Source organism: Nocardioides hankookensis (assembly GCF_042658885.1).
GTDB lineage: Bacteria > Actinomycetota > Actinomycetes > Propionibacteriales > Nocardioidaceae > Nocardioides > Nocardioides hankookensis.
On the sequence record NZ_JBHSRJ010000004.1, the window covers coordinates 1458975 to 1513082 of the forward strand.

Genomic DNA, 54108 nt, shown 5'->3' on the forward strand with positions numbered 1-54108 from the left:
AGACCGCGGGTCGCGCCCTCGTCCATGGCACGTACCAGCACTGACATGCCGGACCTGGACGGCGTCCGCCTGATCGGCGGCTCGATCGTCGACATGGCGGGCGTGAGCCGCGCGAAGTACGTGCCGACCTCCCGGCTCACCGCCTTCCAGACCGTCGGCATGGGCGCCTCGCCGTCGTGGAGCGTCTTCTGCGTGGACGGGTCGATCGCGTTCACGCCGAGCCTCGGCGTCGTGGGCGACCTGCGGATCAGGATCGACCCGGGCGACCTCCGGGTCGTCGAGGACGGCATCGCCTGGGCGCCCGGCGACCTGTGGCTGCAGGACGGCCACCCGTCCCCGATGTGCGCACGTTCGCGGTTGTCGGACGTCGTCGACCGGGCCCGGGCAGCCGGACTCAGCCCCGCCGTCGGCGCCGAGCTCGAGTGCACCCTGCTGTCCGCCGATGGCGGGCACGCCACGACGGCACCCTGGTCGCCGTACGGCCTGCGCACCTCGCTCGAGCTCGCGGCGTTCCTCGTCGACCTGATGACCGCCGCCGACCGGGCCGGGCTCGTGATCGACCAGGTCCACACCGAGTACGGCCACGACCAGCTCGAGATCTCCCTCGCGCCGGGCGACCCGGTCGCGGCGGCCGACGACGTCGTGCTCGCCCGGACCCTCCTCGGTCGTACGGCGGCGAAGCACGGCATGGCGGTCTCGTTCTCACCGGTGCCGTTCACCGGCGAGGCCGGCAACGGCGCCCACCTGCACCTGTCGCTCGCGACCAACGACGGCCCGCTGCTCGCCGGCGGCTCCGGCCCCCACGGCCTGACACCCGCCGGCGGCAGCGCGATCGCGGGCGTCCTGGACACGCTCCCGGAGCTCCTCGGCGTGTACGCCGGCTCCGCGCTCTCGTCGTTGCGCCTGGTCCCCGGCAACTGGGCCGGCGCCGCGGCCTGCTGGGGCCTGGAGAACAGGGAGGCCGCCGTCCGTCTCGTCCTCGGCGGGCGCGCCAGCGCCCACGGCGCCAACATCGAGCTCAAGGTCGTCGACCCCAGCGCCAACCCCTACCTCGCCGTCGCCGCGTTCCTCGGCAGCGCGCTGCGCGGCATCGACGCCGCGCTCCCGCTGCCGCCGGAGGCGTCCGCCAACCCGGCGGAGATGGACCTCGACCTGACGCCCCTGCCGTCCGACCAGGCCGCCGCCATCGACGCGCTGGAGTCGTCCGCCGCTGCCGCCGAGATCCTGGGCGCCCCGATCGTCGAGGGCATCGTGTCGGTGCGCCGGCACGAGGTCGCGACCTACCCGGACCCCGCCAACCCGGACGTGGCCGAGGCGCTGCGGCTGGCATGGACCTGCTGACCGAGCACGTCGAGGCGGTCCGGCTCGTCGACCACCACGTGCACGGGTGGTTCACGGAGCCGGGCGACCTCACCGCGTTCGCCGGCGCGCTCAACGAGGGCTCGGGCAGCCCGATGGCCGGTCTCGACCTGCCGGTCGGCCTCGCCGTACGCCGCTGGTGTGCGCCGCTGCTGGGCCTCGAGCCGCACGCCTCCGCCGAGGACTACTGGGCTGCCCGCTCGGCGACGCCGTACGACGTGCTGGTGGCGACGTTCCTCGAGGCGGCCGGCGTCGAGCACTGGGTGGTCGACACGGGCCTGACCCCGGACCTGCTCGCCCTCCCCGACCCACGCTCCGAGATCGTCCGGCTGGAGCTGCTGCTGGAGGAGGTGCGCGACGAGTCCGACGTACCCGGTGCCTTCCGTGCGCGCCTCGACGACGCCGCGCGGCGGGCCGTCGGCACCAAGACGATCGCGGCCTACCGGTGCGGACTCGACATCGACTGGAGCCGGCCCACCGACGCTGCCGTGGCCGAGGCCGCCCGCCGGTCGCCGGCGCGCGTCGCCGACCCGGTGCTGGTCGCGTTCGGCGTGCACGAGGCGGCCGCCCGGGGGCTGCCGATCCAGGTGCACACCGGGCTCGGGGACCGCGACCTCGACCTGCACCGTGCCGACCCGCTGCACCTGCTCCCGCTCATCCGCAGCATCGAGTCGCCGGTCCTGCTGCTGCACTGCTACCCGTTCCACCGCCAGGCCGGCTACCTCGCCCAGGCCTTCGACCACGTCTCCTTCGACGTCGGGCTGGCGATCAACCACCTCGGAGCGCGCTCGGTCGAGCTGGTCGCCGAGTCGCTCGAGCTCGCGCCCTTCGGCAAGCAGCTGTACTCCTCGGACGCCTACGGCCTCCCCGAGCTCCACTACCTCGGTGCGCGCCTGTGGCGCCGAGCCATGGTGACGGTCCTCGGTGGCTGGGTCGAGCGGGGTGACTGCTCGGTCGACGACGCGATGCGCATCGTGGACCTGGTCGCCTCGGGCAACGCCCGCCGGGTCTACGCCCTCGACCGGAACCCGGAGGCCGCACCGCGCGTCCTACCGCTGTGACAGGTCGTGGACGGAGCGCGCTGCTGGTGCTGCTGCTGGTCGTGAGCCTGCTGTCGGCCTGCACGGATGAGCCGGCGCCGCCTCCGTCGCCGGCACGGTCCACCGTGCAGGGTTCGACCGCGGTGGCTTCGACCGCTCGACCGCCCGCAGGCACCCGGTGGCAGGGCGTCAACGGGGTCGTGGTCGCCGTGCCGCGGACCTGGTCGACCTCGACGGACCCCTGTCGCCCGGTCGCCGACAGCGTGTGGATGACCGGCTCCACCACCGGGACGGTGCCGTGCCCGGCGGTCCGCGCCCCCGGGTCGGGCCTGCAGGTCGGGGAGACCACGCTCGGGCCGATGCGGCACCGGACGATCGTCCGCGGTCTCCGGGTGCGCCACAGCGGGGTCAGGTGTCGGGCCAGTGCGAGCGGCCCGTGCTCCCTCGAGTTCGCCGTGCCGGGTCGGGACGCGTCGTTCCAGGTCTTCTACGTCGGTCCGCACCCGATGGCCTTCGTCACGAGGCTGATGCGCTCGGTGACCCTGCTGCCCGCGGGGCTCACGACGGTCCCCGCGATCGGCGCCGGCACGGCTGTCCAGCAGGCACTGGGCCTCATCGAGGAAGCCGGGCTGGTCGGCCGCGCGCCGCAGGTCGACTTCCCGCACTACGTCACCGGCACAGCGCCGGCGGCTGGCCGGGTGGTCCGGGCCGGCGCCACCGTCCGGCTCACCGTCGGGGACGGCTGAGCCGGACGGGCGTGGTCAGCGGCCGGAGGCCTGGCGGAGCAGCTGGTCGAACGGCGTCGGCTCGGCGAGCTCGTCCTCCACCGTGCGGCGGCGGGTCGCGGCGCCGTCGACCGCGCTGACCTTGCCCATCAGCAGTGCCAGCTCGCCTGCTGCCCTGCTGACCCGCAGGTCCAGGTCGGTGCCGGCGAAGTCCTCGCTCGCGGCGAAGACGCCGGTCGGCACGACCACGGCGTGCAGGTAGGCGAAGAGCGGCCGCAGTGCGTGCTCGAGCACCAGCGAGTGCCGGGCGGTGCCTGCGGTCGCGGCGACCAGGACCGGCTTGCCGTCGAGAGCACCCGTCTCCAGCACGTCGAAGAAGGACTTGAAGAGCCCCGAGTACGACGCGGAGAAGACCGGCGTCACCACGACCAGCCCGTCCGCCGCGCGTACGGAGTCCTGGGCGGCTGCCAGCTCGGCACCGGGGAACCCGGTCAGCAGCTGGTCGGTGACCTGGTGCGCGAGGTCGCGCAGCTCGACGTACGTGACCTCGACGTCCTCCAACGCCTCGACCGTCGCGGCGGTGAGCCGGTCGGCGAGCAGCCGGGTCGAGGACGGGACGCTGAGCCCCGCGCTGATCACGACGAGCCTGGTCATACCGACACCCCCGTGACGTCGTCGACCGCGTGCACGGTCGAGTCGTGGGCGCCGCCGGCGGCGGCGACCCGCGACGCGTGGGTCGGCGCGTCCGGGACGTGGGCCGGACGGCCCTCGGCCATGCCCGCGCGCAGGTCCGGGAGGATCTCGCCGAGCAGGTCGAGCTGCTCCAGGACCGTCTTGAGCGGCAGGCCGGCGTGGTCCACCAGGAAGAGCTGGCGCTGGTAGTGGCCGACGTAGTCGCGGAAGCCGAGCGTGCGCTCCAGCACCTGCTGGGGCGAGCCGACGGTCAGCGGCGTCGCCTCGGTGAAGTCCTCCAGCGACGGGCCGTGGCCGTAGACCGGCGCGTTGTCGAAGTACGGCCGGAACTCGTTCACGGCGTCCTGGCTGTTCTTCCGCATGAAGAACTGTCCGCCGAGGCCGACGATGGCCTGGTCGGCGCTGCCGTGGCCGTAGTGTTCGAACCGGCGGCGGTAGAGGTCGACCATCTGCTTCGTGTGCCCGGCCGGCCAGAAGATGTGGTTGTGGAAGAAGCCGTCGCCGTAGTAGGCCGCCTGCTCGGCGATCTCGGGGCTGCGGATCGAGCCGTGCCAGACGAACGGAGCCACCCCGTCGAGCGGGCGCGGGGTCGACGTGTAGCCCTGCAGCGGCGTCCGGAAGCGGCCCTCCCAGCTCACGACGTCCTCGTCCCAGAGCCGGCGCAGCAGCGCGTAGTTCTCGACGGCGAGGTTGATGCCGTCACGGATGTCCTTGCCGAACCAGGGGTAGACCGGGCCGGTGTTGCCGCGGCCCATCATCAGGTCGACGCGACCGTCGGTGAGGTGCTGGATCTTCGCGTAGTCCTCCGCGATCAGCACGGGGTCCGTCGTCGTGATCAGCGTGGTCGCCGTCGACAGGATGATGTTGTCGGTCTTGGCGCCGATGTAGGCCAGGGTCGCGGTCGGGTTCGACGCGATGAACGGCGGGTTGTGGTGCTCGCCGGTGGCGAAGACGTCCAGCCCGACCTCCTCGGCCTTCTTCGCGATCTCGACGGTCGCCTTGATCCGCTCGTGCTCGCTCGGCGTCCGGCCCGTGGTGGGGTCCGCCGTGACGTCGCCGACGGTGAAGATGCCGAACTGCATGTCCGCTCACTCCTGAGAACTAGGTGGTTGAATTCCGAACTACTCGGTCAACCACGGGCACCACCCGGGTATTCCTGCCACCATCCTCGCGTGAACAGAGTCCGCTGGTGGGTCCCGGTCCTCATCCTGGCGCTCACCGTCGGGCAGCTCGCGGTCGCCGAGTGGGTGCCGGGGATCGACCGGTTCGCCGACAAGGCGTTCGGCGCCCGGCTGCTGGCCTACCCGGCGATGATGCTGCTGGTCCCGGCGATCTGGTGGCTCGTGGTGAAGCGTCGCCGACCCGACGCGCCCCCGCCGTACGGCGCGTTCTCGCTGGTCATGCTCGGCTTCCTGGTCGACGTCACCGGCAACAGCCTCGACCTCTACGACTCCGTGACCTGGTGGGACGACATGAACCACTTCGTGAACTGGTTCTTCCTGCTCAGCGGCATCGGGCTCCTCATCGCCGGCCCGGTGCGCCCCGGCTGGGCCCGGGTGCTGATGATCGTCGGGCTCGGTGCCGTCCTGGCCATCGGCTGGGAGCTCGGCGAGTGGTACACGTTCATCCGGCACGGCACCGAGATCGACACGGCGTACGAGGACACCCTCGGCGACGAGGTGCTCGGCACCCTGGGCGCCCTCTGCGCCGGTCTGCTGGTCGCACGCGGGCTCCGGGAATCGGACACGGTTCGGTAACGGCGCGGCACCCTCTGCCCGTCCGCTTGCGACGTTCCTGACGGGTTCCTGCAATCGGTTGTCGGGTTCTTGCAGCGCCCGGCGCGCTACATTGCGGACATGAAGCGACGACTGGCCGAGGTGGCCGCCCGTGCCGGAGTCAGCGAGGCGACGGTCAGCCGGGTGCTGAACAGCAAGCCGGGCGTCTCCGAGGCCACCCGCGAGACGGTGCTGACCGCGCTCGACGTCCTCGGCTACGAGCGGCCCACCAAGCTGCGCGGCGAGCGCGCCCGGCTGGTCGGGCTGGTGCTGCCCGAGCTCTCCAACCCGATCTTCCCGGCACTGGCGGAGGTGGTGGGGGCGCTGCTCTCGCAGAACGGGCTGACCCCGGTGCTCTGCACCCAGATCAACGAGGCCGGCGCGGAGGCCGGGTACGTCGACATGCTGCTCGAGCAGCAGCAGGTCGCGGGGATCATCTTCGCCGGCGGCCTCTACAGCCAGGCCGAGGCCGACCATGAGCACTACGACCGGCTGGCGCGGCGCAAGCTCCCGGTCGTGCTGATCAACGCGGGGATCGAGCGGCTGCCTTTCCCGAGCATCGTGTGCGACGACGCCAGCGCGGTCGAGCAGTCCCTGGAGCACCTGCGCTCCCTCGGCCACGAGCGGATCGGCCTGGTCCTGGGCCCGCGTGACCACGAGCCGTCGCTGCGCAAGCTCGCCGCCGCACGGGCGATGGTGTCAGTCCCGGACGAGCTGGTCGGGCACAGCCAGTTCTCGCTCCAGAGCGGCCAGGCGACTGCGACCACCCTGGTCGGCCGCGGCGTCACCGCACTCGTCTGCGCGAGCGACCCCCTCGCGCTCGGCGCCATCCGCGCCGTGCGGCGCGCGGGCCTGCGGGTGCCCGAGGACGTCTCGGTGATCGGGTACGACGACTCGGCGTTCATGTCGTCGGTCGAGCCGCCGCTGACCACCGTGCGCCAGCCGATCGAGGCGATGGGCCGGGCCGCCGTCGCGGCACTGCTGACCCAGCTCCGGGGCGAGGAGGCACCCGCGGACGAGCTGTTCTTCGAGCCCGAGCTCGTGGTCCGCCGGTCGACCCGGCCTGCAAGCAGCGCCGTCGCCGCTGCAAGATCTGAAAACTAATTACGTACTGTCAGGTTCTTGCAGTGCTCTGCAAGCGCTCCTAGCGTTCCCGGCGCCGTCACCCCTGTGACGACCGCCACTAACCGGAACGAGGACCTGACGCGTGAGCACCGACCTGCGCCCCACCACCGCGGCGTCCGATCCTCGGGCCCCCGGCACCGACTGGTGGCGGACCGCGGCGATCTACCAGGTCTACCCGCGCAGCTTCGCCGACGCGAACGGCGACGGCACCGGCGACCTGGCCGGCGTCCGGAGCCGCCTGCCGTACCTCGCCGATCTCGGCGTCGACGCGATCTGGTTCACGCCCTGGTACCCCTCGCCGATGGCCGACGGCGGGTACGACGTCGCCGACTACCGCGCCATCGACCCGTCGTTCGGTGACCTCGAGGAGGCCGAGGGGCTGATCCGGGACGCCCTCGCGCTCGGCATCCGCACGATCATCGACGTGGTCCCCAACCACGTCTCCGACCAGCACACCTGGTTCCAGGCAGCGGTCGCCGCCGGCCCGGGATCGCCGGAACGCGAGCGGTTCTGGTTCCGCGACGGCCTCGGTGCGGACGGAGAGCTGCTCCCCAACAGCTGGGTGTCCGAGTTCGGCGGACCCGCCTGGACGCGGCTCACCGCCCCCGACGGCACCCCGGAGCAGTGGTACCTGCACCTCTTCGCCCCCGGTCAGCCCGACCTGAACTGGGGTCACCCCGACGTCGTGCGCGAGCACGAGGAGATCCTCCGGTTCTGGTTCGACCGCGGCGTCGCCGGCATCCGGATCGACTCGGCCGCGCTGCTCGCCAAGGACTCCTCGCTGCCGGAGGTGCGTGCCGACCTCGACCCCGGCGAGCACCCGTACGTCGACCGCGAGGACCTCCAGGGCATCTACCGCGCCTGGCGCCGGATCGCCGAGTCCTACGGCCCCGACCGGGTGCTGATCGGCGAGATCTGGCTGCCCGACGCGGAGCGGTTCGCGCGCTACCTGCGCCCCGGCGTCCTGCACTCGGCGTTCAACTTCGACTACCTGGCCTCGCCGTGGGAGGCCGCGGCGCTGCGTCGCTCCATCGAGCAGACCCTCGCCGTCCACGACGGGGTGGGTGCCCCGCCCACCTGGGTGCTCTCCAACCACGACGTCACCCGGCCGGTGACCCGCTACGGCCGCGCCGACACGTCGTTCGCGTTCGAGGCGAAGCGGTTCGGCACGCCCACCGACCTCGCGCTCGGCCACCGGCGGGCGCGGGCCGCGGCCCTGCTCGCGATGGCGCTCCCGGGTGCCTTCTACCTCTTCCAGGGCGAGGAGCTCGGGCTCCCCGAGGTCGAGGACATCCCGCTGGACCGCATCGACGACCCGATGCACGCCCGCTCGGGTGGCGTCGACCCCGGCCGGGACGGCTGTCGCGTGCCGTTCCCGTGGTCGGGGTCGGCGGCGCCGTACGGCTTCAGTGACGTCGCCGCGGAGCCCTGGCTCCCGCAGCCGGACACCTGGGCCGGGCTGACCGCCGCGGCCCAGGCCGACGACCCGGACTCCATGCTCGCGCTCTACCGAGCCGCGCTGCGGATCCGCCACGACGACCCCGACCTGGGGACGAGGCGCCTGACCTGGCTGGGCCTCGGCCCCGAGGTGATCGCCTTCCGCCGGGGCGACCGCTTCGCCTCGGTCACCAACTTCTCGGGCGGTCCGGTCGACCTGCCCGCGTCCGTGCAGACCTGGCTCGCCAGCGTGCCGGTGGAAGGAGGACGCCTGCCCACCGACGCCACGGTCTGGCTCGATCTCGGGTGAGCCAGACCCTCCACCACCGCACCACCACCACCGCTCCACCACCACCATCAAGGAGTTCTCCCATGAGGAACCACCGACGGCGCGGCCTGACCGCGCTGGCGACCATCGCCTCCCTCGCGAGCGTCTCCCTCCTCGCCGCCGCCTGTGGCAGCGACGAGGACAGCAAGAGCGACGGCAAGGTCACGATCACGGTCGAGGGCTGGCGGCCCGGCGACGAGCAGGGCACCATCGACGCGGTCAACAAGCAGGCCGAGGCCTTCATGAAGGACCACCCCGACATCGTCGTGAAGCCGATCGAGTGGGAGTGGAACGCCGAGACGTTCTCGACCCAGCTCGCGGGCGACCAGCTGCCGACGACCTTCCGGGTCCCGTTCACCGACACCAAAGGCCTCGCCGAGCGCAAGCAGATCGCCGACGTGACGGACTACGTCAACGCGCTGCCGTACGCCGAGGACTTCAACCCGAGCGTCCTCGCGGCCGCCCAGGGCACGGACGGCAAGATCTACGGCCTCCCGACCGACGTGTACGGCGTCGGCCTGCACTACAACCGCGACCTCTTCGAGCAGGCCGGCCTCGACCCCGACTCGCCCCCGACCACCTGGGACGAGGTCCGCACCGACGCCAAGGCCATCGCCGACAAGACCGGCAAGGCCGGCTACGTGCAGATGAGCACCAACAACACCGGCGGCTGGATGCTGACCACGCTCACCTACGCGCTCGGCGGCCGGATGGAGTCCGACGACGGCACCACGGCGACCGTCGACAACGACGCCACCGCCGAGGGCCTCCAGATGCTGCACGACATGCGCTGGACCGACGACTCGATGGGCAAGAACACGAACTACGAGTGGGCGCCCATCAACGAGGCGTTCGCGGCCGGCAAGATCGGCATGTACATGTCCGGCTCCGACGTCTACAACGCATTGGTGACGACCAACCAGATCGACCCGGACAGCTACGGCCTGGCCGTGCTCCCGCTGTCCGACTCCCCCGACGCCGGCATCCTCGGCGGCGGGTCGGTCGCCGCCGTCTCCGCCAAGGCCAGCCCGGCCGAGCAGGAGGCCGCGGTGCAGTGGAACGACTTCTACCGCGAGGCGAAGAACTACGACCCCGACCGGGCCGTGGCCGACGCCGAGGTCCTCAAGGCGTCCGACCAGCCGATCGGCACGCCGACGCTGCCGATCTTCGACGAGACCACGTGGCAGTCGGTCCAGGACGCGATCAAGCCCTACGTGAACGTGCCGCTGGCCCAGATGACGTCCTTCACCGACGGCGTCTTCGACCAGACCCTGGTCCCCGAGCCGCCGGCCCACACGCAGGAGGTCTACGGGATCCTCGACTCGGTCGTCCAGAAGGTGCTGACCGACGAGAACGCGGACATCGACGCGCTGCTCGCCGACGCCAACGACCAGGCCCAGGGCCTGCTCGGCTGACCGGTCCGGCCGGCCGGCACCCCTCCTCGACGGTGCCGGCCGGCCTGGCCCCAGTCCTCACCAGACCCGGACCAGCCTCTTGGAAAGCGATCATGACCGCGCTGCTCGCCCGACTGCCCCGCCGGCTCCCCGTCGGCCCCATCGTCTTCCTGCTGCCGATGCTGCTCGTCTTCGGCCTCTTCTCCTGGTGGCCGATCGTCCGCTCGTTCGTGATGAGCGTGCAGCAGACCAACCTGGTCACACCGGCGACGTACGTCGGCCTCGACAACTTCCGCGCCGTGCTCGACGACCCGCTGCTGACCACGGCCGTGCAGAACACGGCCTGGTTCGCCGTACTCGCACTGGTGATCGGGTACCCGGTGCCGTTGGTCCTCGCGGTCGTCATGAGTGACGTACGGCGGGCCCGCGGCCTCTACTCGCTCCTCGCCTACCTGCCCGTCGTGGTCCCGCCCGCCGTCGCCGTGCTGCTGTGGCGATTCTTCTACGACGCCGAGCCGACCGGCGTCTTCAACAGCATCCTGGGCTGGTTCGGGCTGGGCCCGGTGCCCTGGCTCGAGGATCCCAGCTGGGCGATGCCGTCGCTGGTCCTCGAGGCCACCTGGGCGGCGGCCGGCGGCACCGTGATCATCTACCTCGCGGCGCTGGTCTCCGTGCCGCCCGAGCTCTACGACGCGGCCGAGGCGGACGGCGCCGGCATCCTCGCCAAGGTCTGGCACGTGACGCTCCCGCACCTGCGCAGCATCATGCTGATCACCCTGATCCTCCAGATCATCGGCACCTCGCAGGTCTTCCTGGAGCCCTACCTCTTCACCGACGGCGGCCCCGACAACGCGACCCTCACGGTGCTGCTGCTCGTCTACAACTACGCCTTCGCCAACACCACCGGCGGCGACTACGGGAAGGCGACCGCGCTCAGCCTGATGCTGGCGGCCGCGCTCGCCGTGATGTCGATCGTCTACTTCCGCGTGACGAGGAGCTGGTCCGAGTGAGCACGCTCGTGCAGCACACCCCCGACGTACAGCCCGAGCCCGAGCCGGAGCTCTCCGGCCCGGCGCCCCGGCGCCGGCGGCGACGACGGTCCGCCGCGGGCGAGACCCGCACGATCACCTCGGCCTTCGAGCGCCGCCGGCCCGGCGTCCGGATCGGCCGCACCCTGCTCAACGGCGGGCTCCTGGTCTTCCTGCTGATCGCCTGCCTCGGCCCGATCCTGTGGCTCGCCAAGTCCGCGATCACCCCGACCCAGGACACGCTGCGCTCCCCGCTCGCGCTGTGGCCCCACGGCACGGACTGGGAGAACCTGCGCACGGCGTGGGTCGAGATCGACCTGAAGCTCTACTTCTGGAACACGGTCGTCATCGCGCTCGGCTCGTGGGCCGTCCAGATGCTCGTCGGGGTCACCGGCGGCTACGCGCTGTCGATCCTGCGGCCGCGCGGCAGCCGGATCCTCTACAGCCTGGTGCTCGCGACGATGTTCGTGCCGGCCGTCGTGCTGCTGGTCCCGCTCTACCTCACGGTGCTGGACCTGCCGTTCACGCACTGGAACCTGGTCAACACCTACTGGGGCGCCTTCCTGCCCGCCGGCGCGAGCGCGTTCAACGTCGCCCTGGTGAAGCGCTTCTTCGACAACCTCCCCCGCGAGGTGATCGACGCGGCCCGGGTCGACGGGTGCGGCGACTTCCGGCTCTTCTTCCACATCGTGCTGCCGATGTCGCGGCCGGTGCTCGGCGTGGTCTCGGTGTTCGCCGTGCTGGCCGCCTGGAAGGACTTCGTCTGGCCGCTGGTCGTCCTGCCCGACCCGGCCAAGCAGCCGCTCTCGGTGCGGCTCCCCCGGCTCGCCGCAGTCACCGAGCTCGACGTCGTGCTGGCCGCCCTGCTGATCTCCTGTGCCCTGCCGATCGTCTTCTTCCTGGTCTTCCAGCGGCTCTTCCTGCGCGGCGGTCTGGAAGGGGCCGTGAAGGGCTGACGTGACGAGGTTTGCCAGCCTCGGTCACAGGGGACACGCACGGTGTCATCGTCTCGTGTTCGGGGGATCCACCATGCGTCGTACCGTCCTGGCGCTCGCCGCCACCGCCTCGTTGCTCGTCGCGGGCCTGAGCGCCGTCGGGCCGTCCCAGGCCGACGTCGGCGTCAGCCAGCAGGCCAAGCTCGTGGGTGAGAAGCCCGTCAGCGGCCGCTACAGCATCGCCTTCAACGACTACGGACCGGACCGCGGCACCTACTGCCCGCCGCGAGCGCCGCAGTGCGTCGTCCACGGTCGCCCGGTCGCCCGGGGCAAGCTCCAGACCAAGCTGTCCGTCTACAAGATCAAGGACGGCATGAAGAAGTACGACTACTACCTGCTCGACGTCGACATGGTCACGGCCGACAGGTACGGCACCTGGAAGATGGGCGGGGTCGGCATCAGCGTCACGAGCATCGGCCCCCGGCTCGTCGACGTGATCGACACGAAGTCGCTCAGCGCCACCAAGGGCGACTGCCACTCGGTGAACATCGGCTTCCAGACGCCCTGGCCGGTGATCAGCGCCTCCGCCGACCTCGGCTCCGTCACCTGGTGCGACGACGAGGCCAGCCTGTCGGCCCCGTCGGCCGGCAACTGGGTGCTCAAGGGCATCGGGAGCACCCGGCACCTCGCCGTCGACCGTGCGGTGAAGGTCAAGGCCGGCAAGAAGCCCCGCTTCAAGGTGACGCTCTCCGTCCCCAAGGACACCTGCACGCGGGCGCTGCAGCACAAGTGCATCGAGTACGACAACGGCGCCAGCAGCGCGACGTACTCCGTCGGCTCGGCCGGCTGACGGGCAGGAGGACCATCGTGCGTCGTACGTCCACCGCGCTCGCCCTCACGGTCGCCCTGCTGGCTGCGACGCTCAGCCCGATCGCGCCGTCCCAGGCCGATGTCGGCGTCAGCCAGCAGGCCAAGCTGGTCGGCGACATGCCCGTTGCGGGTCGCTACAGCATCGCCTACAACGACTACGGCCCCGACCGCGGCTCGCACTGCGGGCCGAAGACCGGCGTCTGCGAGGTCTACGGCCGTCCGGTGGCCCGCGGCAAGCTCCAGACCAAGCTGTCGGTCTACAAGATCAAGGACGGCATCAAGAAGTACGACTACTACCTCCTGGACGTCGACATGGTGACGGCCGACCGTTATGGCACCTGGCGGATGGGTGGCGTCGGCATCAGCGTCACGAGCATCGGACCGAAGGTGGTCGACCACATCGACACCAAGTCCCTGAGCGCCAGCAAGGGCAGCTGCGACGAGGTGAAGATCGGCTTCCAGACGCCCTGGCCGGTCATCAGCGCCTCCACCGACCTCGGGACCGTCACCTGGTGCGACGACGAGGCCAGCCTCAAGTCCCTTTCAGCCGGCAACTGGGTGCTCACGGGCATCGGCAGCACCCGCCACCTCGCCGTCGATCGCGCGGTCAAGGTGCTCGCCGGCAAGAAGCCGCGCTTCCGCATCGACCTCTCCGTGCCGAAGGACACCTGTACGCGAGTGGAGGACAAGAAGTGCCGAGCCTTCGACAACGGTGCGGCCAGCGCGACCTACCGGGTCGGGTCCTCCGGCTGACGGTCGGCTCGGCTGGGGACCCCGAGGTTCAGCCCTGCTTCGGCTTCCAGAAGGGGTTGCGCAGCCGGGCCACGAGGACGCCGACCTTGTCGATGCGGTGCTCGGGGTTGCCGAGGCTGTCGGTCCAGTAGTTGCCGCGGGCGTGGTCCTCGGGCGTCGCGCAGGTGGAGATGGTGATGTAGGCGCGGGTCGCCTTCTGGCCCGGGTGGCCGGGGACCGCGGCGCGCTGGGCGCGCAGCGACTTCGCGGACCGGAACGAGACCCAGCGGGTCTTCTTGACGACGTACACGTAGCGCCAGCGGTGCACGTCGACGATCACCTTGTCGCCGCGGTGCAGCGAGGGGGTGTGGCGGAAGACGCCACCGTGCGAGGTCCGGTGCGCCGCGACCTGGTAGTTGCCGATCCCGCCCGGACCGGTGCCGCCCTGCGGCCCGTTCGACGCCGCGGCGATCCCACGGTTCTGGATCCGGGTGCCCGGGGCGTCGTCGGTCTTCCCGCGGTAGGCGATCACCGGCAGCCGGTGGATGCCGACGGCCCGGATGGTCAGCCGGGCGTCCCGCGGGCTGCCGTCGCTCGGAACGGCGTGCGGGGCCGAGGGCGAGGCGACGGCGGACGCCGGCGAGGCGGGCGCACCAGCCAGCGCGCAGGCGGCGACGGCGACGGCGCCGATCCCGAGCCGGGTCGAGCGGTGCAGGGAGGAGAAGGTGAGATCCATGGGGCCCTCGTACCCACCGGACGCCCTGCCCAGACCTCCGCGCCCACCAGCAGGGTGGCTACGCCCGCAGCACCTTCTCCATCGCCTTGCCGCGGGCCAGCTCGTCGACGAGCTTGTCGAGGTAGCGGATCTGCTGCATCAGCGGATCCTCGATCTCCTCGACCCGGATGCCGCACACGACCCCGGTGATGAGCGAGACGTTCGGGTTGAGACTCGCGTCGGCGAAGAACTCCTCGAACGTCGTGCCGGCGTCCAGGTGACGCCGCAGCGCCTCCTCGTCGAAGCCCGTCAGCCACTCGATGACCTCGTCGAGCTCGGCCTGCGTGCGCCCCTTGCGCTCGACCTTGGCCACGTAGTGCGGGTAGACCGAGGCGACGCTGGTCGTGAAGATCCGGTGCATGGCACCAATCTAGGAGAGCGGCGCCCTCAGGGTCGGGCGTACGGCGTACCGCTCCCCCGCCACGTCCACCTCGAACGACCCCGACGCGAGCCAGTCGGACGTGACCGGGCCGTCGTGGCGGACGTAGCCGAGGCCGACGCAGGACCCGACGGTCTCCCCCCACGCGGCGCTGGTGACCTGCCCGGCGGGTGAGCCGTCGCGCAGCAGCAGCTCGCCACCCCACAGCATCGGCTCGGGCGAGTCGACCACCAGTGACACCAACCTGCGGCGGGCGCCCCCGGCGGCGAGCTCCATACGGTGCTCCTCGAGCGCGGCGCGGCCCAGGAAGTCCTTCGCCCCCGAGAGCGCTGTCGCGAAGACCAGTCCGGCCTCGACCGGACCGTAGTCGGGGGTGAGCTCGCGGCCGAAGGCGCGGTAGCCCTTCTCCAGCCGCAGCGACTCGATCGCGTAGTAGCCGGCGTCGCGGGCGCCGCCCGCCTTGACGGCGTCGTACACGGTGCCGGCGTCGGCGACCGGCACCATCAGCTCCCAACCGAGCTCGCCGACGTAGGTCATCCGGGTCGCACGAACCGCCAGCCCGGCGACCTGCACCTCGCGCGAGGTCGCGAACGGGAAGCCGCCCTCCGACCAGTCGTCGTCCGACATCGTGGAGAGCAGCGCGCGCGAGCGCGGCCCCATCACGCCGAGCACGGCGTACGCCTCGGTCACGTCCTGCGCCGGTACGCCGTGGCGCGCGAGCCAGTCCAGGTCGCGCACGGTCGTGGCCGAGCTGGAGACCAGCAGGAACGAGTCCGTGCCGGTGCGGGTGACGGTCAGGTCGGCCTCGTAGGTGCCGCGGGCGTTGAGGAACGGCGTGTAGACGCAACGTCCGACCGGCACGTCGACGTCGGCGGCGCACACCCACTGCAGCCCGGCCAGCGCGTCCGGGCCGGCGACGACGTACTTCGAGAACGACGTCTGGTCGAAGACCGCCACGTCCTCCCGGGTCGCGCGCTGCTCCGCCGCCGACCAGGCGAGCCACGCGGGCTTGCCCCACGCGTAGTCCAGGACCGGCGGCCCGAAGACGTTGGGTCGCTCCCAGCCCATCCGGGTGCCGAAGAGCGCGCCGGCCGCGGCGACCCGGTCGTGCACCGGCGCGGTGCGCTGCGGTCGCGCCGACTCGAGCTCGCGGTTGGGCCACGGCACGGCGTAGTGCAGCCCGAGCACCTCGGCGACCCGCGAGCGCAGCCACCCGTTGTCGGCGTGCAGCGGCGCGAACCGGCGTACGTCGACGGACACCAGGTCGTCCTGCGGCTCCCCCGCCACGATCCACTCCGCGAGCGCGCGCCCGGCTCCACCCGCCGAGGCGATCCCGACCGAGTTGAAGCCGGCGCCGACGAAGAAGCCGCGCAGCCCCGGGGCCTCGCCGAGCAGGAACTGGTTGTCGGGCGTGAAGGACTCGGGACCGTTGTAGAACTTGCGGATCCCGGTCTCCTCGAGCGCGGGGATCCGCAGCAGCGCCTCGTCCATCAGCACCGAGAAGTGCTCCCAGTCCTCGGGCAGGAGCTGGAACTCGAACGGGTAGGGCAGGTCGTCGGGCGAGCGCCACGGCTTCGCCTCGGGCTCGAAGCCGCCGACGACGAGGCCGCCGGTCTCCTCCTTGAAGTAGGTCCACCCGTCCGGGTCGCGCATGATCGGCAGGTCGGGGTGCACGCCCTCGATCGGCTCGGTGACGACGTAGAAGTGCTCGGCGGAGTGCAGCGGGACCGGCACGCCGACCAGGTCGCCGAGGGCCTTGGCCCACTGGCCGGCGCAGTTGACGACGACCTCGGCCTCGACGTCGCCCTGGTCGGTCCGCACCCCCGCGACGCGGCCGTCCGCGACGTCGAAGCCGGTCACCCGGACCCGCTCGACGATCCGGGCACCCCGCATCCGGGCAGCCTTGGCCAGCGACTGGGTCACGTCGGCCGGGTTGACCTTGCCGTCACCCGGCAGCCAGATCGCGCCCAGCAGGTCGTCGACGCGCATCGCCGGCCAGAGCTCCTGGGCGCGCGCCGGCGAGATCAGCTCGCAGTCCATGTCGTAGGCGACCGCGTTCGCCGCCGTACGCCGCAGCTGGACCATCCGGTCCTCGGTGCGGGCCACGATCACGCCGCCGACGTTGCGGTAGCCCGTCGCCAACCCGGTCTCCGCCTCCAGAGACTCGTAGAGCTCGGCGGAGTACTGCACCAGCCGGGTGCCGCTCTCCGACGCGCGCAGCGGCCCGACCAGGCCGGCCGCGTGCCAGGTCGTGCCGCACGAGAGGGTGCCCTGCTCGAGCAGCAGCACGTCGGTCCAGCCGAGCTTCGTCAGGTGGTAGGCGACAGACGTGCCGATGACGCCGCCGCCCACGATGACCACCTGGGCGCGGGACGGAAGGTCAGTCACGGGTGGTCATCCTGCCTGGTGGTGGTTTCGAGGCTCAGGCCTGGCGGCCTTCGCACCTCAACCACCGCGCCGGTGGTGGTTTCGACGCTCAGGCCTGGCGGCCTTCGCACCTCAACCACCGCGCCGGTGGTTGAGGTGCGAGGAGCGCTAGCGACGAGCCTCGAAACCACCAGCCACCTCCTCCAGGAGCCGCGGGAGGTCGGGGCCGCGGAAGGTGGCGACCGCCTTCTCGAAGCGGTCCGTGCCCCAGCCGTGGAAGTCGTAGTCGATCGGGCTCGCCGCGGCCTGGATGAAGCCCCACAGCGACCAGCCGTACTCGCTGCACAGCATCTGCAGCCGCACCCGGGCCAGGTCGGCGCGGGTCGGACTGCCGACGTACGCCTCCGTGTAGGCCTCCACCTGCTCGGGCGTCAGGTTGCACTCCGTCGCGGTGTTGCCGAGCTCGAAGTACGGGTCGTTGTTGCCGGAGTACTCGTAGTCGATCAGGTGGCAGGCCTCGCCGTCGTCGATGAAGTTGGCCGCCAGCAGGTCGTTGTTGCACGGCACGGTCGGCCCCTGACGGACGGCGAGCGCACGCCGTACGTCGTCCCACGCGTCGGCGTGGTCGTCGTACGTCGGCGGCAGGGCGTAGCCGCGCTCCCGGACGGTCGCGAGGTAGGCCGCCTGCCGCGCGAACATGTCGAAGTCCCCGCGGAAGCGCGGCCCCCCGTGGAGGCGACGGGTGGCCTCGGCGGCCCGGGCCAGCACCCCGGCGTCGTCGAAGTCCGCGTCCTCGAGCGCCCGACCCGTGAGGAACGAGATCACCAGCATCGACAGGTCCGGGCGGTACTCGACCACCTCGGCACCGACACCCGCCGCGGCGGCCGCACCGGTGTTGAACGCCTCGGCGTCCCGGTCGATCCCGAGCAGCGACGCATCACCCTGCGACCAGCGCACGACGACGTCGAGGCCGGCGTCGTCGGTGACGTGGAAGTTCGTGTTGGTCAGGCCGCCGGGCAGGTCCCGGACGTGCCAGGACCGCCCCGCCAGGCAGGCGAGGCGGTCCAGCGGAGGAGCACCAGTCACGCAGTCAGGTCACTCACCGAAGGAGTCGATGACCGCCTGGTCGATCGTGTGCTTCGGCCCGGTGAACCACCGCTTCGCGGAGGCGTGCCACCAGATGGTGAGCAGGATCAGCGCACCGATCGTGAGGATCGGCGCGTAGTTGACGAACTTCCACGAGAAGTCGTCGTTCCACGGCACGGCGAGCGGCGTGAACGGCAGGATGAAGTAGATCGAGATGACCACGATCTCGGCGACCGCGACCAGGTTCATCCACTTGTACTTCGAGCCGTTGTTCCACGTCCCGGGCTCGAACGCATCGCCCATCTTCCAGCGCAGGAAGATCGGGATCGCGAACGCCAGGTAGAGGCCGATGACGGCCACCGACACCACTGCGTAGAACGCCGTGGGCACGATGATCGGGGCGTCCGGGGTGCCGATGTTGACCTCGATCAGGGCGGGCAGCGTGATCAGCACGCCGACGATCGCGACCGCGATGACCGCGTTGATCGGCACCCTGTTGGCGGCGACCTTCGACCACATGCGGGAGCCGGGGATCGCGCCGTCGCGGCTGAAGGCGAAGGTCATCCGGGAGGCACTCGTGAGGCAGGCGGTCGCGCAGAAGAGCTGACCAGCGGTGGAGATGACGAGGATCGTGATGTGCCATCGCTCCGGGAGCGCCTGACCGAAGATCACGTCGGCACCGTTGAGGCCGGAGTTGATGCCCGCGGTGACGCCGTCCGGGTCCTGCACGGCGTACAGGAACGCGAGCAGCAGGACCCAGCCACCGACCGCCGAGTAGAAGATCGAGCGCCAGATGCCCTTGGCTGCGCCGGTGCTGGCCGCGTTGGTCTCCTCCGAGAGGTGGGCGGAAGCGTCGAACCCGGTGATCGTGTACTGCGTCAGCAGGAATCCCAGCGGGAGCACCAGGAACCAGAACGTCGTGCCACTCGTCGAGCCGTCGGCGTACCCGGAGTTGTTGATGCGGTCGGTCCAGACGAAGGACGAGCTCGCGTGCTGCTCGGGGACGAGGATCAGGATCAGGATGACGGCGGCCGCGCCGGCGACGTGCCACCACACGGAGACGTTGTTGATCATCGCCAGCAGGTGCGCGCCGAACGCGTTCAGCAGCACGGCCATGATCATGATGAGCACGAAGAGGACGAAGACCCGCTTGAGGCTGTAGTCCTCGGCCCACCCGTCGCTCATCGTGCTGAGGGTGATGTCGAGGAACGTCGCGGCGCCGTACGCCACGGAGGCGGTGACGGCGATCAGGCCGATCAGGTTCAGCCAGCCGGTGAAGAAGCCGGCGGCGGGACCGCCGAGCTTCGAGGCCCACCAGTAGATGCCGCCCGAGGTCGGGTACGCCGAGACGAGCTCCGACATGGTGAAGCCGATGATCAGGATGAAGATCGAGATGATCGGCCAGCCCCACGAGATGGCGATCGGTCCACCGTTGCTCCAGCCCTGGCCGAACGTCGTGAAGCAGCCGGCGAGGATCGAGATGATGGAGAACGAGATGGCGAAGTTGGAGAAGCCGGACCACGACCGGTTCAGCTCCTGCTTGTAGCCGAGCTTCGCGAGGTGCTTCTCGTCCTCGCTCAGCTCCGGGATCGGCTCGTGTGCTTCGGGCATCGGGCACCTTCCGGGGGTGATCGTGCGAATGTGAACCGGACGCTAGACCCGCGCCGTTCGGGGTGTCCATAGGCTTCCGTAAAATTGGTATGAACTCAGACCATTGAGCTCATTGACACCCGCGTCGCCACGATCCAAGGATTGAGCCCATGACCGCGCCCGCGCCGACCCCGTCGGAGCACCCCCTCCCCCAGGCGGTGCTGCGGCCGGTGCGCGGGCACCACGCCTTCGAGGCCTGCGTGGAGCAGCTCGGTCGGGCGATCCGGCTCGGTGTCTACCCGCTCGGCACGACGCTCCCCGCCGAGCGCGACCTGGCCGCCCGGCTCGAGGTCTCCCGGGCCACGCTGCGCGAGGCGATGGCCGCCCTGCGGGAGGCGGGACTGGTCGAGACCAGGCGCGGCCGCGGCGGCGGCACCGTCGTCACCCTCAAGCCGACATCACCCAGCGCCCGCGCCGCCGCCCGCCTTGACCAGGACCGACGTCGCGACTGGCTCGACGCGCTCGACTACCGACGGATCGTCGAGCCGGGCGCCGCCTGGCTCGCCGCGCGCGCCGACCTCTCCGTCATGCGCCGCGAGGAGCTGGAGCGCGCCCACGCCGACGTCGCCGCGGCCACGCGGCCGGCCGCGCACCGGCAGGCCGACTCGCGCTTCCACCTGACCGTCGCCTCCCTCGCGGACTCGCCCCGGGTGATCGAGGCGGTCACGTCCGTGCAGTCGACGCTGCACGAGATGCTGCTGGCGATCCCGGTGCTCGAGGCCAACATCGGGCACTCGGACCGCCAGCACGCCGCGCTGGTCAAGGCGATCCTCGGCGGCGACGCCGACCGGGCCCGCCGGGTCATGGAAGAACACTGCGACGACACGGCCGCGCTGCTGCGCGGCCTGGTCGGATAGGAGCCCTCCCCTTGGCATCGACACCGCGGAACAGCCGCCATCTCTCGATGGAGCAGCTGCTCACCCGGATCCAGGAGGGCGAGATCGACACCGTCGTCGTCGCCTTCACCGACATGCAGGGCCGGCTCCAGGGCAAGCGGCTGCACGCGCGCTACTTCGCCGACGTCGTCGTCCCGCACGGCACCGAAGGCTGCAACTACCTGCTCGCCGTCGACGTCGACATGAACACGGTCGGCGGCTACGCCATCTCCTCGTGGGAGAAGGGCTACGGCGACATGGAGTTCGTCCTCGACGACCGCACCATCCGGCTGCTCACGCACCTCCCGGCGACGGCGATGGTGCAGTGCGACCTGGTGTGGCCCGACCACTCCCCTGTCGTGCAGTCGCCCCGCGCGATCCTCCAGAAGCAGCTCGACCGCTGCGCCGAGCAGGGCTGGGTGGCCCTCGCCGGCACGGAGCTGGAGTTCATCGCCTTCGACACGACCTACGAGGCGGCGCACGACTCGGCCTACCGTGAGCTGACGCCGGTCAACCAGTACAACGTCGACTACTCGATCCTCGGCACCACCCGGGTCGAGCCGCTGCTGCGGTCGATCCGCAACACCATGTACGACGCGGGTCTCGACGTGGAGGGCGCCAAGGGTGAGTGCAACTTCGGCCAGCACGAGATCGGCTTCCTGTACGCCGACGCACTGACCACCGCCGACAACCACGTCGTCTACAAGACCGTCGCGAAGGAGCTCGCAGCCCAGCAGGGCAAGGCGATCACGTTCATGGCGAAGTACAACGAGCGCGAGGGCAGCTCCTGCCACATCCACCTCTCGCTGCGCGGCGCGGACGGCGACCTGGTGTTCTGGAAGGACGGCGCGCGGACGCCGCTCTACGACCACTTCATCGCCGGCGTGCTCGCGACCATCGCCGACTTCACGCTGCTCTTCGCGCCGAACGTCAACTCCTACAAGCGGTTCGCCGACGGCTCGTTCGCCCCCACCACGATCGCGTGGGGTCTCGACAACCGCACCTGCGCCGTACGCCTCGTCGGTCACGGCGCGGGAGCGCGGATGGAGAACCGGGTGCCCGGTGCGGACGCGAACCCCTACCTCGCGCTGGCTGCGATGCTGGCCGGCGGGCTCTACGGCATCGAGCACGAGCTGACCCTCGAGGACGAGCTCGTCGGCAACGCGTACACCTCGGGGCGGCCCAAGGTCCCGGCGACGCTGGCCGCCGCTCGGGAGGCGTTCGCGACCTCCGAGATCGCCCGCGCCACCCTCGGCGACGACGTCGTCAATCACTACGCCAACATGGCCGACGTCGAGCTGGCGGCCTTCAACGCCGCCGTCACCGACTGGGAGCTGTTCCGCGGATTCGAGAGGCTGTAAGTGAGCGACCTGCACACCGTCATCAACCCGGCGACCGCCAAGCCGGTGATCGACGTCCCGCTCGCGTCGCTGGCCGACGCGGACTACGCGATCGAGCGCGCGCACGCGGCGTTCCCTGCCTGGAAGGCGATGGCGCCCGGCGAGCGGGCCGCGCTGCTGCGTCGGTTCGCCGCGGTCGTCGATGCACACATCGACGAGCTCGCCGAGCTCGAGGTGCGCAACGCCGGCCACACCTGGGGCAACGCGCGGTGGGAGGCCGGCAACGTCCGCGACTGCCTCAACTACTACGCGGGCGCACCGGAGCGTCTCTTCGGCCGGCAGATCCCGGTCGCGGGCGGGGTGGACGTCACCTTCCACGAGCCGCTCGGCGTGGTCGGCATCATCGTGCCCTGGAACTTCCCGATGCCCATCGCCGGCTGGGGCTTCGCCCCCGCACTGGCGGCGGGCAACACCGTCGTGCTCAAGCCGGCGGAGCTCACGCCGCTCACCGCGATCCGGCTCGGCGAGCTGGCGCTCGAGGCGGGGCTGCCCGCCGATGTGCTGACCGTCATCCCGGGCAAGGGCTCGGTCGTCGGGGCGCGCTTCGTGACGCACGAGCTGGTCCGCAAGGTCTGCTTCACCGGCTCCACCGAGGTCGGCAAGGGCATCATGCGCGGCTGCGCCGACCAGGTGAAGCGGGTGACGCTCGAGCTCGGAGGCAAGAGCGCCAACATCGTCTTCGCCGACGCCGACATCGCGGCCGCGGCCGCCAGCGCGCCGTACGCCGTCTTCGACAACGCGGGCCAGGACTGCTGCGCCCGTTCGCGGATCCTGGTCGAGCGGTCGGCGTACGACGAGTTCCTGTCCCGCCTCGAGCCCGCCGTCCTCGGAATGCGCGTGCTCGACCCGTCCGACGAGTCGTCGGAGATGGGTCCGCTGATCTCCGCGCAGCAGAAGGCGACGGTCACCGGCTACCTCGACGAGGTCTCGGTCGCCTTCGCCGGCTCGACGCCCGGCGGCGACGGCTTCTGGGTGCCGCCGTCGGTCGTGACCGTCGACGACCCCGCCGCGCGGATCTGGCGCGAGGAGGTCTTCGGGCCGGTCGTCGCGGTGATGCCGTTCGACGACGAGGCTGACGCGGTCGCGAAGGCCAACGACACCGAGTACGGCCTGTCCGGCTCCATCTTCAGCAGCGACCTCGGTCGCGGGCTGCGGGTCGCGCGCGGCGTCGAGGCGGGCAACCTCAGCGTCAACTCGCACTCGTCGGTCCGCTACTGGACGCCGTTCGGTGGCTACAAGCAGTCCGGCCTCGGCCGGGAGCTCGGTCCGGACGCCCCGATGGCGTTCACCGAGGAGAAGAACGTCTTCATCGCCCACTGATCCACTGCATCGACAGGAGCACGAACACACATGGCAGGACGCATCCAGGGCCGGGTCGCGGTCGTCACCGGCGGTTGCTCGGGCATCGGCCTGGCGACGGTCCAGCGCTTCGTCGAGGAGGGCGCGAAGGTCGTCATCGGCGACATCGACGACCAGCGCGGGCACGAGCTCGTGGGCCAGCTCGGCGGGGCCGACATCGCGACGTACGTGCACGTCGACGTCACCTCCAAGGAGGAGGTCGATGCGCTGTTCAAGACGGCGAAGGACACCTACGGCTCGGTCGACATCGCCTTCAACAACGCCGGGATCAGCCCGCCGGAGGACGACTCGATCCTGGACACCGACCTCGACGCCTGGCGCAAGGTCCAGGAGGTCAACCTGACGAGCGTCTACCTCTGCTGCAAGGCGGCGCTGCCCTACATGCTCGAGCAGGGCAAGGGCTCGATCATCAACACGGCGTCGTTCGTGGCGGTGATGGGCGCGGCGACGTCGCAGATCTCCTACTCCGCCTCCAAGGGCGGGGTGCTGTCGATGACGCGCGAGCTCGGCGTGCAGTTCGCGCGCCAGGGCGTGCGGGTCAACGCGCTGTGCCCCGGGCCGGTCAACACCCCGCTCCTCCAGGAGCTCTTCGCCAAGGACGCGGAGCGCGCCGCCCGTCGGCTCGTGCACGTCCCGATGGGCCGCTTCGGCGAGCCCGAGGAGATGGCGTCCGCGGTGCTCTTCCTGGCCTCCGACGACTCCTCGTTCATGACCGCCAACACGTTCCTGGTCGACGGCGGCATCTCCGGGGCCTACGTCACTCCCCTCTGATGGCCGCACCCGTCATCGGGCTGACCACCTACCGCGAGGACGCGGCCTGGGGGGTCTGGCAGCAGCGCGCCGACCTGCTGCCGACGCAGTACGCCGCCGCCGTCGAGGCGACGGGCGGCGTACCGGTGCTGCTCGCACCTGTCGCGCAGACCGGTGCGGCCGACGCGGTCGTCGCCCGCCTCGACGGTCTGGTGATCAGTGGCGGCGCCGACGTCGACCCGGAGCGGTACGCCGACGCGGCGCACCCCCGCACCGCGGGATGGCGGCCCGACCGGGACGCGTGGGAGGTCGCTCTCCTCGACGCCGCCGAGGCGGTCGGGCTGCCGGTGCTCGGTGTCTGCCGCGGGATGCAGGTGATGGCCGTGCGCGCCGGCGGCTCCCTCGACCAGCACGTGCCGGACCTGGTCGGCCACGAGGGGCACTCCCCCGGCGGCGACGCGTTCGGCGCTGTCGACGTGGTGACCACGCCGGGCACCCGGGTCGCGGGGCTCGTGGGCGAGCGGCTCAGCGTGAACTGCCACCACCACCAGTCCGTGCGGACCCACCCCGGCTACGACGCCGTCGCGCACGCACCCGACGGCACCCTGGAGGCGATGGAGCTCAGTCAGCCTGGGGCGGGCGATCGCTTCTGCGTCGGCGTGCAGTGGCACCCGGAGACGGCCGCCGACGTCGGGCTGCTCGCCGGACTGGTGCGCGCCGCCGCGGCGTACGCTGCGGAGCGATGACCCTCGTCAGTGCCCACCGGTGCCTCACCCGTGACGACATCGAGGCGGCGATCGCGTTGGGCGCCGACTACGTCGAGTTCGACGTCCAACGGTGCGCCGACGGCTCGCTGGTCCTGCTGCACGACCCGGCCGACGTCGCACCGCCCGGGACGCTCGGGTACGCCGAGGCGCTCGACCTGCTCGCCGGTCGCGCCAAGCTGCACCTCGACCTCAAGGTTGAGGGCGGTGAGGTGCCGATCGTCGCCCAGGCGGTGGCGCGGCTGGGTGCGGACTCCCTGCTCGTGACCACCCTCGCGGACGACGGGGTGCGCGCCGTCCGCGACTGGTCCGACGCCGAGGGGCACGGCCTGCTGGTCGGGCTGTCGCTGGGGCGCGGCCTGCGCGACATCCCCGTCCTGCACGCGATCCGGGTGCGGCTCACCGAGCTGTTCCCGGCGGTCCGCTACCGCCTCTCCGGGGCGAATCTCGCGGTCGCGCACCACACGCTCGCGCGCCTGCACGTCCGCAGCTACGCCCGCCACCGCGGGTTCCCGCTCCTGGTGTGGACGGTCGACACCGAGGACTCCCTGCGCTACTGGCTCAAGCCGGGGCGCGCGTGGATGGTGACCACCAACCGACCCGAGGTAGCTCTGCGCCTGCGCAGCCCTGGAAGAATGCAGCCATGACGACCGGTGTCTTCGACGAGCTCGTCCCCGACGTCCTGGGCGAGCCCTACCTGGCCGAGACCATCTCGCTCCCGCCCGACGAGGAGGGACCCGTCGTCGCGACGCTCGTCGTACGACGGGCCGCCGAACCGACCACCAAGGCGGTCCTCTACGTCCACGGGTTCTGCGACTACTTCTTCCAGACGGCGTACGCCGAGTGGTGGAACGAGCGCGGCTACGACTTCTACGCGCTCGACCTGCGCAAGTACGGCCGCTCGCTGCGCCCGCACCAGACCCCCAACTACGTGACCGACCTGCGCGACCACTTCGGCGAGCTGGACGCGGCCTTCCACCGGGTCGCCGAGCGCGACGGCCACGACCACGTCGTGCTCACCGCCCACTCGACCGGCGGGCTGATCATGTCGCTCTGGGCCAACGAGCGGCAGCCCGCGGCTGCCGGCATGGTGCTCAACTCGCCCTGGCTCGACATGCAGGGCGGCCGCCTGATGCAGGGCCTCGGCACCTCGGTCGTCAAGCAGATCGGCGCCCGTCAGCCCAGCCGGCTGATCCCCCGCACGGTCGGCGGCCACTACGGCCGCAGCCTGCACGTGGACCACGCCGGCGAGTGGCCGTTCAACACGGACTGGAAGCCGCTCGACTCGTTCCCGGTCTCCTTCGGCTGGTTGAGCGCCATCCGGCGCGGTCACGCCGAGCTCCAGGCCGGTCTGGAGGTCGGCTGCCCGGTGCTCGTCCTGTCCTCGGGCGGGACCCGGTGGCCGAAGGAGATGGGCGACGACGTCCACAACTTCGACGTCGTCCTCGAGGTGCCCCAGATCCGCAAGTGGTCGACTGCCATCGGCCGCCACGTGACCTACATCGCGATCGAGGGTGCCCGCCACGACGTCGTGCTGTCGCTCCCCGGCCCCCGCGCCGCGGCGTACGCCGAGATCGACCGCTGGATGTCGACGTACGTCGACTGACTCGGCGTCAGCTGAACGGCTGACCGTCGAAGGTCTCGCGGGTCACGAACTCCTCGACCTCGTTGCGGCGCAGCCTGGTCAGCTCCTTGACCGGCTTGCCGATCGGGAGCACCGCGGCGACGGCGTACTCGTCCGGGATGCCGAGCAGGCCGCGCACGGCCGGCTCCTCCGCGGCAGCCATCGTGGTGATGGTGCCGCCGAAGCCCTCGTTGCGGGCGGCGAGCAGGATGTTCCAGACCATCGGGTAGACCGAGGCGCCGCTGATCACGCCGACCCGGTCGAGGTCCTGGTCGGTCGAGGCGACGACACCGAGGTCGACGCAGACGACGAGCACGGCGCCGGCGGTGAGGACCGACTTCGTGAACTGCTCCGGTACGTCGGTCGCGGCGATCTCGTCCTCCGTGGGGACGGGCGGCTCCAGGCTGTTCCACGGGCTCTGGCCGGCCTTGATCTGCGCGACGTAGCGACGGACGGCGGGCTTGTTCAGCTCGGCCAGCCGCTCCCGGGTCTGCTCGTCGCGCACGACGATGATCCGCACGCCCTGCCGGTTGCCGCCGCTCGGCGCGAACCGCGCATGGTCGAGGATCCGGTGCAGTGTCTGGTCGGGCAGCGGGTCGTCGGTGAACTCGCGGACTGCCGGGGTCGTGCGCATCACGTCGTACAGGTCCATGGGTCGAGCCTGTCACGCGCGCGGTCACCGGGCGACCGCTAGCGTGCAGGCCATGAACCCTGTGATCGGCCTCTCCCTCGGACGGATCGCGGTCGGCACCGCGGCGCTCGCCAACCCGCAGGCCGCGGCGCGGATCTTCCAGCTCGACCCGGTCTCGAACCCCCAGGTCCCTTACGTGACCCGGCTCTTCGGCTCCCGCGAGGTCGCCCTCGGCCTGGCGACGTTGCTGACCCGCGGCAAGGCCCAGAAGGGCCTCATCGGACTCGGCATCCTGGTCGACGCCGCGGACGCGGGCACCGGCTACCTCGCCATGCAGGACGGCTCGGTCTCCCGCAAGACCGCGATGACCCTGATCGCGCCCGCCGTCGGCGCGGTCGGCTCCGGTCTGCTCGGCCTGCTCAGGCGCTGACCTCGCGCCGGGCCGCCGCCGGCGACCCGGGTGTCGGGAACCACCGCCACACGACGGCCGACTGCCCCAAGGTCCACGTCGCGTTGCAGACCCAGTAGACGAGGAGCGCCACGGGCACGGCGCCGGCGACGACCAGCAGCCCGACGGCCGAGATCGCCGGCATCAGCTGCTGGACCCGCGCGACCGCGGCCGGGGCGTCCGCGAGGACGGTGTTGGGTGCGACCAGGTAGCGCTGCGTGACGTACGACAGCGCGGCCGCGCCACCGGCCAGGGCCGCGACCACGGCGAGGTGGGTCAGGCCACCGCCGAGGTAGCCGCGTTCGGCGAGCGGGATGCCCAGGACGGTCGCGCCTGGAGCTGGGGCCGGGCGCGGGCGGCGGCGTGGGCCTGGCGGACCCCGTGGACGGTGACGGGCAGCAGTGCCAGCCGGACCACGACGACGACGGCCGCGACGCAGAGCACCCAGGTGGCGCCTCCCGTCGGGTCGGCACCGAGGGCGGTCAGGCCGGTGTGGGCGGCGGCGATGACGGTGGCGAGGGCATGGGACAACGGATCGAGGACAGACATGACGGAGCTCCTGGAACGACGAGAGGTGGACGGGCCGGGGCTCGCGCGAGGCGCGAGCTTCAGCCGAGTCCAGGAGCGCGCGGTCGGAGCGGGTGGTGCGTGGGGTCCGTCACGCGACCCGCCAGCAGCGGCGTCCGCGCGTCAGACTCGACGAGGGCGACGGGCTGCGCGTAGCCGGCGACACAGACCTGGCGCAGCGTGTGCAGCACCAGTGCGGTGAGCGCCGCGAGCAGCGCGGCCGTGCCGACCGTCGGCGAGGCGGACACGGCGTTCCCGAGCAATCCGGCGGAGATCGAGGCGAGCAGCACGAGCAGCCGCGTCGCTCGGTCCGGTGCCCAGGTCACACCGCGATGCTACGCGCGCCGGCGTCAGGTGAGCAGGAAGACGCCGAGCGCCACGGTGCCGACCACCACGATGGCGACCCGCAGCCCGACGGGCGGCAGCCGCCGGCCGACGGTGGCACCGATCTGCCCGCCGATGACGGAACCGATGCCGATGATGAGCACGATCGCCCAGTCGACGTCGGCGACGACGGCGAAGATCAGCCCGGCGATCGCGTTCACGACGGCGGCGAGGACGTTCTTGATGCCGTTGAGGCGTTGGAGCGACTCGTCGACGCCGGTGCCGAGCACCGCCATCAGCAGCACGCCCTGGGCGGCCCCGAAGTAGCCGCCGTAGACACCGGTCGTCAGCACGCCCGGCCAGACCCACCAGGTGCCGTGGTAGGGCATGCCACCGGTCGCCTCGTGGCGGCGCGCGACCCAGGCGGAGATCCGGGGCTGGCAGACCACGAGCACCAGCCCGAGCACGATCAGCACCGGCACGATGGCCGTGAACGCGTCCGCCGGGAGCACGAGCAGCAGCACCGCCCCCGCCGTACCGCCCAGCAGCGAGGCGACGCTCAGCCGCAGCACCCGGGAGCGCTGCCCGGCGAGCTCGCGCCGGTAGCCGATCGCCCCCGAGACCGAGCCCGGCACCAGGCCGATGGTGTTGGAGACGTTGGCGGTGACCGGGGGTACGCCGAAGGCGAGCAGGGTCGGGAAGGTGATCAGGGTGCCGGAGCCCACGACCGTGTTGATGGTCCCGGCCGCGATCCCGGCGAGCAGGACCGCGACGACCTCGAAGAGACTCACGAAGCGGGCGGCTCCTCCGGAGGCGTCGGGGGCACCTCACCGGGGTCGACGGCGGGGTCGGTCTCCGTGGGCTGCGCGGCGGCACGGGGGTTCGCGGCCTGGGCCGCCTCCGCGATCGCCGCCTCGACGGCGGCGTTGGCCTTCTTGAGCTCGGAGTCGTGGAGGGCGCCGCTGCCGCCGACCTCGGCGCGCTCGGTGCTGCCCAGGTCGACCCGGGTCCTGGAGCCGGACGAGTGCTGCGGGATGCCGGCGAGGTCGGTCATCGTCGACCCCAGGCCCTCGAGCGCCTTGCCGATCTCGCTCGGGACGATCCAGAGCTTGTTGGCGCCGCCCTCCGCGATCTTCGGCATCATCTGGAGGTACTGGTAGGCCAGCAGCGACTGGTCCGGGTTGCCGTCGTGAATCGCCTGGAAGACGGTCTGGATGGCCTGGCCCTCACCCTGCGCCCGCAGGATCGACGACTCCCGGTCGGCCTGGGCGCGCAGGATCTGCGACTCCCGGTCGCCCTCGGCGTTCAGGATCGCGGACTGCTTGTTGCCCTCGGCGGTGAGGATCGCGGACTGGCGCTGGCCCTCGGCGGTGAGGATGGACGCACGCTTGTCGCGGTCGGCACGCATCTGCTTCTCCATCGCGTCCTTGATGGACGGCGGCGGGTCGATGCCCTTGATCTCCACGCGGTTGACGCGGATGCCCCACTTGCCGGTCGCCTCGTCGAGCACGCCGCGCAGTCCGGTGTTGATCTCCTCGCGGCTGGTCAGCGTCTGCTCGAGGTCCATGCCGCCGACGATGTTGCGCAGAGTGGTCATCGTGAGCTGCTCGACGGCCTGGATGTAGTTGGCGATCTCGTACGTCGCGGCGATGGGGTCGGTGACCTGGAACCAGATGACGGTGTCAATCGACACCACCAGGTTGTCCTCGGTGATGACCGGCTGCGGCGGGAAGCTGACGACCTGCTCGCGCAGGTCGATGACGTAGCGCACCTTGTCGATGAACGGCACGACGATGTTGAGGCCGGCGGGCAGCGTCTTGAGGTACTTGCCGAAGCGCTCGACCACGCCCGCCCGTGCCTGCGGGATGATCCGCACGGTCTTGGCCAGCAGCACCACCACGAAGAGCAGCAGCAGCGCCAGCAGGATCAGGATGGCGAGTGGCAAGACGGACTCCTTGGTTGTGGCGGACTAGATGTCGAGGCTGGGGATCGGGTGGACGTACGCCGTCGCGCCGCGGATCTCGAAGACCTCCACGGTCTCACCGACCTCGATCACGACGTTCTCGTCGTACGGCGCGGCGCTCCACGTCTCGCCGGCGAGCCTCATCTGGCCGACCACGAGACCGGTCATCCGCTGGGTGACGGTGCCGCGCTGGCCGACCAGCTTGTTGGTGCCGAGGACGAGGTCGGGGCCCTGGTGGAGACGGGCGACCAGCGACGGCCGGACCAGCGCGAGCATCGCGATCGCCGTGGCTGCCGCGACGATGATCTGCACGGCGACCCCGGCGCCGAGCGCTGCCGAGACGGCTCCGGCACCGGCGCCGACGGCGAGCATGATCAGGACCAGGTCGAGGCTCATCAGCTCGGCGATGCCGAGGAACGCCGCGATCCCGAGCCAGACCGCCCACGCGTGCTCGCTCAGCCAGTCCATGCTTCGACCCTACCGGTGTCGCGTCTGGCGCCGAGCGTTCCAGCGCCCGTCCTCGTGGTTGAGCACGAGGGGCATCCCGAACGTCGAGGAGAGGTTGGCCGCGGTCACGACCTCCTCGATCGGACCGGCCGAGACCACCTCGCCCCGACGGAGCAGGAGGGCGTGCGTGAAGCCCGGCGGGATCTCCTCGACGTGGTGCGACACGAGCACCGTCGCGGGCGAGTCCGGGTCGGCCGCGAGCACCGACAGCGTCGACACCAGGTCCTCGCGCCCGCCGAGATCGAGGCCGGCCGCGGGCTCGTCGAGCAGCAGCAGCTCGGGGTCCGCCATCAGGGCGCGCGCGATCTGGACCCGCTTGCGCTCCCCCTCGCTCAGGGTGCCGAAGGTGCGGTCGACGAGGTGGATGACGCCCACCTCGGTGAGCAGGTCGGTCGCGCGGCGGTGGTCGAGGTCGTCGTACGCCTCGCGCCAGCGGCCCACCACGCCGTACGACGCCGAGACGACGACGTCGTGGACGCGCTCGGCCCGCGGGATCCGCTCGGCGATCGCGGCGCTGGTGATCCCGATCCGCGGCCGCAGCTCGAAGACGTCGACCGACCCGAGGGCCTCGTCGAGGATCGTGGCCCGGCCCTCGGTCGGGTGGATCTGGGCACCCGCGACCTGGAGCAGCGTCGTCTTGCCGGCACCGTTGGGGCCGAGGATGACCCACCGCTCGTCGTCGTGGACCTCCCACGAGATCCGGTTGAGCAACGTGGCCTGTCCCCGCCGGATGGTCACCTCGGCGAAGTCCAGGACTGCTGTCATGCGGCACACCTTAGCGAGTGCTGGGTGAGGGCTTTCCGGCGTATCCTCACCCGCCGTGACCACTGAGCTGCCCGCCTCCGCACGACTCGCCTGGTGGGGTACGGCGTGGCTGCGCGGTCATGTCGTCACCGACCTGGTGGTCGACGCCGTGCTGGGTGACGACGCGACGCACGCCGTCGCCGGCCTGCCGGGCGCCGAGGGCACGCAGACGCTGGTCGCCGCGCTGGGCCGGCTCCGCGCGGCCGGCGCGACCTCGCTCGGCGCGGCGTTCCCGGCCGAGGGCGACCCGGTCGGGCTGGGGGGTCCCGGGGCGTTCAACGCGGACGCGCTCGAGGCCGGCGAGGCCGTCGTCGTCGCAGGCGCCGAGCTGGGGCTGGTCCCCTCGCGCGCGGGCGCGGCGACCACCTGGACGGTGCATCCGGCGGCCCGACGTCAGCTGCCCGACGTGGGTGAGGCCGACCGCGCGCTCCGCACCGCCCTCGTCGAGTCAGCCAACGAGCTGGCCCGCCTCGACGTCGCCCGCTGGCGCCCCGAGGTCGCCGACGAGCTGCTCAACCTGCGACACCGCGCGTCGGTCGTCGCGCCGGCCGGGACGCCGGCACGCTGCGTCGACCTCGCCGCCCGCGCGCTCCAGGCGCTCGGCATCGCCGAGCTCGCGCTCCAGGACGACGGCGGCGCCGTCAGTGCCTCCGAGATCGCGGCCCGGGAGGCGGCGCTGCGTCCCCTCGCCCGGGCAGGACGCCGGGCGCTGGTGGCCGCCTGCTCGCCCGAGGTCTGGCCCGACTAGCACCGACCCGTCACGCCGAGGACCAGACGCCCAGCTCGTTGCCGGCCGGATCGGCGAAGTGGAAGCGGCGTCCGCCGGGGAACTCGTAGGGCTCCTCGACCACCGTGCCCCCGGCCGCGCGCACGGCCGCGACGGTGGCGTCGAGGTCCTCGGAGTAGAGGAGGACCAGCGGACCTCCGACGGCGGCGTGCGTCGCTGAGCTCAGTCCGCCGACCTCTCCCCCGTCGTCGCCACCGCGGATGCCGGCGTACTCAGGTCCGTAGTCGTTGAAGGCCCAGCCGAACGCCTGCTCGTAGAAGGCGCGGGTCTCGGCCATCGAGCGACCGACACTCAGCTCGACGTAGTCGATCGTGTGATGGATGTTGGTCATGCGCCGAATGTAGGACGGGCCACCGACACTCGGCCGACCAGCGATAGCGTTGCCGACTGATGACTGACGTGCACCCGGGCGAGAAGCCGGAGACCCTGCTCATCACGCTGTCGGGCAAGGACCGACCGGGCGTGACCTCCTCGGTGTTCACCGCCCTCTCCGGCGCCGGTGTCGAGGTGCTCGACCTCGAGCAGATCGTGCTCCGCGGGCGGTTGATCCTGGGCATCCTGGTGACCGCGCCGCGCAACGCCAAGAAGGTGCGCGCCGCCGTCGACGAGACCGCCGAGTCGCTCGGCATGAGCGTCGACGTCGACCGCGGCGTCGGCGACAACAAGGCCCGGGCCGAGGGTCGTTCGCACGTGACGATCATCGGCTCGCCGCTGCGGGCCTCGGCGATGGCGGCCGTCGCCGGGCGGATCGCGGACGCCGGCGCCAACATCGACCGGATCGAGCGAATGGCGCGCTACCCCGTCACCGCGATCGACCTGCACGTCTCCGGCGCCGACACCGACGCGCTGCGCACCGTGCTCGCCGGCGAGGCCGCCAGCCACGGCATCGACATCGCCGTCCAGCGCGCCAACCTGCTCCGCCGAGGCACCCGGCTGATCGTGATGGACGTCGACTCGACCCTGATCCAGGGCGAGGTGATCGAGATGCTCGCCGCGCACGCCGGCTACGAGGCCGAGGTCGCCGCCGTCACCGCCGCGGCGATGGGAGGTGAGCTCGACTTCGAGGAGTCGCTGCGCTCCCGCGTGGCGCTGCTCGCCGGCGTACCCGCCAGCGCGCTCGACGAGGTGTACGACGCCATCGTGCTCGCCCCCGGCGCCCGCACCCTGGTGCGCACCCTGCGCCGCCTGGGATACCGCTTCGCGCTCGTCTCGGGCGGCTTCAGCCAGCTCGTCGACCGGCTCGCCGACGACCTCGGCATCCACTTCTCGCGCGCCAACGAGCTCGAGATCGTCGACGGGGTGCTCACCGGCCGGATCGTCGGGCCCGTCGTGGACCGGGCCGGCAAGGCGGCCGCGCTGCGTGAGTTCGCCGCCGAGATCGGCGTCTCCGAGGCCGCGACGATCGCCATCGGCGACGGCGCCAACGACCTCGACATGCTCAACGCGGCCGGCCTCGGCATCGCCTACAACGCCAAGCCGATGGTCCGCGACGCCGCTGACACCTCGGTCAACGTGCCCTACCTCGACACGATCATGTACCTGCTCGGCATCTCCCGCGAGGAGATCGTCGCCGCCGACGCCGAGGCCGGGATCGTGACGCCGGCTCCGCCGGTCTGACGTCGTTTGGTCACCAACCGCAGATCCGAGGGCCGGAGGTCAGGCCCGCCCGACGTGGAACGCCTCGAGCCGGGCGGTGCCCTCACCGAGGTCGGCCCAGGCGCCGTCGTAGGAGAACACAGCGACCGCGCTGGTCGGGAAGTCGCCGGCCATCGACGCCGCGACGTCGGCGTCCCCGGTGCCGTCGTCCAGCACCTGGGCGAGCACGGCCATCGTCGGGTTGTGGCCGATGACCACGAGCCGCTCGACCCGGTCGTCGACCAGGCGGACCAGGTCGAGCGCGGTCTCCGGGCCGGCGGCGTACAGCCCGCGGTCCAGCTCCGGCGACAGCGACCAGCCGGCGCCGGACGCGACCGCGGCCCAGGTCTCCTGGGTCCGCAGCGCGGCGGAGACGAGCGCGTGGTCGGGGGTGATGCCCTCGCCGGCCAGCCAGGCTCCGGCGGCGGCACCGTCGAGACGGCCGCGCTCGGCGAGCGGCCGGTCGAAGTCGGTCGGCCCGGCCTGCTCGGCCTTCGCGTGCCGCATCACCACCAGCTGGCGGGACACCTCAGGCACCCATGGCGTGCAGACCGCCGTCCACGTGGATGATCTCGCCGGTCGTGGCCGGGAAGAAGTCGGACAGCAGCGCGCAGACCGCCCGCGCCGTCGGGTCCTGGTCGGTGTTGTCCCAGCCGAGCGGCGCGCGGTCGCTCCACATCGACTCGAGGTCCTCGAACCCGGGGATCGCCTTCGCCGCGAGCGTCTTGAGCGGTCCGGCCGAGACCAGGTTGGAGCGGATGCCGTGCGGCCCGAGGTCGCGCGCGAGGTAGCGCGACGTGGACTCGAGCGCTGCCTTGGCGACGCCCATCCAGTCGTACGCCGGCCACGCGACGGTCGCGTCGAAGGTCAGCCCGACGATCGAGCCGCCCGGTCCCATCAGCGGGCGGGTCGCCTCGGCGAGCGACTTCAGCGAGTACGCCGAGACCTGCACCGCCTGCGCCACGTCGGGCCAGGGCCCGGTGAGGAACTTGCCGCCGAGGAGCGTCTCCGGGTTGCCGAAGGCGATGGAGTGCACGACGCCGTCGAGCCCGTCGACGTGCTCGCGCACCTGCGCCTCGAGCCCGGCGAGGTGGTCCTCGTCGGTGACGTCCAGCTCGAGCACGGGCGGCTCGACCGGCAGCCGCTTCGCGATCCGGCGGGTGATGCCGAGGGCACGCCCGAAGTTGGAGATCAGCACGGTCGCGCCCTGCTCCTGCGCGACCTTCGCGGTGGCGAAGCCGATCGAGCTGTCCATCGTCACGCCGGCGACGAGGATCCGCTTGCCGTCCAGGATGCCTGCCATGTCAGTGCCCCATTCCGAGTCCACCGTCGACCGGGATCACTGCCCCGGTGACGTACGCCGCGCCGGGGCCGGTCAGCCACAGCACCGTCTCCGCGATCTCGTCGACCGCGCCGTACCGCCCCAGCGGCACCTGCGCGAGGATCGCGGCCTTCTGCTCGTCGGTGAGCACCCCGGTCATGTCGGTCTCGATGAAGCCGGGGGCGACCACGTTCGCGGTGATCGACCGGGAGCCGAGCTCCCGCGCGATCGAGCGGGCCATGCCGACCAGGCCGGACTTCGACGCCGCGTAGTTGACCTGGCCCGCCGACCCGGTCAGACCGACGACCGAGGAGATGAAGACGATCCGGCCACGCCGCAGGCGCAGCATGCCCTTGGAGGCACGCTTCGCCAGCCGGAACGAGCCGGTCAGGTTGGTGTCGATCACCGACGACCAGTCGTCGTCGGACATCCGCAGCAGCAGGGTGTCGGCCGTGATGCCCGCGTTCGCGACCAGCACCTCGACGGGGCCGTGCGCCTCCTCGATCTGCGCGAAGGCCGCGTCGACCTGGCCCGCGTCGGTGATGTCGCACCGTACGTCGAGCGCGCCCTCGGGTGCTCCCCCGCTGCGCGTGGTGACGGCGACCCGGTCGCCGTTCGCCACGAAGGCCTCGGCGATCGCGCGGCCGATGCCGCGGTTGCCGCCGGTGACCAGGACGGATCTCGCTTCAGAGTCGCTCACGTCGGCGACGTTATCGATTACCACTCAGTAGTCCGAAACAGTCCGGTCGTCGGATGGGTTTCGAGACGCCGGTCGCGACCTCCTGCGTCGGTCGCGCGGCTCCTCAACCTCGCTGCTGGATCTCGGCCTTCGCAAGCTCAGACCGAGGCAGCAGATCACTCGTCCTCGAGGCGGAAGCCGACCTTCAGGCCGACCTGGAAGTGCTCGACCTGGCCGTCCTTGATCTGGCCGCGGACCTGGGTCATCTCGAACCAGTCGAGGTGGCGCAGCGTCCTGCCCGCCCGGTCGACGGCGTTGCGGATGGCGGCGTCGATGCCGTCGGGCGAGGTGCCGACGATCTCGGTGACGCGGTAGGTGCGGTTCGTCATGGTGAGCCTCCGATGCTGGCCCGGGGGTAGGCCGGGGAGACCGAGACTAGCGACGTACAGTTGCAGACATGGCCCGGGACCTGCGCAGACGGCAGGACGAGGCGGTCCGCATCACCACGGCCGCGTCGAACCGCAGCGACGACATCGCGACCCGCCAGAAGCGCTACCTCATCTCGATGACGCTGCGCTCGCTCTGCTTCGTCGGGGCGATCATCGCCGCGCTGGCCGGCATCGGCTGGCTGTGGCCGATCCTGATCGCCGGGGCGCTGATCCTCCCGTACATCGCCGTCGTGATGGCGAACGCCGTGATGACCAAGAACGACGGGGTGGACCTGCTCGACGGCCGGTACGTCCCCGAGCTCGGCGCGGGTGCCGACCGGCACCGGAGCGACGACACGTCGGGTGAGGGCACCCCTCATCCTTGACTTCACCCGACTGGGTGACAGAATCCACCGCGAGCCGGGTCTCCCCCGTCCTGGCTCACTGTGGTGCCGGACGGCTTCCCCCGTGGCTGTCTGGCACCACTCCACATTTCGGGAAGACATCTCGGGCCCACCTGGGAGGAGGACGCCATGACGGACGTCGACATCTGCTCGGCCAAGGGCTGCCAGCAGCCGGCTACCTGGGAGCTGCTCTGGAACAACCCCAAGCTGCACACCCCCGACCGGCGCAAGACCTGGTTGGCCTGCGACGACCACAAGCAGTCGCTCAGCGACTTCCTCGGCGCCCGTCAGTTCCTGAAGGACGTCGTCCCCCACTGACCGCTCTCAACCGCCGATGGCGGACATCGGGCGGTCGGGCTGGAGGAACGTGGGGTCGTCGATGCCGTGACCGGCGCGCTTGCCGCGCATGGCCACCACCCAACGCTCCGCGATGTCGTCGTCGGAGGCACCGGACCGCAGCGCCCCGCGCAGGTCGGACTCCTCCCGGGCGAACAGGCAGTTGCGGATCTGGCCGTCGGCGGTGAGCCGGACCCGGTCGCAGTCACCGCAGAAGGGCCGGGTCACCGACGCGATCACGCCGACGGTGCCGGGGCCGCCGTCGACCCGGAACAGCTCGGCCGGGGCGCTGCCGCGCGGCTCCTCGGCGGGCTTGAGGACGAACTCGGCCTCGAGCGCCATCAGGATCTCCTCGGCGGTCACCATGCCCTCGCGCGACCAGCCGTGCTGGGCGTCCAGCGGCATCTGCTCGATGAAGCGCAGCTCGTAGCCCTCGTCGAGCGCCCAGTGCAGCAGCTCGGGCGCCTGGTCGTCGTTGACGCCGCGCATCAGCACGGCGTTCACCTTCACCGGACCGAGACCAGCGGCCTGGGCGGCGCGCAGGCCTGCCAGCACGTCGTGGAGCCGGTCGCGCCGGGTGATCTCGTGGAAGCTCTCGCGGCGGATGCTGTCGAGGCTGACGTTGACCCGGTCCAGGCCCGCGCCGGCAAGGGCGTCGGCCATCCGCGCGAGGCCGAGCGCGTTGGTCGTCAGCGAGGTCTCGACGCCCAGCTCGTGGGTACGCCGGACGATGTCGACCAGGCCGCGGCGTACCAGCGGCTCACCGCCGGTGAACCGGACCTCGCGGATGCCGAGCTGCTCGACCCCGATCCGGACCAGCCGGACGATCTCGTCCTCGGTGAGCACGGACTCGTCCGGCAGCCAGTCGAGGCCCTCCGCCGGCATGCAGTAGCTGCAGCGCAGGTTGCACCGGTCGGTCAGCGAGACCCGCAGGTCCGTCGCCACTCGGCCGAAGCGGTCCTCGAGGCGCTGTGTCGTCATCACCACAGTCTAGTGACGACTCCTGAGGGCGGACCCGCAGCGCGCCCGGGCGCCGACTAGCCTCGACCCGTGCGGTCGTGGCGGTTCCTCCTCAGTCGGCGGTGGCTGCTCTTCGCCGTGGTCGTCGTGCTGCTCTGCTACGCCGCCTGGTGGCTCGGCCAGTGGCAGTTCCACCGCCTCCACGACCGCAAGGCCAGCAACGCCGTCGTGCGCGCCAACGAGGACCGCGCACCGTCCCCGGTGGGCGACGTGCTGGCCCCCGGACGTCCGGTCCAGGACGACGACGAGTGGCGCCAGGTCACCGCGACCGGCACCTACGACACCGACAACACCGTCATCGTGCGCTACCGCACCCGCGACGGCGCGTCCGGCATCGACGTCGTCGTCCCGCTGGTCACCGACGACGGGGCCACGCTGCTCGTCGACCGGGGATGGCTGGCCTCTGACAACGAGGGCACCAGCCCCGACGACGTGCCGGCACCGCCGGACGGCGAGACCACCGTCGAGGGCTGGGTGCGTGCCGACGCCGACGGCGACAGCACCAAGGTCAGCGACCACTCGACCCGCGCGATCTCGAGCGAGGCCATCGGCACGGCCATCGACCACGAGGTGTACGGCGGCTTCGTCGTCCTCGACACCGAGAACGGCCAGGCCGCCGACGGGCTCGAGCCGGTCGAGCTCCCCGAGCTCGACAACGGCCCGCACTTCTTCTACGGGCTCCAGTGGTGGTTCTTCGGGCTGCTCGCGCTCTTCGGCTTCGGCTACCTGGCCTGGGACGAGTGGCGCTCCCAGCGCCGCGACGAGCCGTCGGCGCGCGAGGGTGCGATCTCCGCGCGCAAGACGAAGCAGGCGGCCAAGAACGCCCACAAGCAGGCCGTGAAGGCGGCGTACCAGAAGGCGTACGCCGAGGAGCGCGCCGCGCGCGAGGCGCACCGCGAGGCTCAGAGGGCGCGCAGCATGCCGCCGTCGACGGGCAGCATCACGCCCGACACGAACGACGCGGCCGGCGACAGCACGAAGGCCGCGACCCGGCCGAACTCCTCCGGCTCCCCGTAGCGGCGCAGCGGGATCGACGCGACCGCAGCCGTGCGAGCGGCCTCGGCGTCCCCGCTCGCGGCGTCCAGCTCGGAGACCCGCTCCGTGGCCACCCGGCCGGGCAGGAGCCCGTTGACGCGGACGCCGGCGGGGCCGAGCTCGTCGGCCAGGGTCTTGGCGACCATCGCGAGCCCGGGACGCAGACCGTTGGAGACGGCCATGTCCGCCAGCGGGGCGCGCACGCTCGACGACAGCACGAAGGCGAGGGAGCCGCCGTGCGGCAGCGCCGCGCCGATCTCCCGGCCGAGGCGCACGGCCCCCAGGAAGACCGACTCGAACGCCGCGGTCCACTGGTCGTCGGTGACCCCGGTGACCGGTCCCTGGGGCGGGCCACCGACGCTGATCAGGGCGCCGTCGAGCCGGCCCCACCGCTCCGTGGCGGCCGCGACCAGCCGCGCCGGCGTGGCCGGGTCGGCGTTGTCGGCGACGACCGTCTCGGCCGCGTCGCCCAGCACGGTCCGCGCCGCGTCGAGGCTCCCCGCGCTGCGCCCGGAGAGGACGACACGAGCGCCCTCGGCCACCAGCGCGTCGGCAGTCGCACGACCCAGGCCGCGAGCCCCGCCGGTGACGATGTAGACGCGGTCGGCGAGCTCGAGGTCCATGCGCAGCAGGCTAGACGGTGGCCGGCGGCAGGTCGGCGACGAACTGCGTGCGGTAGAGGTCGGCATAGAGGCCGCCCTCGGCGAGCAGGGAGGCGTGCGTGCCCCGCTGCACGATCCGGCCGCCCTCGACGACCAGGATCTGGTCGGCTTCGCGGACCGTCGAGAGCCGGTGGGCGATGACGAGCGAGGTCCGGCCCTCGAGCGCGGCGTCGAGGGCGCGCTGCACGGCGACCTCCGACTCGCTGTCCAGGTGGGCCGTGGCCTCGTCGAGCACGACGATCGACGGCGCCTTGAGCAGCAGCCGGGCGATCGCGAGCCGCTGCCGCTCGCCGCCGGAGAGCCGGTAGCCGCGGTCCCCCACCACCGTGTCGAGCCCGTCGGGCAGGCCACGGACCAGGGTCGCGATCTGGCCTGCCTCCAGCGCCGCCCACACCTCGGCGTCGGTGGCGCCGGGCCGTGCGTAGAGCAGGTTGGCGCGGATCGTGTCGTGGAACATGTGGGCGTCCTGGGTGACGTAGCCGACCACGTCCTCCAGCGACTCGAGCGTGACGTCGCGGACGTCCTGCCCGCCGACGCGTACGACGCCCTCGTCGGCGTCGTAGAGCCGGGCGACCAGGTGGGTGATCGTGGTCTTGCCCGCGCCGGACGGGCCGACGAGCGCCACCATCTGCCCGGGCTCGGCCACGAACCCGATGTCGGTCAGCACCGGGCCGCCCTCGCGCGACTCCTTGCGGGCCACCGTCTCCAGCGACGCGAGCGAGACGTCGTCGGGACGCGGGTAGCCGAACGCGACGTGGTCGAACTCCAGCCGGGCCGCCGTGCGCGGGAGCGCGACCGCGTCCGGCTTCTCCTCGATCAGCGCGGGCAGGTCGAGCACCTCGAAGACCCGCTCGAAGCTGACCAGCGCCGTCATCACGTCGATGCGCACGTTGGACAGGCTCTGCAGTGGTCCGAGCAGCCGCAGCAGCAGGGTCGCGAGCGCGATCAGGGTGCCGACGGTCAGCGCGTCGTCGACGGCGAGGTGCCCGCCCACGCCGTACACGAGGGCCGTCGCGAGGGCCGGGACCGCCATCATCGAGGCGGCGAAGATCCGGGTGAGCAGCGAGATGCGGATGCCGAGGTCGCGGACGGTGGCGGCCTTGCGGGCGAACACCTGGTCCTCCTCGTCGCGCCGGCCGAAGAGCTTGAGCAGCATCGCGCCGCCGACGTTGAACCGCTCGGTCATGGCGTTGCCCATGTCGGCGTTGCCGTCCATCTGCTCGCGGGTCAGGCCGGCGAGCCGGCCGCTGACCCACCGCGAGACGAGCAGCATCAGCGGGAAGATCGCCAGGCAGAGCAGGGTGACCTTCCAGCTCAGCGCGAGCATCGCGATGCCGACCACGACGACCGAGATCGTGCTCGCCACGGTGCTCGACAGCGTCGAGGTGAAGGCCCGCTGGGCGCCGATGACGTCGTTGTTGAGCCGCGAGACGAGGGCCCCGGTCTGGGTGCGCGTGAAGAACGCCAGCGACTGCCGCTGGACGTGCCCGAAGACCCGGGTGCGGAGGTCGTAGATCAGGCCCTCGCCGATCCGCGAGGACAGCCAGCCCTCACCGACGGAGAGGAAGGCGCCCAGGATCGCCACCCCGGCCATCGCCAGCGCCAGCAGCGTCACGAGCTGCGCGTCGCCGCCCACGATGCCGTCGTCGATGATGTGCTTGGCCAGCAGCGGGGAGACGACGACCAGGCAGCTGTCGACGACCGTCAGCAGCAGGAACACCGTGATCAGCCGGCGGTGCGGACGGGCGAAGCCGAAGACGCGGCGTACGGTCCCGCGCTCGATCCGGTTGTGGACGATGCTGCGGTCCGACCGCAGGTGCCGCCACGCGGCGGCCGATCCCTGCATCCCCGACATCGCTTCTCCCCTGTCCTGCCTAGCCGAGCAGTGCGACGAGCTCCCGGAACCGCCGCGTCTGCGCCTCGCGCTCCAGGCGGCGCTGGTCGTCGAGGCTGCGCTCGGCAGCACCCTGGAGCAGCGCCTTCGTCTCACGCACCGCGCCGACCATCGGCGCGGTCAGGGCGGCCGCGAGGTCGGCCACGGTCGCGTCCAGCTCGGCGGGCGGTACGGCGGCGAGCGCCAGCCCGATGTCCACCGACTCCGCCGCGCCGACCATCCGCGCCGTGGCACAGATCTCCAGCGCCCTGGCATAGCCAACGCTCTCCACGAGCGGCTTTGTTCCGGTCAGGTCGGGCACCAGGCCGAGCGCCGACTCCTTCATGCAGAACTGCACGTCGTCGGCCACGACCCGCAGGTCGCAGGAGAGCGCCAGCTGGAAGCCGGCGCCGATGGCGTAGCCGTGCACGGCCGCGATGGACACGAACCGCGGGTCGCGCAGGAAGGTGAAGCCGCGCTGGAAGCCGTCGATCGCGGCCGACACCTCGTCGTCGGACTGGCTCATCAAGGCCACCACCGAGCCCTCGCCGGCGGTGCTCGGGTCGAGCATGCTGCGGTCGAGGCCGGCCGAGAACGCCGCGCCCGAGCCCTTCACGACCACGACGCGTACGTCGTCGGGCAGCTCGTCCCCGATCGCGGCCAGCGCGTGCCACATGGCCGGGGTCTGGGCGTTGCGCACCTCGGGTCGGTGCAGGGTGATGGTGGCGACCGGACCGGTCACGTCGTACAGCAGTCCGGCGTCCTCGAGCGTCTTCGGGTCCATGACCCGAACACTAGAGGGGGCCACCGTCAGGCCAGGGACACCAGGTCGGCGTAGTCCTCGTTCCAGAGGTCCTCGTCACCGTCCGGCAGCAGCAGCACCCGGTCCGGCTCGAGCGCGCGGACGGCGCCCTCGTCGTGCGTGACGAGGATGATCGCGCCCTCGTAGGTGCGGATCGCGGCCAGCACCTCCTCGCGGGAGGCGGGGTCCAGGTTGTTGGTCGGCTCGTCGAGGAGCAGCACGTTGGCGCTGGAGACGACCAGGCTGGCGAGCGCCAGGCGGGTCTTCTCGCCGCCGGAGAGCACCTTGGCGGGCTTGTGCGCGTCCTCGCCGGAGAAGAGGAACGAGCCGAGCACGGAGCGGGCCTCGGTGTCGGTGAGCTGTGGCGCGGCGCTCTGCATGTTCTCGAGCACCGTGCGGTTGACGTCCAGTGTCTCGTGCTCCTGGGCGTAGTAGCCGATCTTGAGGCCGTGGCCGGGTACGACGGAGCCGGTGTCCGGCTGGTCGACACCGGCCAGGATCCGGAGCATCGTCGTCTTGCCCGCGCCGTTGAGGCCCAGGATGACCACGCGCGAGCCCTTGTCGATCGCGAGGTCGACGTCGATGAAGACCTCGAGCGAGCCGTACGACTTGGACAGCTCCTCCGCGGTGAGTGGGGTCTTGCCGCACGGCGCCGGGGCGGGGAACTTGATCCGGGCGACCTTGTCGGCGGCCCGCTCGCCCTCGAGCCCGGCCATCATCTTCTCGGCGCGCTTGAGCATCGACTGCGCGGCGGTGGCCTTGCTGGCCTTCGCGCGCATCTTGTTGGCCTGGTCGGTGAGCGTCTTCGCCTTGGTCTCGGCGTTCGCGCGCTCGCGCTTGCGGCGCTTCTCGTCCGTCTCGCGCTGCGTCAGGTAGGCCTTCCAGCCCATGTTGTAGACGTCGATCTCGCCGCGGTTGGCGTCCAGGTGCAGCACCTTGTTGACGGTCTGCTCCAGCAGCGCGTTGTCGTGGCTGATCACGATCAGCCCGCCCTTGTGCGCCTTGAGGAACTCGCGCAGCCAGACGATCGAGTCGGCGTCGAGGTGGTTGGTCGGCTCGTCGAGGAGCAGCGTCTCGGCGCCGGAGAAGAGGATCCGGGCGAGCTCGACGCGGCGGCGCTGCCCACCGGACAGGGTCTTCAGCTGCTGGGTGAGGATCCGCTCCTCGATGCCCAGGCTGCTGGCGATCGTGGCGGCCTCGGACTCGGCGGCGTACCCACCACCTGCGTGGAGCTCGGAGTCGGCCCGCTCGTACTGGCGCATCGCCTTGTCGCGGACGGCCGGGTCGTCGCTGCCCATGTCGGCCTCGGCCTTCCGCAACCGTCGTACCACGTCGTCGAGGCCGCGGGCCGAGAGGATCCGGTCGCGGGCCAGGACCTCGGGGTCGCCGATGCGCGGGTCCTGCGGGAGGTAGCCCACCTCGCCGGTCGCCTGGACGGTGCCGGCGGCCGGCAGCGCCTCGCCGGCGAGGATCTTGGTGAGGGTCGTCTTGCCGGCGCCGTTGCGGCCGACGAGGCCGACCTTGTCGCCGGCGGCGACCCGGAAGCTGACGTCCTCCATGAGCAGGCGTGCTCCGGCGCGGACCTCGAGCTTGTGGGCGGTGATCATGAGGTCTCAAGCGTAGTTGTGGGTACGGTCCAACCGGGCATCGACGACGGTGTCCCCGATCACGTGGGAGCGGTGCATGCGGTTCAACCCGAAGGCCCGGCTGGACGCCAGCCGGATGGGCGACGCCGGGCGCTCCGGCGCCCGGTCGGGCGGTGGTGGTCGCGGGGGCATCCCGATCCCCGGCGGAGCGGCCGGTGGCGGCATCGGCACCCTGATCATCATCGTGATCGTCGTCGCGGCCAGCATGCTGCTCGGCGGTGGCTCCGACGGCGGTGGCCAGGCCACCGAGACCGGGCGCTACGCGCAGTGCGAGGGCGTGGTGGACGCCAACAAGTCCGCTGACTGCGCGCGGGTCGCGATCGAGAACTCGCTCACCGACTACTGGTCCGACGCCCTTCCCGCCCAGTCCGGCACGGCGTTCGAGCCGGAGCGGAAGATCGAGACCTTCACGGACGGCATCTCGACCGGCTGCGGCGCCGCGTCCGCGGACGTCGGCCCCTTCTACTGTCCGGTCGACAAGACGATCTACCTCGACACGACGTTCTACGACGAGGTGCTGGAGCGCCAGCTCGGCGGGCCCGACGGCGGCTTCGTCGAGGCCTACGTGCTCGCCCACGAGTACGGCCACCACATCCAGAATCTCCTCGGGACCATGGGCAAGGTGAAGACCCAGCAGGGCGCGAAGAGCGACGCCGTACGCCTCGAGCTGCAGGCCGACTGCTACGCCGGCATGTGGGCCAAGGCCGCGACCACGACCCAGGACGTCGACGGCAACGTGCTGATCGAGGGCCTGACCGACGCCGACATCCAGGAGGCGATCGACGCGGCCACCGCCGTCGGCGACGACCGGATCCAGCAGTCGTCCGGCGGCGACGTCGACCCCGAGTCGTGGACGCACGGCTCGGCGAAGTCACGAGTCAAGTGGTTCATGACTGGTGACGAGAACGGCACCCTCGACACCTGCGACACCTTCGCCCCCGGGGCACTCTGACCTCGTGTGGGTCGTCGTCGCCCTGGTGCTGATCTTCGTGGTGCCCGTCGTGGTGCTGGTGATCGTCCGGCGGCGCGACGACTGACGGCTCACCCCTCGACGAGCGCCTCGATGTGCGGGAACTGCCGCTGGAGGGCGCGCAGGTGCGGGGCGACGGCGGGGTGCCGGAACTTGCCGGCGAGCGCACCTTCGCCGGGCGCGGCGCGGGCGAGCGCCCACTCGGCGCGGTTGAGGACCGTGTAGACGGTGGTCACCCGGGCGCCGAGGGTGACCTCGTCGCGGGTGGCCAGGCCGTCGGGCAGGCCCATCAGGTAGGCATCGACGAGCGGCTCGAGCTCCTCACGGGCGCTCAGCGCGAAGTAGCCGAGGTCGGCGCCGACCGGGCCGGTGCCGAGCGTGGACCAGTCGATCGCGACCACGTCGTCGCCGCTGCGCCCCAGCAGGTTGGCGGGTACGGCGTCGCCGTGCTGCGGCACCTGGACGAGGGCGTCGACGGCGGCGAGCAGCTCGACCCGGCGTCGCCAGAGGTGGTCGGCGACGTCGGCGACGGTCGTGCGCGCGAGGGTCGGCCACCCGCCGTACCGCTCGACGCGGGTGATCCGGTCGCGGAGCTGGTTGCGGGAGAGCCAGGGCGCGGCGGCGAGGTGCGAGCCCGCGAAGCGACCCATCGCGTGCGCGCAGAAGAGGCCGCTGACGGACGCGTCCTCGACCCACTCCTGGGTGATCGTGATGCCGTCCTCGTCCTCCTCGACCGCGCCGAGGCCGGCCGCACGCAGTCCCGGGGTGTCGACCACGGTCGCGGCCGTGATCACGTCGGCGGCGCGGCGCCAGTAGGCGAAGTGCCGGGGGTTGGTCAGCTCCGCGGGGTCGTCGAGGGCGGGGCGGGCCAGCCGCTTGACCACCACGGGCTGGTCGCCGAGGACCGTCCTCCAGACGCCAACCGTCGAGGCACCGCTGCCACCGGGGAGCGGGTGCCACCCGGGTTCGGGCTGCCACATGCTCAGCAAACTAGTGGATGTCACGCCTGCGGAAGGCCAGCTGGCCCGCGACACTCAGGGCCAGCGCCACCACGGCCAGCACGAGCACCGGCCCCCAGGTGACGTCCTCGGCCGGCACCATCGCCACGTGCTCGAACGGCGACACGTCCTGGAGCCACTGCGGGAGCCGGAAGAGGTCGCCGAAGAGCATCACGACCGCGGCGTAGGCCAGCGGCGCCCAGGCCAGCACCGTCCAGCGCGGCGCGACGCCGTACAGGACCCGGCCGAGACCGCTGAGCACGAGCACCGGTGCGACGTACTGCACGACCGGCCAGGTGATGTCCCACGCCGCGTCGGAGTCCCCCGTCACCATCAGGTAGCCCGCGCCCAGCCCGAGGCCCGACGCGACCAGCACCAGCGCCGTCCCGCCGACCGTCACGAGCACGTGCCCGAGCAGCCACCTGGTGCGCGCCAGCGCCGTCGCCAGCAGCACCTCCAGGTGGCCGTTCTCCTCCTCGGTCCGCGGCCGCAGCGCCGACGAGATCGCGAAGCCGCTGCCGATCACGGCCAGCATCAGGATCGACGTGCCGTAGAAGCCGCTGACGATGTCGGTCCCGGCCTGCACGAAGAGCTCCTGCGAGACGTCCGAGTCACCGAGCAGCGACTGCACGTCGTCGCCGATGGCGCCGTACGCCAGGCCGGCGAAGAACAGGCCGCCCGCCCAGCCGAGCACGGCGCCGCGCTGGAGGCGCCACGCCAGTCCCCCGCCGCTGAGCAGCCCGCGCGGTGCGCGCTCCGGGCCCGGCCGGGCCGCGAAGACGCCGGAGCCGTAGTCACGGCGCTCGAAGAGCGCGTACGCGGCCACCACCGCTGCCCCCGCGGCGACGAGCATCAGCAGCATCGGCCACCACCGCAGGCCGGAGAACTGGTGCATCGCCTGGTACCAGCCGATCGGCGAGAGCCAGCTGAGCACACCGTTGCCGACGTCGCCGATCGCCCGCAGCACGTAGGCCACCGCGATGAAGCCGCCCGCCAGCCCGTACGCCGCCCGGGTGCTGGCCGTGAGCTGCACCGCGATGAGGGCGGTGCCGGTGAAGACCCAGCCGCAGGCGGTGACCCCGAGACCGAGCCCGAAGGAGTCGGCCGCCGCCAGGCCGTACGCCGTCAGCCCGACCGAGACCAGGAGCCCGAGCACCAGGGTGGCGATGCCGGCCACCAGCGCTGCGGCCGTCATCGGGGCATGCCGCCCGACGGCCGCGGCTCTCAGCAGCTCGTCACGCCCGTTCTCCTCCTCGGCGCGGGTGTGCCGGCCGACCAGGAACATGCTCATCAGGCCGGCGAGGATCGCCCCGAACGCCGTGGTCTGCCACGCCGTCTGACCGCCGAGGGTGTCCAGCGCGCGGGCGGGCCCGGCCATGGCGATGAACGCCGCGTTGGACTCGGTGCTGGCGGCGGCCGCGTCGTACTCCGCCTGGGTCGTGTAGAGCTGGTCGACGCTGTAGACCGTCGCGAGGTAGAGAGAGACCCCGCCCAGCACCCACCACAGCAGCATCCACCGGTCCCGCCTGAGGAACGTCAGCAAGAAGGTGCCGGTGCCGGTCATATCTCGTCGCCGTAGTGGCGGAGGAAGAGCTCCTCCAGCGTGGGCGGCTGGCTCGTCAGCGACCGGACGCCCGCGCCGACCAGCGCCTGGAGCGCGGGCTCGAGGCGCGCGGTGTCGACCTGGAACCGCACCCGCGTGCCCTCGACGACCAGCCCGTGCACGCCCTCGAGGGCGCCGAGCCCCTCCGGCTGCCGGTCGAGCTCGGCGGAGACGGAGGTGCGGGTCAGGTGCCGCAGGTCGGCCAGCGACCCGGCCTCGACGACCCGGCCGCTGCGGATGATGCTCACCCGGTCGCAGAGCTGCTCCACCTCGGCCAGGATGTGGCTGCTCAGCAGCACGGCGTGGCCACGCTCGCGGAAGGCGTCGACGTAGCGCTGGAAGACCGACTCCATCAGCGGATCGAGGCCCGACGTCGGCTCGTCGAGCACCAGCAGGTCGACGTCCGAGGCGAGTGCGGCCACCAGGGCGACCTTCTGCCGGTTGCCCTTGGAGTAGGCGCGACCCTTCTTCGTCGGGTCCAGCTCGAACGCCTCGACCAGCTCGGCCCGCCGAGCCTCGTCGATCCCGCCGCGGAGCCGGCCGAGCACGTCGATGACCTCGCCGCCGGTCAGGTTGGGCCACAGGTTCACGTCGCCGGGCACGTACGCCAGCCGGCGGTGCAGCGTGGCCGCCTCGCGCCACGGGTCGCCGCCGAAGAGCAGCGCCTCGCCACCGTCCTTGCGCAGGAGGCCGAGCAGCACCCGGATCGTGGTCGACTTGCCCGCGCCGTTGGGGCCGAGGAAGCCGTGCACCTCCCCCGGACCGACCGCCAGGTCCAGGCCGTCGAGCGCCCGGAAGCTCCCGAACCTCTTCACCAGGCCGCGGATGTCGATGACGTTCGTGCCGGTCACGGTCCGAATCTAGGGCAACTTCTCGCGACCGGCGCGCGTCTCCTCCGTGACAGCCCGGAACCGCCGGGCCACGCATCGATGAAGGACGGGACATGACCTCTCGGGTACTCACCGCCGCACTGACCGTCGGACTGGCTGCCGCTCTGCTCGGCGGGTCGTCCGCGAGCATCTCCGCCGCGGACGCCGCCCGGCCGACGGCGCCGCGCACCCACCTGACCCTGCAGGTCACCGGGTGCGAGGGCTGCCAGATCGGGCTCACCCAGGCGCTGAACGGCCGTCGGACGGTCTGGCAGGCCAAGGGTCGTACGGTCCGGGACGGCTCGGTGTCGTGGAACATCCCCACCAGCCGCACCCACGGCCTCAGCATCACCGTGCTGGCCCCGTGGGACGGCGGCGCGGGCTACGTCCCCACCGTGGCGTTCCGGTACGCCGGCGAACGGGTCGGCAGCGACATCACCAACGCGATCGCCCGCAGCAAGCGCAAGGCCTCAGCCTGCTGGGCCGGCACCGGGTCGGACCGGGCGACACTGCCGATCACGGTCGTGCACGCCCACTCGACCAACCCGCCGGGCGATCCGATCCGGACGCCGCGCGCCTTCACGACGGTGACCCAGCGCTGGGAGACGCCGATGGAGCGGGCCTGGCACGGCATCTCAGGCACCCAGGACGCCACCTACTGCGGCTAGGTCGCGTTCACGACCTCGACCTGCGCGCAGCGCGCGTCGGCAACGGCCTGCTCCAGCACCCCGCGCCGCGGGTCCGGTACGGCGAGCCACGGGTCGACCGTGACGAGGCCGCGCAGACGCGGGTCGGCCAGCACCTCGTCGACCGCGCCCCGGTCACCGCCTACGACGACCGGTCCCCTCAGGCCACCGAGGATGCGGGCAGCGTGCTCGGCCGCGGCCTCGTAGGCCTGCCGGGCCTGGTTGTCGCGACGCCGGGCGAACCGCTGCTGGCTCTGCCCGCCCGCCTTGGTCCGGCCCTGCACGTGCCGCTGGCCGACCTTGCTGTCGCTGGTGGTGGTGCCGTGCAGCCGAGCCACGGCGAAGCCGCCCTTGCGGACCAGCAGCACGCCCCAGTCGTCCGGGACGCTCATTGCCTCGACGAACGGCGCGGGGTCCGCAGGCCCGTCGTACGCGGCGTCGAACGGGAGCCGGGCGGTGAAGGTGCTGCCGTCCTCGGCGAGTCCGGTGAGGGAGGCGTCAGCAACACTCAGCGCTGTCGAGCCGTGACCGCGTTCGAAGTTCTCGATCCAGCGGTCGATGCGCTCGGGAGGAACCAGGACCGTGGGCACGCTCTGAGACTACGACTGAGGTTTCGAGCCGCCTGTCGCGCCCTCGCGAGCTCAGGCGCGGGGCTCCCTCAACCTCTTCGGCTTCTGCCCGCTTCGCGGTCAGACCTCAGACATTGAACCCGAGCGCCCGCAGCTGCTCGCGGCCGTCGGGCGTGATCTTGTCGGGACCCCACGGCGGCATCCAGACCCAGTTGATCAGGACGTCGTTGACGAGGCCCTCGAGGGCGCCGTTGGTCTGGTCCTGGATCACGTCGGTCAGCGGGCAGGCCGCCGAGGTGAGCGTCATGTCGAGGACGACGTTGGTGCCCTCGTCGATGTGCACACCGTAGACCAGGCCGAGGTCGACGACGTTGATGCCGAGCTCGGGGTCGACGACGTCCTTCATCGCCTCGGTGACGTCGTCGATCGACACCGTCGAGGTGCCGACGCCGCCGGTCGCCTCGGGCACGTCGGGCAGGTCGGAGTGGTCAGCCATCAGAGTCCTCCTGGGCTCGGACGAGGGCGTCCTGGAAGGCCATCCAGGACAGGAGTGCGCACTTGATGCGCGCGGTCAGCTTGGCGGCGCCGGCGAAGGCGATGGCGTCCTCGAGGACGTCCTCGTCGGGCTCCACCTGGCCCTTGCCGCGCATCATCTCGAGGAAGGCCTCGTGGATCGGCTCGGTCTCGGCGACGGTCTTGCCGATCAGCAGGTCGCTCATCACCGACGCGGACGCCGAGGAGATCGAGCAGCCCTGGTTGTCGTAGGAGATGTCGCGCACGACGTCACCATCGAGGTGCAGGCGGAGGGTGACCTCGTCGCCGCAGGTGGGGTTCACGTGGTGGACCTCGGCCTCGAACGGCTCGCGCAGGCCGGCGTTCAACCGGCGCTTCGCGTGGTCGAGGATGATGTCCTGGTAGAGGCTGTCGAGTTCAGTGCTCATCTATCAACCCAACTTGAAGTACGAGCGGGTGTATTCCAGGCCCTCGACCAGCGCGTCGATCTCGGCCGGCGTCGTGTAGAGGTACGACGACATCCGGGTCGAGCTCTGCACGCCGAACCGGGCGTGCGCGGGCTTCGCGCAGTGGTGGCCGGCGCGCACGGCGATGCCCCGCGAGTCCAGCACCTGCGCGACGTCGTGCGGGTGCACGCCGTCGAGCTCGAAGGAGATCGCTCCCCCGCGCTGGGCCGCGTCGAGCGGGCCGAGCACGGTCAGGCCGGGCACGGTGGCCAAGCCCTCGAGGGCGTACGCCGTGACCGTCTGCTCGTGGCGGTGGATCGCGTCCATGCCGACGTGCGAGAGGTACTCGACCGCGGCGCCGAGACCGACCGCCTCGACGATCGGCGGGGTGCCGGCCTCGAAGCGGTGGGGCGCCGCGGCGTACGTCGAGCGCTCCATGCGGACCGTCTCGATCATCTCGCCGCCGCCGTGGAACGGCGGGAGCGCGTTGAGCAGCTCCTCCCGGCCCCACAGCACGCCGATGCCCGTCGGGCCGACGACCTTGTGGCCGGTGAAGACCAGGAAGTCGCAGCCGGTGGCGGCCACGTCGACCGGCAGCTGGGGCGCGGCCTGGGAGGCGTCGATGACCGAGTAGGCACCGAACGCCTTCGCACGCGCCACCAGGTCGGTCACCGGGTTGATCGTGCCGAGCATGTTGGAGACCCAGGTGAAGGCCACCACCTTGGTGTGCTCGTCGATGAGCTGGTCGGCGTTCGACAGGTCGAGGTGACCGTCGTCCGTCAGCCCGAACCAGCGCAGCTCGGCGCCGGAGCGCTCGCAGGCCAGCTGCCACGACACGATGTTGGAGTGGTGCTCCATCTCGGTGATCACGACGTTGTCGCCGGGGCCGAGGTCGATCGTGCGCGCCAGCAGGTTGAGCGCCTCGGTGGCGTTCTTGGTGAAGACGACCTCGTTGCGCGACGGCGCGTTGAGGAAGGCCGCCACCTTGTCGCGCGCGCCCTCGAACGCCTCCGTCGACTCCGCGCCCAGCGTGTGCATGGCGCGGGCGACGTTGGCGTTGTGCCGCTCCAGGTGGTCGACCATCGTGTCGATCACCACCTGCGGCTTCTGCGAGGTGTTGGCGCTGTCGAGGTAGACCAGCGGCAGGCCGCCCGCGACGGTGCGGCCCAGGATCGGGAAGTCGGCGCGGATCACCTCCAGCTCGCGGAGGAGGCCGGCCAGCTGCGTCGTGGTCATGTCAGACCGCCGCCGAGAGGTACTTCTCGTAGCCGTTGGCCTCGAGCTCTTCCGCGAGCTCGGCGCCACCGGACTCGGCGACCTTGCCGTCGACGAAGACGTGCACGAAGTCGGGCTCGATGTAGCGCAGGATCCGCGTGTAGTGCGTGATCAGCAGGACGCCCTTGCCCTCCTGGGCACGGAACCGGTTGACGCCCTCGGAGACCACCTTGAGCGCGTCGATGTCGAGGCCGGAGTCGGTCTCGTCGAGGATCGCGACCTTCGGGTTCAGCAGCTCCAGCTGGGCGATCTCGTGGCGCTTCTTCTCACCGCCGGAGAAGCCCTCGTTGACCGAGCGGGTGCCGAACGTCGGGTCCAGGTTGAGCTGCTCGAGCGCCGCGTTGACGTCCTTGACCCAGGTGCGCAGCTTCGGGGCCTCGCCATCGAGCGCGGTCTTCGCCGTACGCAGGAAGTTCGACACCGAGACGCCGGGGACCTCGACGGGGTACTGCATGGCCAGGAACAGCCCGGCGCGCGCCCGCTCGTCGACGGTCATCGCCAGCACGTCGTCGCCGTCGAGGGTGACGGTGCCGCCGGTGATCGTGTACTTGGGGTGGCCGGCGATCGAGTACGCCAGGGTCGACTTGCCCGACCCGTTCGGCCCCATGATCGCGTGGGTCTCGCCGTCCTTGATGGTCAGCGTGACGCCCTTGAGGATCTCCTTGGGACCGTCCTCGGTGTCCACGGACACCTGCAGGTCCTTGATGATCAGCTCGCTCATGAGGGGGTGACTCCGTTCAGGGTGGTGGTGGTGTCCACGTAGATCTCGTTGTCGCGCACCTCGACGGGGAAGGTCGCGACGGGTTCGGTGGCGGGCAGCCCGGTGGGCTTCCCGGTGCGCAGGTCGAAGCGCGAGCCGTGCAGCCAGCACTCGACCGTGCAGTCGGCGACCTCGCCCTCACTGAGGGCGACGGCCGCGTGGGAGCAGAGGTCCTGGATGGCGAAGATCTCCTCGCCGTCGCGCGCGATGGCCACGTCGTACGCACCGACCGTGACGCCGAGCGCCTCGTCGGTGGGTACGTCGGCCAGCGCGCAGGCCCGCTCGAAGGTCACGAGTCCTCAGATCCGGTTACTGAGGAGCCGACGAAGGAGGCGTCTCGAAGTACGTTCTTCGCGAGCTCGGCCTCGACCGTCTCGAGCAGCTTGTCCTCGATCGAGGGGATGCCGACCTTGCGGATCAGGTCGTTGAAGAAGCCGTGCACGACCAGGCGGCGCGACTCCTTCTCCGAGACGCCGCGCGAGCGCAGGTAGAAGAGCTGCTCGTCGTCGAAGCGGGCCGTCGCCGACGCGTGCCCCGCACCCTCGATCTCGCCGGTCTCGATCTCCAGGTTGGGCACCGAGTCGGCCTGGCAGCCGTCGGAGAGGACCAGGTTGCGGTTCTCCTCGTAGGTCTCGATACCCTCGGCGACCTTGCGGATCAGCACGTTGCCGATCCAGACCGTGTGCGCCCCCTGGCCCTGGAGCGCACCCTTGTAGAGCACGTGGCTCTTGGTCTTCGGCGCCGTGTGGTCGGCGAAGAGCCGGTGCTCCAGGTGCTGGCCCTCGTCGGCGAAGTAGAGGCCGAGCAGCTCGGCCGAGCCGCCGGGACCGGCGTACTCGACGTTGGCGTGCATCCGCACCAGGTCGCCGCCGAAGGAGATCGACGTGTGCTTGACCGTGGCATCGCGGCCGACCTGGATGGCGTCGCGGCCGAGGTGCACCGCGTCGTCGTCCCAGTCCTGGAGGGACAGCACGTTGACGTTGGACGCGTCGCCGGCGAGCACGGTGGTGATCGCCGAGTAGCGCGCCGAGCCGGTGTGCACGACGGCGACGGTGGCCTGGGCGTGGCGGCCGACAC

The 54108-nt window shown here is 71.5% G+C and carries 62 protein-coding genes (2 of these 62 running past the window's edge); 27 read left to right on the forward strand and 35 right to left on the reverse strand.

The annotated features are described in order from the left end of the window. The 4 genes from ACFPYL_RS13530 to ACFPYL_RS13545 all read left to right on the forward strand — a co-directional run. Positions 1 to 44 carry the final stretch of a YbhB/YbcL family Raf kinase inhibitor-like protein gene (locus ACFPYL_RS13530; RefSeq protein WP_379154884.1) on the forward strand. The gene continues 484 nt to the left of window position 1, outside the view, so only the last 44 of its 528 coding nucleotides appear in the window; the start codon falls outside the window, past its left edge; the stop codon is at positions 42 to 44. Between the two features lies 1 nt (position 45). Further along, positions 46 to 1341 carry a hypothetical protein gene (locus ACFPYL_RS13535; protein WP_379154887.1) on the forward strand — a complete coding sequence of 432 codons (1296 nt, stop codon included), beginning with the start codon at positions 46 to 48 and terminating at the stop codon, positions 1339 to 1341. Beyond that, positions 1329 to 2420, forward strand: coding sequence for an amidohydrolase family protein (locus ACFPYL_RS13540; RefSeq protein WP_379154890.1), 1092 nt, complete (start codon positions 1329 to 1331; stop codon positions 2418 to 2420). The genes ACFPYL_RS13535 and ACFPYL_RS13540 overlap by 13 nt, the downstream gene beginning before the upstream one ends. 122 nt (positions 2421 to 2542) lie before the next feature. Continuing rightward, the gene (locus tag ACFPYL_RS13545; RefSeq protein WP_379154893.1) at positions 2543 to 3145 is read left to right on the forward strand and encodes a PASTA domain-containing protein; all 603 of its coding nucleotides are present in this window, start codon (positions 2543 to 2545) and stop codon (positions 3143 to 3145) included. Between the two features lie 15 nt (positions 3146 to 3160). On the opposite strand, the gene ACFPYL_RS13550 is transcribed toward ACFPYL_RS13545, so the two are convergent. Continuing rightward, the gene (locus ACFPYL_RS13550) at positions 3161 to 3778 is read right to left on the reverse strand and encodes an FMN reductase (protein WP_379154896.1); all 618 of its coding nucleotides are present in this window, start codon (positions 3776 to 3778) and stop codon (positions 3161 to 3163) included. Continuing rightward, positions 3775 to 4899, reverse strand: a complete 1125-nt coding sequence (locus ACFPYL_RS13555) for an LLM class flavin-dependent oxidoreductase (RefSeq protein ID WP_379154899.1) — start codon at positions 4897 to 4899, stop codon at positions 3775 to 3777. Before ACFPYL_RS13555 ends, ACFPYL_RS13550 begins: the two co-directional genes overlap by 4 nt. A gap of 90 nt (positions 4900 to 4989) precedes the next feature. On the opposite strand from ACFPYL_RS13555, the gene ACFPYL_RS13560 reads away from it, so the two are divergent. The 8 genes from ACFPYL_RS13560 (at position 4990) to ACFPYL_RS13595 (ending at position 13462) form a co-directional block, all read left to right on the forward strand. Beyond that, positions 4990 to 5574, forward strand: coding sequence for a hypothetical protein (locus ACFPYL_RS13560; RefSeq protein ID WP_379154902.1), 585 nt, complete (start codon positions 4990 to 4992; stop codon positions 5572 to 5574). A 99-nt stretch (positions 5575 to 5673) separates the two neighbouring features. Continuing rightward, positions 5674 to 6696 carry a LacI family DNA-binding transcriptional regulator gene (locus ACFPYL_RS13565; RefSeq protein WP_379154905.1) on the forward strand — a complete coding sequence of 341 codons (1023 nt, stop codon included), beginning with the start codon at positions 5674 to 5676 and terminating at the stop codon, positions 6694 to 6696. Positions 6697 to 6799: 103 nt separating this feature from the next. Then, positions 6800 to 8464 (forward strand): glycoside hydrolase family 13 protein, encoded by a 1665-nt coding sequence (locus ACFPYL_RS13570; RefSeq protein WP_379154908.1) that lies wholly within the window; start codon positions 6800 to 6802, stop codon positions 8462 to 8464. A gap of 62 nt (positions 8465 to 8526) precedes the next feature. Next, positions 8527 to 9897: an ABC transporter substrate-binding protein gene (locus ACFPYL_RS13575; protein ID WP_379154911.1), complete on the forward strand. Its 1371-nt coding sequence runs from the start codon at positions 8527 to 8529 to the stop codon at positions 9895 to 9897. 92 nt (positions 9898 to 9989) lie between these two features. Further along, the gene (locus tag ACFPYL_RS13580; RefSeq protein ID WP_379154914.1) at positions 9990 to 10886 is read left to right on the forward strand and encodes a carbohydrate ABC transporter permease; all 897 of its coding nucleotides are present in this window, start codon (positions 9990 to 9992) and stop codon (positions 10884 to 10886) included. Next, on the forward strand, positions 10883 to 11860 hold the full coding sequence (locus ACFPYL_RS13585) for a carbohydrate ABC transporter permease (protein ID WP_379154917.1): 978 nt from the start codon (positions 10883 to 10885) through the stop codon (positions 11858 to 11860). Before ACFPYL_RS13580 ends, ACFPYL_RS13585 begins: the two co-directional genes overlap by 4 nt. A 73-nt stretch (positions 11861 to 11933) precedes the next feature. Continuing rightward, the gene (locus tag ACFPYL_RS13590) at positions 11934 to 12689 is read left to right on the forward strand and encodes a hypothetical protein (protein ID WP_379154920.1); all 756 of its coding nucleotides are present in this window, start codon (positions 11934 to 11936) and stop codon (positions 12687 to 12689) included. A gap of 17 nt (positions 12690 to 12706) precedes the next feature. Continuing rightward, the gene (locus ACFPYL_RS13595; RefSeq protein ID WP_379154923.1) at positions 12707 to 13462 is read left to right on the forward strand and encodes a hypothetical protein; all 756 of its coding nucleotides are present in this window, start codon (positions 12707 to 12709) and stop codon (positions 13460 to 13462) included. A 28-nt stretch (positions 13463 to 13490) separates the two neighbouring features. On the opposite strand, the gene ACFPYL_RS13600 is transcribed toward ACFPYL_RS13595, so the two are convergent. From ACFPYL_RS13600 to ACFPYL_RS13620, 5 genes are all read right to left on the reverse strand, one after another. Continuing rightward, positions 13491 to 14177, reverse strand: a complete 687-nt coding sequence (locus ACFPYL_RS13600; protein ID WP_379154926.1) for a sortase domain-containing protein — start codon at positions 14175 to 14177, stop codon at positions 13491 to 13493. Between the two features lie 58 nt (positions 14178 to 14235). Further along, entirely contained in the window at positions 14236 to 14577 is a 342-nt protein-coding gene (locus tag ACFPYL_RS13605; protein WP_379154929.1) for a DUF2200 domain-containing protein, read from the reverse strand. 9 nt (positions 14578 to 14586) lie between these two features. Next, positions 14587 to 16983 (reverse strand): GcvT family protein, encoded by a 2397-nt coding sequence (locus tag ACFPYL_RS13610; RefSeq protein WP_379154931.1) that lies wholly within the window; start codon positions 16981 to 16983, stop codon positions 14587 to 14589. A gap of 147 nt (positions 16984 to 17130) precedes the next feature. Further along, positions 17131 to 18048 (reverse strand): phosphotransferase, encoded by a 918-nt coding sequence (locus ACFPYL_RS13615; RefSeq protein ID WP_379154934.1) that lies wholly within the window; start codon positions 18046 to 18048, stop codon positions 17131 to 17133. A 9-nt stretch (positions 18049 to 18057) separates the two neighbouring features. Beyond that, positions 18058 to 19659 (reverse strand): amino acid permease, encoded by a 1602-nt coding sequence (locus tag ACFPYL_RS13620; protein WP_379154937.1) that lies wholly within the window; start codon positions 19657 to 19659, stop codon positions 18058 to 18060. 149 nt (positions 19660 to 19808) lie between these two features. Between ACFPYL_RS13620 and ACFPYL_RS13625 the strand changes: the two genes are divergently transcribed. Genes ACFPYL_RS13625 through ACFPYL_RS13655 form a run of 7 tightly spaced genes read left to right on the forward strand, consistent with a single transcriptional unit; the run spans position 19809 to position 26452 of the window. Continuing rightward, positions 19809 to 20555: a FadR/GntR family transcriptional regulator gene (locus ACFPYL_RS13625; RefSeq protein WP_379154940.1), complete on the forward strand. Its 747-nt coding sequence runs from the start codon at positions 19809 to 19811 to the stop codon at positions 20553 to 20555. A 47-nt stretch (positions 20556 to 20602) separates the two neighbouring features. Further along, positions 20603 to 21934 carry a glutamine synthetase family protein gene (locus ACFPYL_RS13630; RefSeq protein WP_379154943.1) on the forward strand — a complete coding sequence of 444 codons (1332 nt, stop codon included), beginning with the start codon at positions 20603 to 20605 and terminating at the stop codon, positions 21932 to 21934. Further along, positions 21935 to 23293: an aldehyde dehydrogenase family protein gene (locus tag ACFPYL_RS13635; protein ID WP_379154946.1), complete on the forward strand. Its 1359-nt coding sequence runs from the start codon at positions 21935 to 21937 to the stop codon at positions 23291 to 23293. A 30-nt stretch (positions 23294 to 23323) separates the two neighbouring features. Beyond that, positions 23324 to 24103, forward strand: a complete 780-nt coding sequence (locus ACFPYL_RS13640; protein ID WP_379154949.1) for a 3-oxoacyl-ACP reductase — start codon at positions 23324 to 23326, stop codon at positions 24101 to 24103. Beyond that, positions 24103 to 24828 carry a gamma-glutamyl-gamma-aminobutyrate hydrolase family protein gene (locus ACFPYL_RS13645; protein WP_379154952.1) on the forward strand — a complete coding sequence of 242 codons (726 nt, stop codon included), beginning with the start codon at positions 24103 to 24105 and terminating at the stop codon, positions 24826 to 24828. Before ACFPYL_RS13640 ends, ACFPYL_RS13645 begins: the two co-directional genes overlap by 1 nt. Next, complete coding sequence (locus tag ACFPYL_RS13650; RefSeq protein WP_379154955.1) at positions 24825 to 25493, forward strand: glycerophosphodiester phosphodiesterase; 669 nt, start codon at positions 24825 to 24827, stop codon at positions 25491 to 25493. The genes ACFPYL_RS13645 and ACFPYL_RS13650 overlap by 4 nt, the downstream gene beginning before the upstream one ends. After that, positions 25490 to 26452 carry an alpha/beta hydrolase gene (locus ACFPYL_RS13655; RefSeq protein WP_379154958.1) on the forward strand — a complete coding sequence of 321 codons (963 nt, stop codon included), beginning with the start codon at positions 25490 to 25492 and terminating at the stop codon, positions 26450 to 26452. Before ACFPYL_RS13650 ends, ACFPYL_RS13655 begins: the two co-directional genes overlap by 4 nt. 7 nt (positions 26453 to 26459) lie before the next feature. On the opposite strand, the gene ACFPYL_RS13660 is transcribed toward ACFPYL_RS13655, so the two are convergent. Then, the gene (locus tag ACFPYL_RS13660) at positions 26460 to 27122 is read right to left on the reverse strand and encodes a nitroreductase family protein (RefSeq protein WP_379154961.1); all 663 of its coding nucleotides are present in this window, start codon (positions 27120 to 27122) and stop codon (positions 26460 to 26462) included. A gap of 52 nt (positions 27123 to 27174) precedes the next feature. On the opposite strand from ACFPYL_RS13660, the gene ACFPYL_RS13665 reads away from it, so the two are divergent. Beyond that, the gene (locus ACFPYL_RS13665) at positions 27175 to 27531 is read left to right on the forward strand and encodes a DUF4267 domain-containing protein (RefSeq protein ID WP_379154964.1); all 357 of its coding nucleotides are present in this window, start codon (positions 27175 to 27177) and stop codon (positions 27529 to 27531) included. Here the strand turns inward: ACFPYL_RS13665 and ACFPYL_RS13670 are convergent. Genes ACFPYL_RS13670 through ACFPYL_RS13700 form a run of 7 tightly spaced genes read right to left on the reverse strand, consistent with a single transcriptional unit; the run spans position 27521 to position 31675 of the window. Next, positions 27521 to 27814: a hypothetical protein gene (locus ACFPYL_RS13670; protein WP_379154967.1), complete on the reverse strand. Its 294-nt coding sequence runs from the start codon at positions 27812 to 27814 to the stop codon at positions 27521 to 27523. The two genes, ACFPYL_RS13665 and ACFPYL_RS13670, sit on opposite strands and share 11 nt — an antisense overlap. An 11-nt stretch (positions 27815 to 27825) precedes the next feature. Beyond that, on the reverse strand, positions 27826 to 28098 hold the full coding sequence (locus ACFPYL_RS13675; protein WP_379154970.1) for a hypothetical protein: 273 nt from the start codon (positions 28096 to 28098) through the stop codon (positions 27826 to 27828). A gap of 59 nt (positions 28099 to 28157) precedes the next feature. Then, positions 28158 to 28442, reverse strand: coding sequence for a hypothetical protein (locus tag ACFPYL_RS13680; protein ID WP_379154973.1), 285 nt, complete (start codon positions 28440 to 28442; stop codon positions 28158 to 28160). Between the two features lie 24 nt (positions 28443 to 28466). Next, entirely contained in the window at positions 28467 to 29231 is a 765-nt protein-coding gene (locus tag ACFPYL_RS13685) for a sulfite exporter TauE/SafE family protein (protein ID WP_379154975.1), read from the reverse strand. Further along, positions 29228 to 30385, reverse strand: coding sequence for an SPFH domain-containing protein (locus ACFPYL_RS13690; protein WP_379154978.1), 1158 nt, complete (start codon positions 30383 to 30385; stop codon positions 29228 to 29230). Before ACFPYL_RS13690 ends, ACFPYL_RS13685 begins: the two co-directional genes overlap by 4 nt. Positions 30386 to 30409: 24 nt before the next feature. Continuing rightward, positions 30410 to 30871, reverse strand: a complete 462-nt coding sequence (locus ACFPYL_RS13695; protein ID WP_379154981.1) for an NfeD family protein — start codon at positions 30869 to 30871, stop codon at positions 30410 to 30412. A gap of 9 nt (positions 30872 to 30880) precedes the next feature. Then, a complete protein-coding gene (locus ACFPYL_RS13700; RefSeq protein ID WP_379154984.1) occupies positions 30881 to 31675 on the reverse strand; it encodes an ABC transporter ATP-binding protein in 795 nt (264 codons plus the stop codon). Between the two features lie 55 nt (positions 31676 to 31730). Between ACFPYL_RS13700 and ACFPYL_RS13705 the strand changes: the two genes are divergently transcribed. Further along, a complete protein-coding gene (locus tag ACFPYL_RS13705) occupies positions 31731 to 32462 on the forward strand; it encodes a hypothetical protein (protein WP_379154987.1) in 732 nt (243 codons plus the stop codon). A 10-nt stretch (positions 32463 to 32472) separates the two neighbouring features. Here the strand turns inward: ACFPYL_RS13705 and ACFPYL_RS13710 are convergent, their stop codons facing one another. Beyond that, positions 32473 to 32832, reverse strand: a complete 360-nt coding sequence (locus ACFPYL_RS13710; protein WP_379154990.1) for a VOC family protein — start codon at positions 32830 to 32832, stop codon at positions 32473 to 32475. 59 nt (positions 32833 to 32891) lie between these two features. Here ACFPYL_RS13710 and serB point away from each other — a divergent pair, with 59 nt between their 5' ends. Then, the gene (gene serB, locus ACFPYL_RS13715; RefSeq protein WP_379154993.1) at positions 32892 to 34118 is read left to right on the forward strand and encodes a phosphoserine phosphatase SerB; all 1227 of its coding nucleotides are present in this window, start codon (positions 32892 to 32894) and stop codon (positions 34116 to 34118) included. A gap of 39 nt (positions 34119 to 34157) precedes the next feature. On the opposite strand, the gene ACFPYL_RS13720 is transcribed toward serB, so the two are convergent. The 4 genes from ACFPYL_RS13720 to ACFPYL_RS13735 all read right to left on the reverse strand — a co-directional run bounded on the left by ACFPYL_RS13720 (position 34158) and on the right by ACFPYL_RS13735 (position 36525). Then, positions 34158 to 34664: a SixA phosphatase family protein gene (locus ACFPYL_RS13720; RefSeq protein ID WP_379154996.1), complete on the reverse strand. Its 507-nt coding sequence runs from the start codon at positions 34662 to 34664 to the stop codon at positions 34158 to 34160. A 1-nt stretch (position 34665) separates the two neighbouring features. Next, on the reverse strand, positions 34666 to 35439 hold the full coding sequence (gene fabI, locus ACFPYL_RS13725; protein ID WP_379154999.1) for an enoyl-ACP reductase FabI: 774 nt from the start codon (positions 35437 to 35439) through the stop codon (positions 34666 to 34668). Between the two features lies 1 nt (position 35440). Then, a complete protein-coding gene (gene fabG / locus ACFPYL_RS13730; protein WP_379155002.1) occupies positions 35441 to 36157 on the reverse strand; it encodes a 3-oxoacyl-ACP reductase FabG in 717 nt (238 codons plus the stop codon). 155 nt (positions 36158 to 36312) lie between these two features. Further along, the gene (locus ACFPYL_RS13735; RefSeq protein WP_379155005.1) at positions 36313 to 36525 is read right to left on the reverse strand and encodes a dodecin; all 213 of its coding nucleotides are present in this window, start codon (positions 36523 to 36525) and stop codon (positions 36313 to 36315) included. Positions 36526 to 36593: 68 nt separating this feature from the next. Between ACFPYL_RS13735 and ACFPYL_RS13740 the strand changes: the two genes are divergently transcribed. Then, the gene (locus ACFPYL_RS13740) at positions 36594 to 36950 is read left to right on the forward strand and encodes a DUF3099 domain-containing protein (RefSeq protein ID WP_379155007.1); all 357 of its coding nucleotides are present in this window, start codon (positions 36594 to 36596) and stop codon (positions 36948 to 36950) included. Positions 36951 to 37097: 147 nt separating this feature from the next. After that, positions 37098 to 37286, forward strand: a complete 189-nt coding sequence (locus ACFPYL_RS13745) for an acetone carboxylase (RefSeq protein ID WP_379155010.1) — start codon at positions 37098 to 37100, stop codon at positions 37284 to 37286. A 6-nt stretch (positions 37287 to 37292) separates the two neighbouring features. On the opposite strand, the gene moaA is transcribed toward ACFPYL_RS13745, so the two are convergent. Further along, a complete protein-coding gene (moaA, locus tag ACFPYL_RS13750; RefSeq protein WP_379155013.1) occupies positions 37293 to 38285 on the reverse strand; it encodes a GTP 3',8-cyclase MoaA in 993 nt (330 codons plus the stop codon). 69 nt (positions 38286 to 38354) lie between these two features. Here moaA and ACFPYL_RS13755 point away from each other — a divergent pair, with 69 nt between their 5' ends. Then, positions 38355 to 39341 (forward strand): SURF1 family cytochrome oxidase biogenesis protein, encoded by a 987-nt coding sequence (locus tag ACFPYL_RS13755; protein WP_379155016.1) that lies wholly within the window; start codon positions 38355 to 38357, stop codon positions 39339 to 39341. On the opposite strand, the gene ACFPYL_RS13760 is transcribed toward ACFPYL_RS13755, so the two are convergent. Genes ACFPYL_RS13760 through ACFPYL_RS13775 form a run of 4 tightly spaced genes read right to left on the reverse strand, consistent with a single transcriptional unit; the run spans position 39227 to position 44303 of the window. After that, the gene (locus ACFPYL_RS13760; RefSeq protein WP_379155019.1) at positions 39227 to 39982 is read right to left on the reverse strand and encodes an SDR family oxidoreductase; all 756 of its coding nucleotides are present in this window, start codon (positions 39980 to 39982) and stop codon (positions 39227 to 39229) included. The two genes, ACFPYL_RS13755 and ACFPYL_RS13760, sit on opposite strands and share 115 nt — an antisense overlap. 10 nt (positions 39983 to 39992) lie before the next feature. Then, the gene (locus tag ACFPYL_RS13765) at positions 39993 to 41876 is read right to left on the reverse strand and encodes an ABC transporter ATP-binding protein (protein WP_379155022.1); all 1884 of its coding nucleotides are present in this window, start codon (positions 41874 to 41876) and stop codon (positions 39993 to 39995) included. Positions 41877 to 41895: 19 nt separating this feature from the next. After that, positions 41896 to 42678: an enoyl-CoA hydratase/isomerase family protein gene (locus ACFPYL_RS13770; protein ID WP_379155025.1), complete on the reverse strand. Its 783-nt coding sequence runs from the start codon at positions 42676 to 42678 to the stop codon at positions 41896 to 41898. A gap of 26 nt (positions 42679 to 42704) precedes the next feature. Next, positions 42705 to 44303, reverse strand: a complete 1599-nt coding sequence (locus ACFPYL_RS13775) for an ABC-F family ATP-binding cassette domain-containing protein (protein ID WP_379155028.1) — start codon at positions 44301 to 44303, stop codon at positions 42705 to 42707. A 76-nt stretch (positions 44304 to 44379) separates the two neighbouring features. Between ACFPYL_RS13775 and ypfJ the strand changes: the two genes are divergently transcribed. Continuing rightward, positions 44380 to 45294 carry a KPN_02809 family neutral zinc metallopeptidase gene (ypfJ, locus tag ACFPYL_RS13780; RefSeq protein WP_379155031.1) on the forward strand — a complete coding sequence of 305 codons (915 nt, stop codon included), beginning with the start codon at positions 44380 to 44382 and terminating at the stop codon, positions 45292 to 45294. An 89-nt stretch (positions 45295 to 45383) separates the two neighbouring features. Here ypfJ and ACFPYL_RS13785 read toward each other — a convergent pair whose 3' ends face one another. From ACFPYL_RS13785 to ACFPYL_RS13795, 3 genes are read right to left on the reverse strand one after another with little or no spacing between them, the layout of a single operon-like run. Beyond that, positions 45384 to 46292 carry a phosphotransferase family protein gene (locus ACFPYL_RS13785; protein WP_379155034.1) on the reverse strand — a complete coding sequence of 303 codons (909 nt, stop codon included), beginning with the start codon at positions 46290 to 46292 and terminating at the stop codon, positions 45384 to 45386. A 10-nt stretch (positions 46293 to 46302) separates the two neighbouring features. Continuing rightward, positions 46303 to 47874, reverse strand: a complete 1572-nt coding sequence (locus ACFPYL_RS13790; protein WP_379155037.1) for an ABC transporter permease — start codon at positions 47872 to 47874, stop codon at positions 46303 to 46305. Continuing rightward, positions 47871 to 48773 (reverse strand): ABC transporter ATP-binding protein, encoded by a 903-nt coding sequence (locus ACFPYL_RS13795; protein ID WP_379155471.1) that lies wholly within the window; start codon positions 48771 to 48773, stop codon positions 47871 to 47873. Before ACFPYL_RS13795 ends, ACFPYL_RS13790 begins: the two co-directional genes overlap by 4 nt. Positions 48774 to 48856: 83 nt before the next feature. On the opposite strand from ACFPYL_RS13795, the gene ACFPYL_RS13800 reads away from it, so the two are divergent. After that, entirely contained in the window at positions 48857 to 49450 is a 594-nt protein-coding gene (locus ACFPYL_RS13800; RefSeq protein ID WP_379155040.1) for a hypothetical protein, read from the forward strand. On the opposite strand, the gene ACFPYL_RS13805 is transcribed toward ACFPYL_RS13800, so the two are convergent. The 7 genes from ACFPYL_RS13805 to sufD form a co-directional block, all read right to left on the reverse strand. Further along, positions 49447 to 50058, reverse strand: coding sequence for an acVLRF1 family peptidyl-tRNA hydrolase (locus tag ACFPYL_RS13805; RefSeq protein ID WP_379155043.1), 612 nt, complete (start codon positions 50056 to 50058; stop codon positions 49447 to 49449). The two genes, ACFPYL_RS13800 and ACFPYL_RS13805, sit on opposite strands and share 4 nt — an antisense overlap. Positions 50059 to 50164: 106 nt before the next feature. Next, entirely contained in the window at positions 50165 to 50533 is a 369-nt protein-coding gene (locus tag ACFPYL_RS13810) for a metal-sulfur cluster assembly factor (protein WP_379155046.1), read from the reverse strand. Beyond that, a complete protein-coding gene (gene sufU, locus ACFPYL_RS13815) occupies positions 50526 to 50978 on the reverse strand; it encodes a Fe-S cluster assembly sulfur transfer protein SufU (protein ID WP_379155049.1) in 453 nt (150 codons plus the stop codon). Before sufU ends, ACFPYL_RS13810 begins: the two co-directional genes overlap by 8 nt. A 3-nt stretch (positions 50979 to 50981) precedes the next feature. After that, on the reverse strand, positions 50982 to 52232 hold the full coding sequence (locus tag ACFPYL_RS13820) for a cysteine desulfurase (RefSeq protein WP_379155052.1): 1251 nt from the start codon (positions 52230 to 52232) through the stop codon (positions 50982 to 50984). A gap of 1 nt (position 52233) precedes the next feature. Continuing rightward, positions 52234 to 52992 carry a Fe-S cluster assembly ATPase SufC gene (gene sufC, locus ACFPYL_RS13825; RefSeq protein WP_379155054.1) on the reverse strand — a complete coding sequence of 253 codons (759 nt, stop codon included), beginning with the start codon at positions 52990 to 52992 and terminating at the stop codon, positions 52234 to 52236. Then, positions 52989 to 53324, reverse strand: a complete 336-nt coding sequence (locus tag ACFPYL_RS13830; protein WP_379155057.1) for a non-heme iron oxygenase ferredoxin subunit — start codon at positions 53322 to 53324, stop codon at positions 52989 to 52991. Before ACFPYL_RS13830 ends, sufC begins: the two co-directional genes overlap by 4 nt. Continuing rightward, on the reverse strand, positions 53321 to 54108 hold the 3' portion of the coding sequence (gene sufD, locus ACFPYL_RS13835) for a Fe-S cluster assembly protein SufD (RefSeq protein ID WP_379155060.1). Its footprint extends 430 nt past the window's final position; only the last 788 of its 1218 coding nucleotides appear in the window; the start codon falls outside the window, past its right edge; it ends in the stop codon at positions 53321 to 53323. The genes ACFPYL_RS13830 and sufD overlap by 4 nt, the downstream gene beginning before the upstream one ends.

Excerpts from the sequence above, each read along its gene's own strand:
- ACFPYL_RS13660 (WP_379154961.1), bottom strand. The coding sequence starts at position 27,122 with ATGGACCTGTACGACGTGATGCGCACGACCCCGGCAGTCCGCGAGTTC.
- ACFPYL_RS13625 (WP_379154940.1), top strand. The coding sequence starts at position 19,809 with ATGACCGCGCCCGCGCCGACCCCGTCGGAGCACCCCCTCCCCCAGGCG.
- ACFPYL_RS13535 (WP_379154887.1), top strand. The coding sequence starts at position 46 with ATGCCGGACCTGGACGGCGTCCGCCTGATCGGCGGCTCGATCGTCGAC.
- ypfJ (WP_379155031.1), top strand. The coding sequence starts at position 44,380 with ATGCGGTTCAACCCGAAGGCCCGGCTGGACGCCAGCCGGATGGGCGAC.
- ACFPYL_RS13760 (WP_379155019.1), bottom strand. The coding sequence starts at position 39,982 with ATGGACCTCGAGCTCGCCGACCGCGTCTACATCGTCACCGGCGGGGCT.
- ACFPYL_RS13645 (WP_379154952.1), top strand. The coding sequence starts at position 24,103 with ATGGCCGCACCCGTCATCGGGCTGACCACCTACCGCGAGGACGCGGCC.
- ACFPYL_RS13735 (WP_379155005.1), bottom strand. The coding sequence starts at position 36,525 with ATGACGAACCGCACCTACCGCGTCACCGAGATCGTCGGCACCTCGCCC.
- ACFPYL_RS13775 (WP_379155028.1), bottom strand. The coding sequence starts at position 44,303 with ATGATCACCGCCCACAAGCTCGAGGTCCGCGCCGGAGCACGCCTGCTC.
- ACFPYL_RS13605 (WP_379154929.1), bottom strand. The coding sequence starts at position 14,577 with ATGCACCGGATCTTCACGACCAGCGTCGCCTCGGTCTACCCGCACTAC.
- ACFPYL_RS13590 (WP_379154920.1), top strand. The coding sequence starts at position 11,934 with ATGCGTCGTACCGTCCTGGCGCTCGCCGCCACCGCCTCGTTGCTCGTC.
- ACFPYL_RS13575 (WP_379154911.1), top strand. The coding sequence starts at position 8,527 with ATGAGGAACCACCGACGGCGCGGCCTGACCGCGCTGGCGACCATCGCC.
- ACFPYL_RS13675 (WP_379154970.1), bottom strand. The coding sequence starts at position 28,098 with ATGTCTGTCCTCGATCCGTTGTCCCATGCCCTCGCCACCGTCATCGCC.
- ACFPYL_RS13630 (WP_379154943.1), top strand. The coding sequence starts at position 20,603 with ATGGAGCAGCTGCTCACCCGGATCCAGGAGGGCGAGATCGACACCGTC.
- ACFPYL_RS13745 (WP_379155010.1), top strand. The coding sequence starts at position 37,098 with ATGACGGACGTCGACATCTGCTCGGCCAAGGGCTGCCAGCAGCCGGCT.
- ACFPYL_RS13695 (WP_379154981.1), bottom strand. The coding sequence starts at position 30,871 with ATGGACTGGCTGAGCGAGCACGCGTGGGCGGTCTGGCTCGGGATCGCG.
- ACFPYL_RS13710 (WP_379154990.1), bottom strand. The coding sequence starts at position 32,832 with ATGACCAACATCCATCACACGATCGACTACGTCGAGCTGAGTGTCGGT.
- ACFPYL_RS13540 (WP_379154890.1), top strand. The coding sequence starts at position 1,329 with ATGGACCTGCTGACCGAGCACGTCGAGGCGGTCCGGCTCGTCGACCAC.
- sufU (WP_379155049.1), bottom strand. The coding sequence starts at position 50,978 with ATGAGCACTGAACTCGACAGCCTCTACCAGGACATCATCCTCGACCAC.
- ACFPYL_RS13620 (WP_379154937.1), bottom strand. The coding sequence starts at position 19,659 with ATGCCCGAAGCACACGAGCCGATCCCGGAGCTGAGCGAGGACGAGAAG.
- ACFPYL_RS13650 (WP_379154955.1), top strand. The coding sequence starts at position 24,825 with ATGACCCTCGTCAGTGCCCACCGGTGCCTCACCCGTGACGACATCGAG.
- ACFPYL_RS13810 (WP_379155046.1), bottom strand. The coding sequence starts at position 50,533 with ATGGCTGACCACTCCGACCTGCCCGACGTGCCCGAGGCGACCGGCGGC.
- sufC (WP_379155054.1), bottom strand. The coding sequence starts at position 52,992 with ATGAGCGAGCTGATCATCAAGGACCTGCAGGTGTCCGTGGACACCGAG.
- ACFPYL_RS13765 (WP_379155022.1), bottom strand. The coding sequence starts at position 41,876 with ATGTCGGGGATGCAGGGATCGGCCGCCGCGTGGCGGCACCTGCGGTCG.
- moaA (WP_379155013.1), bottom strand. The coding sequence starts at position 38,285 with ATGACGACACAGCGCCTCGAGGACCGCTTCGGCCGAGTGGCGACGGAC.
- ACFPYL_RS13655 (WP_379154958.1), top strand. The coding sequence starts at position 25,490 with ATGACGACCGGTGTCTTCGACGAGCTCGTCCCCGACGTCCTGGGCGAG.
- ACFPYL_RS13820 (WP_379155052.1), bottom strand. The coding sequence starts at position 52,232 with ATGACCACGACGCAGCTGGCCGGCCTCCTCCGCGAGCTGGAGGTGATC.
- ACFPYL_RS13555 (WP_379154899.1), bottom strand. The coding sequence starts at position 4,899 with ATGCAGTTCGGCATCTTCACCGTCGGCGACGTCACGGCGGACCCCACC.
- fabI (WP_379154999.1), bottom strand. The coding sequence starts at position 35,439 with ATGGCAGGCATCCTGGACGGCAAGCGGATCCTCGTCGCCGGCGTGACG.
- serB (WP_379154993.1), top strand. The coding sequence starts at position 32,892 with ATGACTGACGTGCACCCGGGCGAGAAGCCGGAGACCCTGCTCATCACG.
- ACFPYL_RS13700 (WP_379154984.1), bottom strand. The coding sequence starts at position 31,675 with ATGACAGCAGTCCTGGACTTCGCCGAGGTGACCATCCGGCGGGGACAG.
- ACFPYL_RS13580 (WP_379154914.1), top strand. The coding sequence starts at position 9,990 with ATGACCGCGCTGCTCGCCCGACTGCCCCGCCGGCTCCCCGTCGGCCCC.
- ACFPYL_RS13565 (WP_379154905.1), top strand. The coding sequence starts at position 5,674 with ATGAAGCGACGACTGGCCGAGGTGGCCGCCCGTGCCGGAGTCAGCGAG.
- ACFPYL_RS13790 (WP_379155037.1), bottom strand. The coding sequence starts at position 47,874 with ATGACCGGCACCGGCACCTTCTTGCTGACGTTCCTCAGGCGGGACCGG.
- ACFPYL_RS13665 (WP_379154964.1), top strand. The coding sequence starts at position 27,175 with ATGAACCCTGTGATCGGCCTCTCCCTCGGACGGATCGCGGTCGGCACC.
- ACFPYL_RS13600 (WP_379154926.1), bottom strand. The coding sequence starts at position 14,177 with ATGGATCTCACCTTCTCCTCCCTGCACCGCTCGACCCGGCTCGGGATC.
- ACFPYL_RS13740 (WP_379155007.1), top strand. The coding sequence starts at position 36,594 with ATGGCCCGGGACCTGCGCAGACGGCAGGACGAGGCGGTCCGCATCACC.
- ACFPYL_RS13550 (WP_379154896.1), bottom strand. The coding sequence starts at position 3,778 with ATGACCAGGCTCGTCGTGATCAGCGCGGGGCTCAGCGTCCCGTCCTCG.
- ACFPYL_RS13785 (WP_379155034.1), bottom strand. The coding sequence starts at position 46,292 with ATGTGGCAGCCCGAACCCGGGTGGCACCCGCTCCCCGGTGGCAGCGGT.
- ACFPYL_RS13640 (WP_379154949.1), top strand. The coding sequence starts at position 23,324 with ATGGCAGGACGCATCCAGGGCCGGGTCGCGGTCGTCACCGGCGGTTGC.
- ACFPYL_RS13800 (WP_379155040.1), top strand. The coding sequence starts at position 48,857 with ATGACCTCTCGGGTACTCACCGCCGCACTGACCGTCGGACTGGCTGCC.
- ACFPYL_RS13770 (WP_379155025.1), bottom strand. The coding sequence starts at position 42,678 with ATGGACCCGAAGACGCTCGAGGACGCCGGACTGCTGTACGACGTGACC.